Raw genomic sequence first — 57671 nt, forward strand, 5'->3', positions numbered from 1 at the left:
TCTACATGGGCGAGGCCATTCTCATTATCCTGGGAAAGGAGGGATAGAATAATGGGACTGCGAGCCTTAGGGGAGATAATGGCCCATGTCCGGCCCCATGAAGTATTTTACCTGGGGCCCATCCCGGTCTACTCCACGGTGGTCAACACCTGGATTGTCATGGCTCTCTTATTCCTGGGGGTTTTCCTGGCAAGCCGGAAATTAAACTTTATCCCCCGGGGTATCCAGCACATTTTTGAGCTGCTCCTGGAATTTTTCTATGGCCTCCTGGAGGAAACCATGGGCAAGGAAGGCCGGCGCTACCTGCCTCTGGTAGCCACCCTGTTTATTTTCATCCTGAGCCTCAATCTTTCCTGGTTTATCCCCGGGATGAAGCCCCCGACCATGGACCTTTCCACTACGGCGGCCTTTGCTGTGACTACCATTATCCTGGTCCAGCTTATCGGCATCCGGAAAAGGGGCCTGGTGGGCTACATCAAGCACTTTTTCCAGCCGGTGCCCTTTCTCTTTCCCCTGAATGTAATTGAGGAGCTGGTCAAGCCGGTGTCCCTTTCCTTACGTCTATTCGGCAATATGTTCGGGGAAGAGATGGTGGTAACCATCCTGTTTATCATGCTGCCCTTTTTATTACCGACGCCCATTATGATCCTGGGCGTCCTCATGGGCTTGATCCAGGCCTTTGTTTTTACCCTGCTTACAGTTACTTATATCGCTAACTTTATTCACGGGCATTAAAGGAGCCGCACTTACGGGATTAGTTCCCGGGGAATGAACGGAAATTAGTGGCTGGCTAACCACCAACATGGCCAGCCCACAAAGGAAGCCATTTTTAGAGGAGGATATGCACATGACAGCACTAGGTTTTATCGGCGTCGGTCTGGCCATTGGCCTGGCAGCACTGGGTTCGGGCCTCGGCCAGGGTTTTGCTTCCCGCGGAGCGATGGAAGGTATCGCTCGTCAGCCCGAGGCCAGCGGCAACATCCGTACCACCCTGCTCCTGGCCCTGGCCTTTATGGAAGCGCTGACGCTCTTTTCCTTCGTTATAGCCATCCTCATGTGGACCAAGCTCTAAAATACCTACGGGCGAGTAAGGCGGTTAAAACCGTCTTATTCGCCCCTGACCTGTTTTTGGGAACAGTGAAAGGGGGGTGGCCACGTGCAGGGCATCTTTCAGGCCCTGAATTTAAGCGGTTGGACCTTTTTGTTCCAGGTCATCAACCTCCTGGTAGTCATGGGGGTTCTTTATATTCTCCTTTACAAACCCCTGGGCAAGATCCTGGCCGACCGCGAGGCGAAAATTGAGGGCAATTTAAGGGACGCGGCGACGGCCAAAGAGAAGGCGGAACAGATGCTCGCCGAGTATCAGCAGCAGCTCCGCGGCGCCCGCCAGGAAGCCCAGGCGATATTGGACCGGGCTAACAGGATGGCCGAAGAGACGCGGGCGGAGATAGTTGCCAAGGCCAAAGAGGAAGCCAGCCGCGCGCTGGAACAGGCACGAGCCGAGATTGAAGGCGAAAAGAGCAAGGCCCTGGCCGCTATCCGCAATGAAGCAGCGACCCTGGCCGTCCTGGCGGCGGGAAAGGTTTTAGGGCGCACCTTAACCCCTGACGACCAGGAACGCCTGGCCCGGGAAGCGCTGGCTGAGGTGGAGCGATTGCAATGAGCAGCCAGACCATCGCCAGGCGCTATTCCCGCGCCCTCTATGAAGTTGCCCGGCAGAAGGGCGCCACGGAAGGCTTTGCCGCCGTCCTGGAAGCAGCCGGCCGGGCCCTGGTAGAGAACCCTGAACTGCGCCGTGTCCTTTATCACCAGCTCATTCCCGTCCGGGAGAAGCAAAGAATAATGGATACCCTCTTCCCGGACGTCGACCCGTTGTTAAAGAACTTTTTCCACCTGGTCATGGCTAAAGGCCGGGAGCGGGCCCTGCCGGAGATAGCGGCCCAATTCCGGCGCATGGTTGACCGGGAAAACAGGGTGCTGCCGGTGGAAGTGCAGGCAGCAGCACCTCTTTCTGAGGAGATCACCGCCGCTCTGAAAGAAAGGCTGGCCCGGATAACGGGACAAAACGTCCGCCTGCAAACCAGAGTGGATCCGTCCCTCCTGGGCGGGATGGTCATCCGCCTGGGGGACAGAGTCCTGGACGCCAGCCTGAAGAAAAAGCTGGAACTTTTGGGCGAGCACTTGAAGGGCGCATAAACAAAACCAGACGTGCAAAGGGGTGAAAAACAGTCTTGAGCATCCGGCCCGATGAAATAACCAGTATTCTCAAGAACCAGATCGAACAGTACCAGCTGGAAGTAGAAGTGGCCGATACGGGGATCATCACCCAGGTGGGTGACGGCATCGCCCGCATCTACGGCCTGGAGCGGGCCATGGCCGGCGAGTTGCTGGAGTTTCCCGGCAATGTCTACGGCATGGTCCTGAACCTGGAAGAAGACAACGTCGGCGCCGTGGTCCTGGGCCCCTACACCCACATCAAAGAAGGAGACCAGGTCAAGCGCACCGGGCGCATTGTTGAAGTACCGGTAGGGGAAGCTCTAATCGGCCGGGTAGTCAACGCCATGGGCCAGCCCATTGACGGCAAGGGGCCCATCAAGACGGAAAAGTTCCGGCCGGTAGAATCACCGGCGCCGGGCGTTGTCTACCGCCAGCCGGTGAATACCCCCCTCCAGACAGGCTTGAAAGCCATAGATTCCATGATCCCCATCGGCCGCGGCCAGCGGGAATTGATTATCGGCGACCGGCAGACGGGCAAGACGGCCATCGCCGTGGACACCATCATCAATCAAAAAGGGCAAAATGTCATCTGCATCTATGTGGCCATAGGCCAGAAGGCTTCCACCGTGGCGGGCGTTGTCCAGCGCCTGGAGGAAGCCGGGGCCATGGAATATACCATTGTCGTTTCGGCAACGGCCAGCGAGCCGGCGCCCATGCTCTACATCGCCCCCTATGCCGGCTGCGCCATGGGCGAGTATTTCATGTACGAGCAGCACCGGGACGTCCTCTGCATCTATGACGACCTGTCCAAGCACGCCGCCGCCTACCGTGAACTTTCCCTGCTGCTAAGGCGGCCGCCGGGACGAGAGGCCTATCCGGGCGACGTTTTCTACCTCCATTCCCGCCTGCTGGAACGGGCGGCCCGTCTGAACGACGCCCTGGGGGGCGGTTCCCTGACGGCCCTGCCCGTTATTGAAACCCAGGCCGGAGACGTGTCGGCCTATATCCCCACCAACGTCATTTCCATCACCGACGGCCAGATCTACCTGGAGTCCGACCTTTTCTACGCCGGCCAGCGCCCGGCCGTCAACGTGGGCCTGTCGGTATCCCGGGTAGGGGGCGCAGCCCAGATCAAGGCCATGAAACAGGTGGCCGGCCGCCTGCGCCTGGACCTGGCCCAGTACCGCGAGCTGGCGGCCTTCGCCCAGTTCGGCTCCGACCTGGACAAGACGACCCAGGCGAGGCTCGCCCGCGGCGAGCGCATGATGGAGATTTTAAAACAGGACCAGTACCAGCCCATGCCGGTGGAAGAGCAGGTAGCGGTCCTCTACGCGGCCGTTAACGGTTTCCTGGATGACCTGCCGGTAGAAAGGGTGCGGCCCTTTGAAAGGGAATTCTTACGCTTCCTGCACAGCGTGCGCCCGGAAGTTTTGGCCGGTATCCGGGAAAAACGCGAACTCGACGACAATCTTCAGGAGCAGCTGAAGAAGAGCATAGAAGAATTCAAGAGCAGCTTCACCGCTGCCGGGAAAGCATAAGGTGGTGAGCCGGCATGCCCAATATGCGTGACCTGAAGCGCCGTATCCGCAGTATCAGGAGCACTCAGCACATCACCCGGGCCATGAAAATGGTGGCGGCGGCCAAACTGCGCAAGGCCCAGGCCCAGGTCACGGCAGCCCGGCCCTACGCCGAGAAACTTGAGGAAGTCATCGGCCGCCTGATCGGCGCCGTGGATCCGGAGACCCAGCCCCTGGCGGCAACCCGGGAAATCAAAAAAGCCGGCTACGTGCTGATTACCGGTGACCGGGGCCTGGCCGGCGGCTATAATGCCAACCTCATCCGCATGGCGGAAGAACGCCTGCAGGCGGAAGAACGCCCGGTGGCCCTGGTGACTGTAGGCCGGAAAGGAAGGGATTATTTCCGCCGCCGCCGGGTGGAGATAGTCCGGTCCTTTACCGATATCGGCGATGAACCGGACCTCATCCAGGCCCGCGAGCTGGCCCGCCAGCTGGTAAATCTGTACCTGGAGGGAACCGTGGATGAGGTAAACCTCATCTATACCCGTTTTTACTCCGCCCTCCGCCAGGTACCCCGGATCGACCGCCTCCTGCCCATCAAAGCCGGCGCGACCGGGGAGGACAGCGGGGATTATATCTATGAACCTTCTCCCGCCGAGGTCTTAAAGGCCCTGCTACCCCGTTACTGCGAGATCAAGGTCTACCAGGCCCTCTTGGAGGCCAAGGCCAGTGAGCATGGAGCCAGGATGACGGCCATGGATAACGCCACCGAGAATGCAGCCGAAATGATCGATAAATTAACCCTATCCTTCAACCGCGCCCGCCAGGCGGCCATTACCATGGAGATCGTGGAGGTTGTGGCCGGCGCCGACGCCCTGAAGTAAAGGAGGGGATATGGATTGAACGAGGGACAGGTAGTACAGGTAATCGGCCCGGTAGTTGACGTGGAATTTGCCAGCGACCAGCTGCCCGACCTTTATAACGCCATTACCATCAAGAATGATAACATCAATATCACTATGGAAGCCATGCAGCACCTGGGCAACAATACCGTGCGCTGTGTGGCCCTGTCTTCCACCGACGGCCTGCAGCGGGGGATGAAGGCCGTGGATACCGGCGCCCCCATCACCATACCGGTAGGCCGGGCGACGTTAGGCCGGCTGTTTAACGTCCTGGGAGAACCTATTGATAACCAGGGCCCGGTAGAGGCCACAGAACGGCTGCCCATCCACCGGCCGGCACCATCTTTCGAGGAACAGCAGCCGTCGACGGAAATCCTGGAGACAGGCATTAAAGTAGTTGACCTGCTGGCCCCCTACGCCAAGGGAGGTAAAATCGGCCTTTTCGGCGGTGCCGGCGTGGGCAAGACGGTCCTCATCATGGAACTCATCCGCAATATTGCCTACGAGCACGGCGGTTTTTCCGTCTTTGCCGGTGTCGGCGAGCGTACCCGTGAAGGCAACGACCTCTACCTGGAAATGAAGGAATCCGGGGTCATTGAGAAAACGGCCCTGGTCTTCGGCCAGATGAACGAGCCCCCGGGAGCACGCCTGCGGGTGGGCCTGACGGGCCTGACCATGGCCGAGTATTTCCGGGACGCGGAAGGACAGGACGTCCTCCTTTTCATCGATAATATTTTCCGCTTTGTCCAGGCCGGTTCCGAAGTATCGGCTCTCCTGGGACGCATGCCTTCGGCCGTGGGTTACCAGCCCACCCTGGCCACGGAAATGGGCGCCCTGCAGGAGCGCATTACTTCCACCAAAAAGGGTTCCATAACCTCCGTCCAGGCCATTTACGTCCCGGCCGACGACCTGACCGACCCGGCCCCGGCGACTACCTTTGCCCACCTGGACGCTACCACGGTGCTTTCCCGGCAGATCGCCGAGCTGGGCATCTATCCGGCTGTGGATCCTCTGGATTCCACTTCCCGCATCCTCGACCCCAGGATCGTGGGCGAGGAGCACTACCAGGTGGCCCGGGGCGTGCAGCGCATTCTGCAGCGCTACAAGGAACTCCAGGACATCATCGCCATCCTGGGCATGGATGAACTCTCGGAAGACGACAAGCTGATCGTGGCCCGGGCGCGTAAAGTGCAGCGCTTCCTCTCCCAGCCCTTCCACGTGGCGGAGGCCTTTACCGGCCAGCCCGGCGTCTACGTGCCTTTAAAAGAAACCGTCCGCGGCTTCAAGGAGATCCTGGAGGGTCGTCACGACAACTTGCCCGAACAGGCCTTCTATATGGTCGGCACCATTGACGAAGCCGTAAAGAAGGGGCAGGAGATGATGTAAATGGCCCCTTTGAAATTGGAGGTTATTACTCCCGAGAGGGTGACCTTAAAGACGGAGGCTGAAGGCGTTATCGCGCCGGGCATCCTGGGCTACCTGGGCATTTTGCCCGGCCATGCTCCCCTCATTACCCCCCTTAAGGCCGGGGTGGTAACCTATCGCCAGCAAGGCGGCGGGGAGGAGCGCCTGGCTGTATCGGGCGGTTTCCTGGAAGCCGGACCGGAGCATGTGGTCATCCTGGCGGATACGGCGGAAAAAGCCGCCGAAATCGACGTAGAGCGGGCGCGCCAGGCGAAAGCGAGGGCGGAAAAGCGCCTCCGGGAACGGCCGCCCGGCCTGGATGTGGCCCGGGCCGAGGCCGCCCTGCAGCGGGCTACGGCTCGCCTCAAGGCCGCGGGCGCCCTGTGATAGTTTATTCCCCTGGCCCCCTGGCAAGAATAGGTATGAACCTATTTCTGCAAGGGGGCATTTAATTTGCGCCGGTTTTTATTTAATTCTCTGCCTTTTCAATTCAAGATCGTCCTGCTAATACTTTTCCTCGTGAGCTTCATCGGGGGTCTGGCCCTGGCCGGGCATCTGTTATTACCGGGGCCGCGGCAACTCTTCGCTGCAGGTAAAAACGCTACCAGTATCAGCCGGGCTGTGGACGGGAAGGACCAGGCACCTCACCTTTTGTTTAACGCCTTTATCGCCGGCGGAGCCCGTCTGGATACCATGGCCCTGGAAGCATGGGGCAGCCTCAATTCTACTTTTATGGACAGCGAGGCCCTCGGCGAGATGGCCGGACGGACGGCAGCCGCCCTGGGGCTGGAGAAAACAACAAGTTTTACCAGGCAGGATGACGCCGGTTTCCACGCCCTGTACTGGGAAGGGGAAATCCAGCCGGGGGTGGCCCTGTTTTTTTCTCTCCAGAGCCTGGCCGGAACGGGGGAGGGGGGCGAGACCTACCTCCTCATCAACGTAGAAGGCCGGCCCCGGCAGGGTGAAGGGGAGATGCTGGCCTGGCAGGAAAGGGTGAAGGCGGCCTTCCGCTCCTGGCAGGTGGAGCCCCACCTTACCTACACCCTGACCGGCGTTATTCCCGGGAAACTTTCACCAGCGGAAAGGGAGCAGCGGGCCAGGGCCGTCCTGGAAGCCCTTAAGGCTGAAAGGGTAGAGGGCGTGGAAGATGAGGAACTCCTCTCCATCAGCGCCTATTCCCCCCGGTTACCACGTTCCCTGGAAGTTGCCGGTCGTCCGGTAAACGCTAACGTGGCCCTGCGTTACCACGCCACCGACGGCAACACCTATATGCATTTAGGATCTCCCCTTTTAGGTGGCGAGTATTAGCCAGTATATGTTATAATAAAATTTAAATAAGCTTCATATCCGAAGGGGCTAAGGGAAATTGGAGGCAATCGTCATTCAAGGCCGGTCGCGCCTTCAGGGACGGGTAGCCATCAGCGGCGCCAAAAATGCTGTGCTACCCATTATTGCAGCCTGCCTGCTTACTGAGGATGAATGTTACCTGGAGGATATCCCCCGCCTGGCTGATGTAGATACCATGTGCGGGGTTATTGGTGAAATGGGGGCCGAAGTTTATCCCGAAGGGGTAAAGGGTTTAAGGGTGGCCGCCGCATCTTTAAAGGGAGTAGAGCCACCCTATGAATTTGTCCGCCGCATGCGGGCTTCCTTCCTGGTTATGGGGCCGCTCTTGGCGCGCCTGGGCCGGGTGAGGGTCTCCCTGCCCGGCGGTTGTGCCATAGGCGCCAGGCCTATTGACCTGCATCTTAAAGGCATGGCCGCCCTGGGGGCCAGCATTCATGTCAACAACGGCAACGTTGAGGCCGAGGCCGGGCGCCTGAAGGGAGCGTCCATTTACCTGGATTTTCCCAGCGTCGGGGCAACGGAAAACATCATGATGGCCGCCGCCCTGGCCGAAGGGACGACGATCATTGAGAACGCCGCCGGCGAGCCCGAGATCGTCGACCTGGCCAACTTCATCAACGCCATGGGCGGGCGTATCAGCGGCGCCGGTACCAGGGTTATCAAGATCGAAGGTGTCAGGGAACTCCACGGCGCCCGCCACGCAGTCATTCCCGACCGGGTAGAGGCCGGCACCTTCATGATCGCCGCAGCCGCCACCGGGGGCGACGTGTTCCTGGAAAACGTCATCTCCACTCATTTGAAGGCCGTCATGGCCAAGCTGGCGGAAGCCGGAGCCGAACTTTCCGAGGAGGACGGCGGTATCAGGGTGCGGGCGGAACTGCCCCTGAAGGCTGTAGACATCAAGACCATGCCTTATCCTGGCTTTCCCACGGACATGCAGGCCCAGTTCATGGCCCTTCTTACGACGGCCCGGGGCAGCAGCGTCGTCACCGAGACGGTCTTTGAAAACCGCTTCATGCATGTCAATGAGCTAAAGCGCATGGGAGCCAGCATCTTCATCGAGGGCCATTGCGCCGTGGTGAAAGGCAGGGAAAAGCTTACCGGGGCGCCGGTCAAGGCCACCGACCTGCGGGCCGGTGCCGCCCTGGTTATAGCCGGACTTATGGCTGAGGGAGAGACGGTGATTTCCTGCGTCCATCATATTGACCGGGGCTATGAGGACCTGGTGGGCAAACTCCAGGCCCTGGGAGCGAAGATAAGCCGGAAAGAAAGGTAGAGATATCCGGCCTGGCGTCGGATTATCGTTTTTATACTGACCGCCCTTACCAGGGGCGGTCTTTTTTTGGTCAAGCCCTCATATACATGGACATAGCAGGTGGACAAAACCTCAAGCCGCCGGAGGGGGAGCACCATGCGTAAAGTAATGGGCATTTTCATTATCCTTATTTTTGCGGCCGTAATTATCGTACCGGCCATGATTATCGAAGGTATACGTCTTTTTCAGCCGCCGGTCCAGGTCCAGGCGGGGCAACAACTGGTACGGGTCTACTTTCACCAGAGCGATGACATCAAGATCATGCCCCTGGAACAGTATATAATCGGGGTAGTAGCCGGGGAAATGCCGGCCAACTTTGAGCCGGAAGCCCTTAAAGCCCAGGCCGTGGCCGCTCGCACCTATACCCTCAAAAAGATAGAAGAAGCCAGGAACAAGCCCGACGACCACCATCCCGGCGCCGATATCTGCACCGACCCGGCCCACTGCCAGGCCTTTGCCGCTGATGACGTTTTGCGGCAACGCTGGGGTTTCTTTAATTTCTGGCGCTATAAAAGCAAAATCCAGGAAGCCGTCCGGGCTACCCAGGGGATGGTCCTGACCTACCAGGGTAAGCTCATTGACCCCGTCTACCATGCCAACAGCGGCGGCCGGACGGAAAGCGCTGCTGCCGTCTGGGGCCGGGACCTGCCCTACCTCCAGAGCGTATCCTCCCCCTGGGATAAGGAAGCCCCTCACTACCAGGCCACCATTGCCTTCACCCTGGAAGAAATGGACCGGAAGCTGGGGGTAAACCTCAAGGCCGTACCGGCGGCAGCTCTGGCTCCGTCCGGGGGTACGGCCATGAAGGTTCTGGAAAAGACCGCCACCGGTCGCATCAAGACCATAAAAATCGGCAACAAGACCTTTGCCGCCACCGAGTTACGACAGCTTCTGGGCCTGCCCTCAACCGATTTTACCTGGCAGGTCCAGGGGGACCGCATAATCTTCAATACTACCGGTTATGGCCACGGCGTAGGCATGAGCCAGTACGGCGCCAACGGTATGGCCAGGGAGGGTAAAAACTTCGCTGAGATTCTTACCTACTACTACCGGGGAGTAAAGATTGAAAACCGGTGAGGAATTATTTCGACAGCGAAGCATTTTGTAAGAACCGGCAGCGGCATGCGGGGAATAACAGGTATTAAATACCAGAAAATGGGGTAGAATCCAGCTGAGGTGATGCAACCACATGCTGAAGATTCTGGCCTCATGGAAAAAACTTTTATCACGGAACCCCCTGGCCGGGCAGGAAAACCTGGGAAGGCTTGAGCGGGCATTAAAGCGTCGCGGCCTCTACCTGGCGCTGCTGGTCCTTCTCTTTGGCGGCAGCTACTACCTGGTTACCAACGACGCCGTGTTCAAAAAGCCCGCCGTCCAGACCTTCACCCTGGCCGGCCAACCGGCGGCCCCCCAGGGAGCGCCGGCGCCCCGGGAACCCCTTGCCGGCTCTACCACTGTACCGCCTGAACTCAAAGAGCAGACCGGGGCCCATGCTGCCCCGGCTACGGCAACGGAAGAGGACGGCCAAGCCGAGGCCCTGCCTTCCCTGGCCCTGCCCGTTGCCGGGAAAATAGGCAAGGGCTACGGCTTTACCTATGCCCCGGCCTTTGGCGATTACCGCTTCCACCCCGGTATAGACCTGGAAGCCCCTGCTGGCAGCGAGGTTAAAGCCGCCGCTGCCGGGGTAGTGAAGCAGGTAGAGCACAGCAACGCCTGGCGTTACCGCCTGAGCATCGACCTGGGCAACGGCTACCAGGCGGTCTATGCCCACTTAAGCAGCATCAAGGTCGCCAAGGGGGATAAGGTTCAGGCAGGTACCGTCCTGGGTGAGCTGGGTGATCCGGGCACGGCCGAAGCGGGGACCGCAGCCCACCTGCACCTGGAATTACTAAAAAACGGCAAAGCCATCGATCCGGTTTCCGCCCTGCAATAAGTTCTTTTTTCGGCAGCCTGCCAATAAAATTATAGCGGAGTTGAAATTGGGAGGCTGCCCCCATGCAGGATTATATCCAGGAGAGGGTATTGCAAATAGCCGCCTACATTGTGGAGTACCGCTGTACTGTCCGCCAGGCGGCTACTGTTTTTAATGTCAGCAAAAGCACTGTGCACAAGGATGTTACCGAACGCCTGCCGCGCCTTAATAACAACCTGGCCCGGGAGGTACGAGCGGTGCTCAACGCCAACAAGGCCGAACGGCACCTGCGGGGTGGGGAAGCTACCAGGAAAAAATATAAAGAACCCCGGGTTTCCTGAAAGAAAGACAGGAATTCTTTCCTCTTCTGGAGAATAATTAACAAGATTGCCATGGGAGAGGAAAGGAGCAGGAGTAATGTTCGGCCTGGGTCATCAGGATATCGGCATCGATTTGGGGACAGCCACTGTTCTGGTATATGTGCAGGGTAAGGGGATTGTGTTACGGGAACCTTCGGTGGTAGCCTTTAACCGGGATAACGGTCAGATTTTTGCCGTCGGGGAAGAAGCCCGGCGTATGCTTGGCCGGACACCGGGAAATATTATCGCCCTGCGCCCTTTGAGGGATGGGGTAATTGCCGACTACGACAGTACCGAAAAAATGTTGCGCTACTTTATAGAAAAAGCCTGCGGCCGCCAGGGACTCCTCCGGCCGCGGGTAATGGTCTGTATCCCCTCCGGGGTTACCAGCGTGGAGGAGCGGGCGGTCCGCCAGGCGGCCCTCCAGGCCGGGGCCAGGCAGGCCTATGTCATTGAAGAACCCCTGGCGGCGGCCCTGGGGGCCGGCCTGGACATTGCCGAACCCAGCGGTTCCATGGTGGTAGATATCGGCGGGGGGACCACCGACATCGCCGTTCTCTCCCTCGGGGGTATTGTCTGCAGCAATTCTTTGCGGGTGGCCGGGGACAAGTTCGATGAAGCCATTGTCCGTTATATCCGCCGCGAGCACAACCTGATGATCGGCGAGCGCAGCGCCGAGGAATTAAAAATCAACATTGGCACGGCCCATCCTTCGTCCCGGGCTGAAGCCAGTATGGATGTCCGCGGCCGCGACCTGGTAACCGGCCTGCCCAAAACGGTAAATATCACTTCCAGGGAAATCTATATTGCCATCCAGGAGCCCCTGCAGCAGATAACCGGGGCAGTTAAAGAAGTGCTGGAAAAAACGCCGCCAGAACTGGCGGCGGACCTGGTGAACAAAGGCATCGTCATGACCGGCGGAGGCAGCCTCCTCCATGGCCTGGACATAACTTTAAGCGAAGAGACGGGACTACCGGTGCATGTGGCCGAGGACCCCGTCTCCTGTGTGGCCCTGGGGACAGGAAAAGCCCTGACCATGCTGGACGTCCTGCGGCAGAGCAACCCCTCAGAAAACCGGCGTCCGGGCCGGTGAGAATTTGTAAGAGGCAAGTAGATTGGCAGCGACTTGCCTCTTCTTATTTTATTATTTATTATATGCGAGAAATTTTGCGTCGAAATTGGAATGGCAAGCATTGATCACCTTACCACATGATGCTATTATAAAAACGTTATTATACTCCGACCGACCGTCCGGTCAATTTAAAGATGGGGGAGCTGTAACCGTGAGGCCAAAAAGGAACTTTACCGGTGTTGTCCTGGTCCTTTTCCTCCTGGCTGTAACTTTAGGTGGCTGTGGTAAAAATACGGCAGGCCAGGTGGAAACACCCAGGGTGCCGGTGGAAGTGGCACCTGTCAAACGGGGAAATATCGCCCAGCTGGCCCGGGTTACCGGGATAGTTCAGGCCGGAGCCACCGTCCAGGTGATGGCCGCCAGCGCGGGGAAGATAAAGTCGGTTCTGGTGGATGTCGGCGATAAAGTCTCCCGGGGCCAGGTAATCGCCGAGCTGGAAAACAGCGACCTGGAAGCGCGCCTGCAGCAGGCAAAGGCGAACCTGGAGCAGGCGCGCCTCGGCCTGGACCAGGCTGACGCCCGGGTGAAGCAGGCGGAAGTCAAGGCGGAGCTGGATGAGACCAACCTGAAGCGCACCCAGGCGCTGTTTGAACAGGGCGCAGCATCCCAGCAGCAGCTGGACGCCGCCCGCACAGCCGCGGCCGTCAGCCAGGAAGACCTGGCTGTAGCCCGCGCCGCCCTGGCGGCCGCCCAGGCCCAGGTCGCCGCGGCCGAGGCGGCCGTGCGCCAGGCCGAAGTAGCCCTGGAGAATACATACATCAAGGCGCCGGTGAGCGGGGAAGTAGCGGCGCGCCTGCTGGAGCCCGGCGCCCTGGCCCAGGGGGCGGTGGTCACCCTGGTGACCTCCGGCGAACGCCAGGTGGAGATTGGCGTTACCGAACAGGATGTCAACTACCTCCAGCCGGGCCGGGAGGTTACTGTGGAGGTGCCGGCTGCGGCAGAATCCTTGAAGGGGAGGGTCGCCAGCGTCAGCCCGGCAGCCGACGAACTTTCCCGCCTTTTTAAAGTCGAGGTCAGCCTTGTCAACGCCAAGCCGGCTGTCAGGCCGGGTATGGCCGCCACAGTTATCTACACCACCAGGCAGGTCAAAAACGCCCTTCTGGTACCCAAAAACGCCGTTATCAAGCGCGGCGCCCAGGACGTGGTCTATACAGTCGTTGAAGGCAAGGCGGCAGGTCGGGTAGTCACCACCGGTATAGCTGACGATAAAAACGTCGAGATCGTCAAGGGCCTGACTGACCAGGACAGCATTATAGTAAAAGGCCAGGACTTCGTCAGCGAAGGCCAGCCGGTGGAAGTCGTAAACGGGGGTGCAGGGGCATGAACTGGCTTCAGGCACTGGTCAGGCGGCCGGTAGCGGTAACCGTGGCCGTACTGGTAGCGTTTATCGTGGGAGCCGTGTCCCTATCGCGCCTGCAGATAGACCTCCTGCCCGATATGAACCTGCCCTACGCCGCGGTGATTACCACCTACCAGGGTGCCGGGCCGGAAGAAATCGAAAAGAGCATTACTAAACCCCTGGAAGACGTCCTGGGCACGGTCCAGGGAGTCAAAAATATCCAATCATACAGTATGTCCGGCACATCCGTTGTCCTGCTGGAGTTTAACTGGGGCCAGGATATGGATTTTGCGGCCCTGAATATGCGGGAGAAAGTCGACCAGACGGAGCGCTTTTTACCAGAGGCCGCCGACAAACCGATGGTAATGAAGTTTGACCCCAACATGATGCCCGTAATGACCCTGGCCATGTACGGCGCCCTGGACGAGCAGCAGCTGAAAGACCTGGCGGAAAACACCGTCAAGACGCGCCTTGAGCGCCTGGACGGCGTCGCCTCGGTAAATATCACCGGCGGCCTGGAGCGCGAGATCCAGGTGCTGGTAGACCCAGTCCGGCTGCAGCTCTACGGCCTGTCCATCAGCCAGGTGGTCCAGGCCCTGCAGGCGGAGAACAGCACCTTTTCCGCCGGCAAGGTCAGCGATGCCGGCAAGGACGTTCTGGTTCGGGTCGATGGCGAGTTTAAAGACCTGGACCAGATCCGCCAGGTGACCCTGACCACCGCCGCGGGGACGGTGCGCCTGGGCGATATAGCGGAAGTGCGGGATTATCATGCCGAGCGGCAGAACTATGCCCTGTTCAACGGCCGGCCGGCCATCGGCCTGTCTATCCAGAAACAGACCAGCGGCAATACGGTGCAGATCGCCCATGCTGTAAAACAAACTGTCAGGGAACTGCAAAAGGAGCTGCCGCCGGGGGTAACCCTGGAGCCGGTTGTCGACCAGTCCCGTTACATCGAAAGCGCCATCAACGGCGTTTACCGGGATATGCTGTATGGCGGGCTGCTGGCCATGCTTATTATTTTCATTTTCCTGCGGAACTTCCGCGCCACCCTGGTCATCGGCCTCACCATTCCCATCTCGGTAATTACGACTTTTGTTCTGCTCTATTTTGGCAAGATGACCCTCAATATGATGACCCTGGGCGGCCTCTCCCTGGGCATAGGCCGCATGGTCGACGACGCCATTGTCGTCTTTGACAACATCTACCGCCACCGCCAGGAGGGCCGGGAAGCTATGGCAGCGGCCGTCTCGGGGACCCGGCAGGTGACCACGGCCGTGGTGGCCTCCACCCTGACTACCGTATCTGTCTTTTTGCCCATCGCCTTTATTGAGGGATTGGCGCGGGAAATCTTCGGCCCCCTGGCCCTGGCGGTGGTCTGCTCCCTGATGGCTTCCCTGGCAGTTTCCATGACCGTCACCCCCACTGTGGCAGCCCGCCTCCTGGCCGGCACCCTGCCACCGGAGGCCACGACAGCCCGGAGTTTCTGGCAGAGCCTGGTTAACGGTCTGTGGCTGGCGCGTTTAAGCAATGCTTACAGCCGCTTCCTGAACTGGGCCCTGGGACACCGTAAAACTGTCATTGCGGTGGTAATCCTTATTTTTGCTGGGAGCCTGGCGCTGATACCCCTGGTGGGGGTAGAGTTTATGCCTGCCACCGATGAAGGAACAATCAACGTATCCATCGAGCTCCCCAAAGGGTCGGCCCTGGAGGCCACCGCCGCGGTGGCCGACCAGGTGGTGCAGGTGGCCCAGCAACAGCCGGAGGTCCAGAGCATCTACCAGCAGATCGGCAGTACCGGCGGCAGGGCCAGCTTTATGAGCGGTGAGACGCCGGAGGCAGCCAGCATCAGCATCAACCTGGTACCGCTGGAGGAGCGCCGTCGCAGTTCGACCGACGTGGCAGCGGCTATCCGGGCGCAGGTCCGGAAAATTGCGGGCGCCAGGATTAACGTCACTACCTCTTCCAGCTTCGGTGGGGCGATGAGCGGCGCGCCGGTGCAGGTCGACATTCACGGACCCGACCTGGAGCGCCTCAAAGAGCTTGCTGATACGGCGCAACAGCTGGTGGCCGCCGTGCCGGGCGCGGTAGGCGTGGAAAACAGCCTGGCTAAAGGCCGGCCCCAGGTAGAGATCACCGTCGACCGGGAAAAGGCCGCCCTGTACCGGCTGGGGGTGGGGCAGGTCGGTGCGGTGGTGGCCACGGCCGTAGGCGGCACGGTAGCCACCCGCTACCGCACCGGCGGTGACGAATACGACATCCGCGTCATTCTGCCGGAAGCCAGCCGTCGCAGTATTGCCGACCTGGAGAATCTCACGGTTCTGTCCCCTCTGGGGGTACAGGTGCCTTTAAAAGAGATCGCCAGCCTCAAGCTGGACACCACTCCCAGCACCATCAACCGCTACAACCAGGACCGGGTGGCCAGTATCACCGCCAATTTGAGCGGGACGCGCCCCCTCGCGGACGTGCTGCGCGACGTCCGGGCGCAGATGGCCCGACTGGAATTGCCCCCGGGCTACAGCATCGAGTATACCGGCCAGAACGAGATGATGACTGAGACCTTCGGCCAGCTGGGCCTGGCCATGGTTATGGCCATAATCCTGGTCTACCTGGTCATGGCCGCCCAGTTTGAATCCTTCTTCCACCCCTTTATCATTATGTTTTCCATCCCGGTGTCTTTAACAGGGGTGGTACTGGCCCTGCTGGCAACGGGAAGAACTTTCAACGTCGTCGCCTTTATCGGGATCATCATGCTGGCCGGCATTGTACTCTCCAACGCCATTGTCCTGGTGGACTACATCAACATCCTGAGGCGGGAAGGCGTGCCGCGGCAGGAGGCTATCTTGACGGCCGGCCGCACCCGCCTGCGGCCCATCCTGATGACGGCCCTGACCACAATCCTCGCCATGCTGCCTCTCGCTACCGGCATCGGCGAAGGGGCCGAAATGGAAGCCGGCCTGGCTACGGCCGTTATCGGCGGCCTCCTGGCATCTACGCTGCTGACCCTGGTCCTGATACCGGTATTGTATACCGTCTTAGAGGACCTGGGGCAGCGCCTGGCCCGCTTGCTGCGGCCGGCGCGGCGCCGGCAGGGGGTAGGGGTATAAGGCCGCCGGTTCGCCGGCAGATTCCGGCGGCGGGGCAAACCGCCGCCGGCACCGCCCGCCTGCGGCCGGAAATGTAAATAGCAGGTATGGAAAACACGGAAAAGGAGAGGGGAGAGATATGACCCGCGCGACAGGCGACAAGCGCCAGCAGATCCTGGCCGCCGCCACCGAGATCTTTGCCGCCCGCGGCTTTTACCAGGCTAAAATAGCCGACATCGCCGCGGCCGCCGGGGTGGGGAAGGGGACCGTCTACGAGTATTTCCGCAGCAAAAAGGATCTCTTCCAGCAGCTGCTGCTGTATCTTTCCAACACCTACCTGGACCGCCTGCAGCAAGTGAGCCAGGAGCCGACCCTGGCCGGGTTCCTGGAGCGCCTTTTCAGGGAAAGCCTGAGCGAGTTCCAGGCTCACCGGGAAATTGCCAGAATTCTCTTGAGCGATCACCCGCCCATCGACGCCGCCACCCAGCGGCTGCTTTTCGCCACCCAACAAGAGAAGCTGCACCGCCTGGCGCTTTATCTCCAGGTTGCCGGGAAACGAGGAGAGATGCGCCCGGTGTCGCCCCGGCTGGCCGCCAACCTGATCTTGGGTTTCATCGCTGCCCTGGGCCACCAGCTTTTCTTTGAAAGCGATACTGATTTCGATCCGGCCAGCATCGCCAGCGCAGCCACGGAGATGATTCTCCAGGGTATCGGCGGCTAGGGAAAGCGGAACTGTCCGGGCCGCCGAGCGCCTGCAGCCCGGCATGGCTCCTGATCCCACCGCCTCACCCGGGCGCTTGCCCTACCTGCCCCGGGCCGGTAAGTAAAAAGCGCGGTCGTAAACCGCGCCTTTTACTCCTCCTAGACCACATTTCGCTTGGGAAGCCTTGCCCGGGGTCTGCTTTTGCTTTTGCCCAGTTCAAGCTGCTCGTCGATGTCCATAATCCTGACGAGCAGGTGGGGCCGCTCTCTTTCCGAAGCATAGGCCCACTGTTCCAAGAGCGCCTTGCGTTCGCGGAGGAGATTGCGCTGGATGTCCTTTAACATTTTTATGCCTCCCTTCTTCGTTATAAATAAGTAAACCGGGGGAATTGCAGGAAACTAGATTCTTTTGCTAAATAGTATCTCTCGTTGCCCCCGTTTTTATTATACCATAAAGACAGGTACTTTGTGAATTATAGCTTGATAAAAAATTGCAATTATTTCTCCTCGTCAGGACAAAAAAATGCTAACAGGAATCTAGCCCTTTGTGTCGAATTAGACTTAGATAAACCTTAAGCGAGCTTTTGTGACCAAGTTATTTCCGGGAGGAGCCCTGGAGAATGGAGCGTTCTTCCTTACGTAACTGGAAAATAGCCCTGCCCCTGGTCCTGCTAATGGCTGCCGGCATTTATTTTACCGGCCGGTCAGTCCAGGCCGGAGGACCGGAGCCGGGCAGCAGCCAGGACCCCCTGGTGACTAAATCTTATGTCGACAATTATATCAACAGCCGCGTTCGGGAACTGCGGGGGCAGCTTGATAACATAAACAGGCAGATTGCCGAGCTGGAAGCCAGGGTAACGGCCCTGGAGCAGCGGCCGGTGATTAAGTTAACAATCGGCAGCAAAACGGCCTATGTAGGCGGCACCGCCAAACAGCTGCCGGTTGCTCCCTACCAGACGGGCAACGGTACCTCCATGGTTCCCTTCCGCTTTATCGGCGAGGCCCTGGGGGCTAAAGTTGATTATAATGCAGCGACGCAAACTGTCAGTTATACCACGGCAGCACATTCCGTTATACTGAAAATCGGTACTCTGAGCGGTACCTTTGACGGCCGGAAAGTCGACATTCCTGCGCCGGCCACCTTGATAAACGGGACGACCATGGTGCCGGTGCGGGTCATCAGCCAGGGTCTGGGAGCCAGGGTGGATTGGGATCAGGCTACGATGACCATTACCATCAGGCCATGACTTTAGAATCTGTGCAGGTACGGCAGAAGCAACGTAAAGGGCGCGTCAGGCGCCCCTTCCTATGTCACGGCGAAAAATTTTTGCAGGCAGGGGAACCCGAAAGGTTAATTTATCGTCTATAAGTTTGGAGGAAGAGTTCATGGCGACACCAGACCAGTATCAAACCGAATTCTGGGGTGAAAGGTCGGCCCTGGCCAGGCGCCGCCGCCGCAGCTCCCTTCATTTGATTTTGGGTTTAATGCTGCTGGCCTTTTTTACCTTTGGCGTCTTCGCCTTTGCCGGTTACCGGCTGGCCAACCTCTGGCTGACCGGGGGCCTGGCGACCGGCCAGGGGAATAAGGACGGCAGCGGCCTGGCCGAGGCGGCACCCGGCCGGCCCCAGACCATTTTGCTCATCGGCATCGACCGGCGCCAGCCCCAGGAGCCTTCCCGGTCCGATACCATTATCCTGGCGGTCCTCGATCCCGGGAAACCGGGGGTTGACCTCCTCTCCATACCGCGGGACACGCGGGTAAAAATACCCGGCCACGGCTATGATAAAATCAACGCCGCCCACGCCCTGGGCGGCCCGCAGCTGCTAATGGACACCATCAACGATTTCCTGGGCACCCATATCGAGAAGTATGTGGAAGTCGACTTCCAGGGGTTTGAAAAAATCATTGACATCCTGGGCGGCGTTGATATCGACGTGGACAAGCGCATGTATTACCCGGAAGAGGGCATTAATCTCCGCCCGGGATTCCAGCACTTGAACGGCCACGATGCCCTGGGCTACGTGCGTTATCGCTACGACCCGGAAGGAGACATCACCAGGATCGGCCGCCAGCAGAAATTTATCAAGGCCCTCATTGACCAGACCCTGAAACTAAGCACCATCCCTAAAATCCCAAAGCTGGTTAATGAAATCAGCAAGGAAGTCACGACCAACCTGAGCATTAAGGAAATGCTTTCCCTGGCGATAAGTATGAAGGATTTAAACGGCAGCGCCGTGACCTCATACTTGCTTCCCGGAGAAGGCAGGTACATCAACGGCATCAGCTATTACCTGGTCGACCAGAAAAAGCTGGCGGAAACCCTGGCCGCCATACCCAACCTGCGGTAAAGAAAGCCCGGCCGCTACTCTTAGCCGGCACCGGCCAGGCAGCAGGGAGAGGAAGGCCGGCCTCCGGCTATCCCTCACGAAGGAGAGGGCAGTATTATGTCAAGCTGCTATGTCCTGGGCAACCGGGTCGATCCCCTCACCCTGGCCGGGGCTGTGGCCAGGGTGGCAGAGTTTATCGCGGCCGGTAACCCCCACCATGTGGTGACGCTGAACGCGGAAATCGCCTACCGGGCCTACCGTGAGCCGGATCTCCGGGCCGTCATCAACCGCGCCCACCTGGTAACGGCCGACGGCGCCGGCATCCTCTGGGCGGCCCGCAAGCTGGGAACGCCGCTGCCGGAACGGGTTACGGGCATCGACCTCCTCCAGGCCCTGGCGGCAGAGGGCGCCCGCCGGGGCTGGCGTTTTTACCTCTACGGCGCCGCCCCCGGCGTGGCTGAGGCGGCGGCTGCCAGATTAGTCAGGGAACATCCCGGCCTGGTGGTGGCCGGCACCAGCCATGGTTACCTGTCAGCCCGGGAAATACCGGGACTTATAGAGGCTATCAAAGAAGCGCGACCCCATATTCTCCTTGTGGGCCTCGGCGCCCCGAAGCAGGAATACTGGATCGCCGGCCACCTCAAAGAGCTCCAGGTGCCGGTGGCCATGGGCGTGGGGGGAAGCTTCGATGTCCTGGCGGGACGGGCGCGGCGGGCACCGGCCTGGGTGCAGCGGCTGAACCTGGAATGGCTGTACCGGGTGCTCCAGGAGCCGGCAAGGGTCAAAAGAACGCTGGCCCTGCCGAAGTTTATGCTGGCAGTACTGCGGCAGGCCTGCAAAAAGGGCTGAGGCCCGTGCCTGCTATCGGCCGGGCCTGTTAATGTGACCACCACCGGGTTCACCGGCAGTTATACTCGGCAAGGAGTATACATATGGGCATAAGTTTACATAAAACAAAAACCGTTACCAGAGTGCTTGTCTTTTCTATGTTCCTGCTCCTGCTGGTTCTCCTGGGACCTCCCCCTGGGCGGCAGGGCCGGGGCTTCCTCACCGACCGCGCCGCGGATATCATCGGCGCCCGGCCCCTGGCGGCGCCGGGCCTGGTGGCACCGGCCGGTCTTACCGGCAAGGGCGAGATTGTGGGCCTGGCCGACAGCGGCCTGGATGTCGGTAGTGCGAGCGACATTCACCCCGACCTGCAGGGCGCTCCCGGCCAGATGCCCAAAGTGGTCATGCTCAAGAGCTGGGCGGGGAGGGAAAAGGCCGACGACCCTGTCGGCCACGGCACCCACCTGGCCGGTATTATCGCCGGTACAGGTGCGGCCTCAAACGATCAGTACCGCGGCATCGCCCCCGGGGCCAGCATCTATTTCCAGGGCCTGTTAAACTCCAGGGGGGAAATGGCGATCCCCGAAGACCTTTCCCGCCTCTTCCGCCCCGCCTATGAGGCCGGCGTCCGCATTCACGTCGACGGCTGGGGCGGCGGTCCCAACGCCTACCGCGACGCTGCCGCCCAGATTGACAGCTTTGTCCGCCAGTACCCCGACTTCCTTCCCATCTTCGGCGCCGGCAACAGCGGGCCGGTCCAGGGGTCCCTTACAACCGAAGCCAACAGCAAAAACGCCCTGGTGGTAGGGGCGAGCGAGTCCGTGCGCCCCGCTTTCAGCCCCGACGCCAATGATGCCAGCCGCCAGGCCGATTTCTCCAGCCGCGGCCCCACCGGTGACGGGCGCAATAAACCCGATCTCCTGGCGCCGGGTACGGGTATCGTCGCTCCCCGCTCCCGCCTGGTAGAAGGCAATTTCCCGCCCAATGCCAGCTATAACGTCCAGAGCGGCACCAGCCAGGCAGCGGCCGTGACCGGCGGTGCCGCGGCTATCTTACGCCAGTACCTGAAAACAAGGGGTTTTTCCGACCCCTCTGCGGCACTGTTGAAGGCCGCCCTGGTCAACGGCGCCTGGACGCCGCCGGAAGGGCCGACGGCTGCTTTTCCCGGCATCCTGGACCTGGCCGGAACTGTCCTGGCCCTGGAGGAAAAGAGCATGCACCTTGTGGATGCCGGAGAAGGCCTGGCAGCGGGGCAGGAGATGACCTTCCAGGTCGAAGTGAATGCCGCAGCTGCGCCTTTCAAGGCCACCCTGGCCTGGACCGACCCGGCACCGGCACCCGGAGCCGAGGCCGCCCTGGTCAATGACCTGGACCTGGTGGTAATTGCGCCCGACGGCCGCCAGTTTTTCGGTAATGATTATAACGATACCGGTAAAGCCGACCGCCGCAACAATCTGGAAAAAGTTTACATAAAAGACCCGGCCCCCGGCACTTACACCGTTAAAGTACGGGCCATAACCATCACCAAAAGCGCTCTGCCCGGGACCCGGCAGCCGGTCCAGGATTTTGCCCTGGCCTTCGGTCGGCCCCTGGAGCGGGGAGTGGTGGCCGGGGTAAACGGCAACAGCGTGATTTTAAGCGACGGCCGCACCATTACCGCCCCGCCAGGGGGCATCAAAAACTGCGTCGACGGCGCTGTGGCCCCGGCCGATAGCGCCTCCATCCTGCCGGGCTCCGAAGCCTACCTGGGGCCGCAAACCCTGTATATAGTAGGCCGTAGCTGGCAGGCCGCCGGCGTCCAGGCCCTGCAGACCGGCCAGGGCAGCCTGTTCCTGGAGATTAACAGCCAGGCCCGGACCGGCGGCTACTACTTCAATCCTGCCGGGAGTCTTTCCGTCAACGACCGTCCCGGCATAGCCGCGGACCTGCCGCCCGGCTTTTCCCTGGACGCCACCCTCAATCCGGCAACCCAGACTCTGTGGCGGGTCCGGACCGGCTATCAGGAAAAGGAAGGCATTCTCGCCCGCATTGACCTGGAAAAGCGAGAACTCTGGCTCCTGGGACGCGATGCCCCCTATACCTTCAGTCCGCATGTCGCCGTAACCTTTGCCGATAAACTGGTAGATGCCGGCAGGGAGGATCTCCCTTACGGCGCCGCCGGGCGGGCCGAAGCCGGGTCCCTGGTGCCGGGTATGGCCGTGCGCCTGGTTTTCGATCCGGCAACAGGCCTGGTGGAATACATCGCCGTAAAAAGAGAGCTGGCCCTGGGACAGGTGACCAGGGTTGAGGGCAATAGCCTCACCCTGGCCACCGGCGCCACCTATACCCTTTTTCCCGGCGCGCCCGTCAAGCGCGACGGCGAGCCGGCGCAGGTGGCCGCCGTCCGCCCCGGCGACTGGGCGGTTCTGAACCTTATGTCCGGCAGCCGGCAGATAATAGCCCTGACGGCTTACAGCAATGTCACTTACGGCCGCGTCCTCTATGTGAGCGCGAACCGGCGCAGCCTGTACCTCATGGATTATGCCAATCAGTTTCGGATTTACGGACTGGATGATAGCACGGAAGTATTTCGCTGGGGGCTCCCCGTCAGCGTCGCTACTTTAAGTCCGGGCGACTGGGTGCGCCTGACGATAGCTCCGGGAGGAGAAAAGGCCTGGCGCGCCGATATAGCTGCCCCGGCCGGTGAAACCGGTAAAGTCCTGGCCGGCGTTGACGGGCGGCAGGGCCTCCTGCGCACCGCCGACGGCGGCAGCTACTTTTTAAGCGACCGCACCCTGGTCACTCTAAACGGCTACCGGGTGGACGCTGCCGGCCTGCCGGCCTGGGTGCCCGTGACCCTTACCCTTCTGGAAGGGCCGGAAGGGTCCATCCTGGCCCGGGTAGCAGCTGCGAGCTTTCCCGCCAGCCGGCCGCCGGAACTGGCCGTCTCGGTCCTGCCACGGGAAACCGGCTTCATCCTTAAAGGGACCACTACCGCCAGCCGCCTGTATTTAAACTATGATGACGGCAGACAGGAGATAATTCCGCTGGATGCCAGGGGCAATTTCCAGTGGCCTTTATCAGGCGGGGAAAAAAGCGTCCTCCTGGTGGCCCTGGACCAGGCGACGAGCGGGGTGACGGGGCAGAAAATCGACCTGGAAAGCACGGTAGGAGAGGGTTTCTGGGATACCTTTGGCCACTGGGCGGAAGAGGACATCAAGAAAATGGCCGCCCGGGGTATACTGGAGGGCTATGAGGACGGCAGCTTTCGTCCGGACAGCCCGGTGCGGCGGGTGGAGCTGGTAGCCATGCTGGTCCGCCTGGCCGGCTGGGCGCCCGGCAGCGGGGAACCCCTGCCTTTCAGAGACGCGGCCGCCATCCCGGCCTGGGCGCAGGGCATTGTGGCCGCGGCCCGGACCCACGGCCTGGTAGCCGGCTATGAAGACGGCACCTTCCGACCGGACCGGCCCGTCAGCCGCGTGGAAGCGGCGGCCTTTTTCACCCGCTTTCTGGAGATCACCGGTAAAAATACTGACCGCGGCGACGCAACAGGTCCGGTCAACCCGGCTGCAGGAACGACCGCGCCGCTCCCGGCAGCTTCCCCGGCCGGACAGGCAGAAAACTCCCGGACGGGTGTATCTAACGCGGGCAGCCCCCTTACCGGCGCGGCATCTGGTACCTCCATGCCGGATTCCCTCCCCTTCCGCGACCGGGACGACGTCCCGGCGTGGGGCCGGGAGGCCGTGGCCCGCGCCTATACAAAAGGCCTCATGCGCGGCGTGGCGCCGGACGTCTTTGCCCCCCTCTCCCCCCTCACCCGCGCCCAGGCCGCGGCCGTCCTGGCACGGGTGAAATAAATATTCATTGCAGCATGCTATCTTATATGCTATCATAATTTAAGGACCGGAGGGATAATGCTTCATGGGCAAGCTTGAAAAATTGCTAGAAAAAATTAAAAGAAACCCCAAAACGGTCCGCTTTGACGAGATAGATAAGCTTCTGCAAAAAGCTGGTTTTATACGATCTCAGCCAGGTGGAGGATCAAGTCATTACATATACAGAAAGGGAAAATATAAGTTAGTAATACCTTATCGACAGCCATACGTATTACAAAGCTATGTAATAAGGGCTATTAAGCTTTTAGAGGGGGCAGATGAAGATGAGTAAAGATCTTCAATATTACTTGCAGTTGCCCTATAGAATAGTTCTTTATCCTTCGCCTGAAGGTGGTTATGCAGTAGAGATACCTGAGCTGCCAGGGTGCCTTTCCCAAGGGGAAACAAAAGAAGAAGCCCTGGCGATGATTGAAGATGCAAAACGTTGCTGGTTGATCGATGCTATGGAACATGGGGATCCAATTCCAGAGCCAACATCCGATGAGGAATATAGCGGCCGCATATTAATCCGCACTACCAGGTCTTTACACCGGGCGCTGGTTGAAAAGGCCAGAGAGGAAAATACCAGTCTTAATCAATTCATCAATTACCAGTTGGCTCGTGGAATTGGCTATAAGCCTGATAAGAGATAATGGGGAACGCCCTCGACCCCGGCAGGTAAGATATAGGTGAATATCATGGAGAATCGGTTGCCGTCGCTATACATTGAGAGTAGATCATTTAGCAAGCTCCTCCGGGGCTTGTCTATTTCTCTTAATAAAGTCTGCAGCTAAATGCTCCCATTTTCATTTTATAGCCTCTTTTTTCCAGAAGCTCGATTAAATAGGGAATATTTTACTAAGTGCTAATTTAATTTCTTCCATAGACATTGAATTACACCTGGTTCAAAAAACCTAACAATTCTTGACACATTATGTCAATCCTTATTAGGCGGCCTCCCCATGACCAGGCTTTTCGCTCCTTTCGGATTTGATTTGCCTGCCCCTGGGAGCAAGCTTCGCGACAGGGAGACCTCGGCCCCGGGAGTCTCACCCGGACGGGAGAACGGCACTTCACGGGCGCAAGGCGCGGCCTTAAGGAGAACCGTAAAAGTTCCCGCCTTGCGTCGACCGTCAAGCGGTCCAGCACTTTATTCTTTCAAGCGCCGGACGCCTCCGCGCGATCTGTTAGATACGGCCTACCGGTTTCTCCGATACCGGCTAACGGGGTCACCTACTCGATAAAGCGAGCTGCTTCAAGTCATGCCAGACTGAATAAAAGGATTCCTGTTTATAGCGGTCTAAACCGTTGTGAACGGGAACCTTTTCGTCCAGCCGCATGATTTGCTGCTTCACCTTTCGGGTCATCCCTTTTCCTTCCCCAGGCAAGGAATTCTCCTTTTGATTCAGCGACTCAATGACAGCTTGGATCTTTTGTTTTAACTCTTTTGTTATGCGTTCTTTAAAACCTATTGCCCGGCGGGCAATTGCCAATGCGGCGGCATGGTGGATAGTCACCCCATACCGCTCCATGTATTTCCAATAGCCGATGGTGGAAGTGTGGGCCGGCCGGACCGGTTTTACGCCTACACCTTCTTTGCAGGCTTTACGGACGACGGCTTCGGTTATCTTCCGGTAAGGAAAATTGGCCGCCATGCGATTGAACTTTTTATTGGTATCCAGCCGGTCTTTGCCGAAGCCCAGGTCTTCTATAGCGATAGATTTGCCTAAAACTTTGGCGATGTTCACCACTACCTGGGCCAGAACGCCGATGAGGTAAGTACGTCTAAAACTGCGGCTGTAAGCCAGTTCCGGCATCTTGATGTGAAGGAAGCCGTTCGGGTGTACTATCGTCTGAAACTCTCCGGCAAATTTGTGCAGGCCCTTCGGATAAGGTACAGCAAATCTTTCCGGCCAGGGCTCCGGCTGGCCGAAATAGTTGACGTTGACTAAAGCTACTCCGTCCGGGTTGGTGTCTAAGCCCAGATAACCCAGGTCGGGGTCCGTCACCAATTCAGGCACCTTTATGGTGAAGGCGATATGAACCCTGTACCGACCGTCCCGACCTTTGAACAGCTCTACTGTATAAGGCGCCCCTTTTAAAAGCAGTTCCCACACATTCAACCGGTGTTTCTCCGGCAGCCAGAGCTTCCCCGTCACCCGCGGAGCCCTGGTCATTATGGGCCTTCCTTTGCTGTCAGTACCTTTTTGCTCGGATAAATGGGAAATAGTGACTGCCAGGGTAAATCTCCCTTCCTGGTATGCCACCTTCATGTTGGGGTTGCCGCCTTTGGTTTCGTCGCCCCGGGCGTATAACCGGTTCTGCCGGGTGTGGCGCCATTCTTCCCGGCCGGCCTTGCCCCGGCAGACCTGCCGCCATAAAGAACGTCCCCCGAATACTACCTTGGGGATAGTGCCGTTGGCTTCATGTTTCTGGAGTTCGGCCAGTTTAGCGGCAAGCTTTTGGACCCGGGCCTTACGGCCGTGGAATGCCCGTTTGGCTTTTTCTATTTTTGCAGGATCATTAACCTTAATCGCTTTGTCCAGATCTTTTTCAGCCCAGCGGAGTTTCTTTTTAGCCCGGCTCAGTTTGGTTTCTGTTTCCTCGATTTCCAGCGCCAGGAGTTCCTTTTGCGTTTCTATGACAGCCCTCGCTTTCAGTATGGCATCGTCACAGTAGCGGGAATTTAAGCCGAATACCCGTTGGCCTTCTTGTTTGAGTTCTTCCCGGGAACGGCCTTCCATAAGCCGGTTGAAGGCCCAACGCTCGCAGGCGCAGAAAAGCCGCATCTCAGTATCCAGCGGATCTTCATCTCCCCGGCTCCATTTCTTAGACCGAAAAGCAGGGTAAACTTCCGGAAACCACTCGCCGCACACGGTGTACTTTAGGTCGTCGCCAGGTTCAATCGTTCTCTTTTTGTTCTTTCGCCGCTTTTTCATCTGGCTCCACTCCTGCGATTAGTTCCCGAAACCCTTGCCTCACTTTTTTGCCGCCCCTAGCCCCGTACAGCCGGGCTGAAAATGACGTGACTATAGACAGCAAATCCTTCACCAGTTCGCTTTGCGCGTCTTCCGGCTCTTTTTCCGCGATGGTGATTATTTCTACCCCGCAATACCTTAAGTGACGCTCGATATACCCGTAACCGAAACGGGCCAGCCGGTCGGGGTACTCGATAATAAGCTTTTGGTATTCACCCTGTTCGGCCAGTTTGAGTACGTTCGCTAAACCGCGGCGCTTCTGGTTCAGGCCGCTGGCTACGTCCGCGAATTCCGCCCTCACAATAAAGCCGTTTTCTTTGGCATACTGGCGCAGCCGTTCCATCTGCCGTTCCAGGTTGCCGGCATCAGCCTGCTTTTTTGTGGACACCCGGGCATACAGCACGACTGCTTCCTGTTCATTAGTCAATTGACCGGACTGCAAGAGCTTGTTTAGTTCATCCATAGAGTACCGGCGCTGGCCTCCAGGCAAACGGACAGGCTTGATTAAGCCCCGCTTTTCCCAGTTGCGCAGGCTGTTGGGATGGACGCCCAGTTTCTTTGCCGCTTTGCTGATGGTTAATAGTTCCATAAATTTATGTAAGCTTTTTTGTTATGTTTTGTCAATATTTATTAATCTGTTGGTAACTGTTACATACCTCCCTCAAACCATTATATAGTATATAGCCGCCATCAGCAAATAACATCTTGAATCCGGTAAATTAAGGGACCTCGCGGTCCCTTAATTCGTCTCCAGCCATAATATGATGGTGTGCTGTTTCGTTTCCTCTTCCCAGGTGCTGAGCTGTTGTTCCAGGGCTTTGGCTTCCTTAGCGAGTTTTTCTTTTTCCGCCGAATCGGCGGCGGCGTTCACCTGGGCCACCTTGGCCTGGTACTGCTCCAGGGTGGCGCTGAACTGCTCGGTCAGGTCCAGGGTGGTGGTATTTTTGGAGATCACCTGACCCAGCTGGCTCAGTCCGTCCAGGAGGGCAGCGGCCTGGCCTTCTGCTACCTTGAATGTGTAAATTATCCGTTTTTCCTGGCCGTTGTCCTGGTCGGCGATGACCTGGGTGTCCGCGCCGCTGCCGGCCGCCAGGCTCAAGGCCCTTGCCCTAGCCACTGCCATATCAGCCACCGTAATTTTAAGCATGGTGCTGGTCGCCTGGCGCCGGTCGCCCAAGAAGGCGCGGGCTACATAGGGTTCAGCTGCAGCTACCTGCGCGGGCTGCCCGCCAGAATTGCCGTTGCCTGTAGGTGTAACCGCTCCGTCGGCGGGTTTGGAAGACTCTTTGCCGCTGCTGGCGATCACTGGTGCCGTGTCTTTACCGGGCGTTTCACCGCCACCAGGCTGCCGGCCGTCTGGCTTTACCGTCTGGCTGGTCCCGCTGTCCGGCAGCAAATTTGACGCCGGCGGCTCCGCGTTCGGAACGGGGTTGTCAACAGCTACCTGCCGGCCATCGCTGTGCTGCACACTGGCTACAGGTGCAGGCAAGTGCTGCCATATTCCCCGGGCGGCGTAGCCGATAGAGCCGGCGGCCAGTACAGCCACGGCTGCAGCGGCAGCCGCCCAGCGCCGGATACCTCGCCAGGGCCGGACCCTTTGCCGTTCCGCCAGCCTGGCGTTGGCCGCCGTAGCAAACCCCGGCGGCGCCGCCACCGGCGCCTTCAACCCCTGCAGCGCCAGGGAAAGCTTTCGCCAGCGGGCCAGTTCCTCCCGGCAGGCCGGGCAGCCTTCCAGGTGCTGCTGTAAAACTTCCATTTCTTCTGTGGCGAGTTCCCCGTCCAGGTAGGGCGAGAAAAACTCCCGCGCTTCACGGCACTGCATAACCTCTCACCTCAAGTCCGCCCGTGCCCGGGCGGCTTCTCCTCTGCCATCTGCGTTACTTTCTCTCTCATAGCCTGCCGCGCCCGGTTGAGGCGCGATTTCACCGTCCCCGGCGGGCAGCCCAGCAGGGACGCAATTTCCTCATAGCTGTAACCCTGCAGTTCCCGCAGCACCAGCACCGCCTGGTACTCCGCCGGCAGCTGCCTTAAGGCCCGCCGGACAAGGCCCTGCACTTCCAGCTCCTCCATCAGCTCCTGGGGGTCGCCCCCGGCAGCGGCCACTTCCCTGGTGACCTCGCCCTCGCCCGTATCCAGGGGGGCGTCCAGGGAAACCGCCGGGTGGCGGGCCGTTTTCCGGCGCAGGTTTAAAAATAAATTTACGGTGATGCGGTGCAGCCAGGTGCCCGGGTCGGCCTCGTACCGGAACTTATCCAGCCCCATGTAGGCCCGGACAAAAACCTCCTGGGCCAGGTCCTGGGCATCGGTATGGTTGCCCGTCAGCTGGTAGCTCAAATTATATACTCTATCTTGATAGGTCAGGACCAGTTCTTCAAAGGAAACAGCGCCATTCTTTTTGCCAGGCGCTTTTTTACTCCCAAGGTTCAAGAAGAACACCCCTGGAGGCCCGGTATTACCCGGACACTTATTAGACAACATTGAAGGACAAAAAGTTCCCATTTTGCATTTCTAGTATATTATAGCCACGGGTCCCCTGCAACCTGGCAAATAATGTATTTAGCTTTTATTTATTCCCTGTTAAATAAACTTAATTGCTGATCCGGACCCACGCCGTACCCTCTCCGCTTTCACTCCGTTTTATGAACTATTGCGTCATAAAGTTGTATTTAAACAGGATTGCAGCCATTAAAACAGGGACCTCGCGGTCCCTCATAGTGACTAAAGCCAATACCTGTCCTTTAATCTGCGCCATCCTCAATTTTCCAGTTGCTTTCTCAGGGCATTTATCTCTTCTGGGCTAAGTCCGGTAGCTTTAATAATGGTGTCAATGTCTATGTTGAGCAGTAGCAAGTTTCTGGCTATTTCCTGTTGGGCTTCCAGCTTGCCTTCCAACTTGCCCTCCAACTTACCCTCAATCTTACCTTCAATCTTGCCTTCCATCTTGCCTTTCAATAAAGCCTGCTGCTGCATCTCTGCCAGGGTTAATTCCAGGTTGTAAATCATCCGTTCCACCTCCCAGGGATTGCTCTCGTTCAGGATGCCGTCGATTTTGGCGCTGAAATCTCCGGGCATTCTCGGCTTGACGACGTTCTTCAGCCAGGTGGTGAAATGGCGGAATTCATCAGGTGTTAGCCGCCTTAAAACACCCGCCAGCTTCTGCAGCCGTCCCACCAGCTCTTCCGGGCGCATCTTCTGGTCCAGGAGAAAGACACCGGCAATAAGGTTTGCCGCCCTGATAAGTTCTTCTTCGCTGTAACGGTTGACGTCAAAGAGAAGATAGCGGAAGTCCAGGAGATGCCCGCAAAAATCCTGGTAACGGTCCAGCATTTCTTTGAAGGAGAGCGCCGCCGTCCAGGAGCCGGCTCCGTTGTAGAGGACGGCCGGGATGATGGGCGGCAGGCGGAAAGTCTTGCTCTCCCGCTCACCCTGCGGGGTGTTGTTGTAGATTTCCCGCCAGATCTCTACCATATAAAGCAATAGACGGAAGGGTATCAGGTAGTCTACCGTTGACTGCAGCTCCAGCAGGACGTAAAAGATGACGTTTTTATCTCTGGTCTTAAGCCGGTAGACGATATCGGCTTCTTTCTCGCTGAAATCCTGGAGGACGTAGGATTTGTTCACCAGGATGAGGTCGTCGGCATCAATGGTTTCTACCCATTTTTCCCGGACGAAGGTCTTTATGAGTTCCAGGAACACCCTTTTGTCGGATAGAAGTTGCTTGTAACCTTTGTCATGGGGGTGATGGGGATGCTCCGCTTGCCCTTCGTTTTCCGGCATGGAAACACCTTCTTCCGGCTATCATTATACCATATCTTTGGGGCAAAAGATACTTTCAGGAAACCCTTAAATAACAAGGGAACTCTTGCTTCCTTATTGCATCTCCAGCCGCCGGCCCAACGCCGTACCCTTTTCGCTTTCACCCCGTTTTATTTTTCTTTGCAGCCTCATTGCCTGCATTCCAGACTGAGGTCATATTTTGATGGCCATATTTTAAACCTCAACTGACGAGCCGGTGCAAGCGCTAGTATGGGCTTTCTTTTGCCAGGCGCTTTCGGCAAGGTGAGATGACTGTGAATTGACAGCGTAATAGGAATATAGCAAAATAGTAAAGGCATGCTGTCTATGCACCCGGGCTGTTTGGCGCGGGTGCTTTTTTGTATGCCCGGTAAGGGTGCACACCACATTTTATTCTGCCATCAGGACGGGAGAGTATTTCCGAAAAATTAACCTGCTCTTCGTTAAAAAATTTATTTCTTCAGGCCGAAACTTTTGCTGGCGTTTTTCGTGTTTATAAGCAGAAAACGAAAAAGGCAGGAACCGGATTAAGGGTGTCTATCCATGGATGAAGTCAAAGGCCTGATAGCCAGGGTCCAGCAAGGGGATATGTACGCTTTTGAAGAGCTGGTAAGAGCCTACCAGGAGAAGATTTACTCCCTGGCCTTCACCCTGGCAGGCAACCATGCCGACGCTGAAGATCTGGCCCAGGAAATCTTGCTGAAAGTGTACATAGCACTGCCAAATTTCGTTAATGACGAGCGAGGGTTTGACGCCTGGGTGCATAGAATTGGTGTTAATCTGTGGATTGACTGGTGGAGAAGGCGCAAGAAGGTACAGATATTTTCCCTGGATGCCGGAGGGGGTACCGATGATGGCGGAATAAGCTGGGAAATAGCAAGTGAAGGGAACAATCCGGAAGAAGAATTAAAAAAGAAAGAGTTCTGGAGGGCGCTGTGGCGTACCATGGGCGAACTCCCGGAAAACTGCCGGGTGGCGCTCAAATTAAGGGCGATTGACGGTTATTCCTATAAAGAAATTACCGTTATCTTGAAAAACTCTGAGGCGGGCCTCAAGTCCCAGTTGAACCGCTGCCGGCAGCGGTTGAAACAAAAGTTAGCGGCGGCCGGATTCTATCTCTAAGGGCTTAAGGGTATGGAGGGCTATAAAAATTTTTTTCCTGGCGGAGCGAAACTTTCGGGTTCGTTATGCGTGTTAATATGCAGAAAGGCCGGTGGAAGAGACCGCATGTAGCTCCGGGAGCAAAAAAAGTCGGAACGGCTGGAGGAGGAGGGATGACTGCTATGAACTGCCGGCAGGCCCGGCGCTTGCTTTCCCCCTACTTTGACAATGAAGTGGGGGTTAAAGAAAGAGACGCGATAGAAAAGCACCTTGCCGTTTGTCCCGCCTGCCGTGAAGAACTGGAAGCCCTGAGGAAAATATCCGCGGGGCTGCAGGAAATATACAGGCAGGTTAAGGCACCGCCGGGTTTCAGCGCGGCGGTCATGGCCAGGATAGAGCAGCAGGCCCGGCAGCGGGAAGCGAATGCTGCGCTACGGAGGCCTGCCTGGATGAGACATCTGGCGGCAGCGGCGGCAGTGGCGGTACTGGCCGGAGGCACCGTGTTCCTGGCCTACAAGGAAAGGCCGGGGGGCGCAACGGATGGAAGTGTGGCCTGGCAGGACAGCTCGCAAGTAGAGCCCCCGGCGGTAGCCCTGGCACCAGGGGAACAAACCCAGGAAACAAATTTACCGGGACAACGTGGAGATGGTGGAAGGGCATCAAAGGAGACAGGATCTGCCGGGAAGGCAGCTGCCCTTAAGGATAAAAACGAAGGAAGGGTAACGCAACAGGTAGATACGAAAAAAACCAACCCTGAACTCGCTAAACCCCAGCAAGAAGTGAATAAGGGACAAATCTCAGGGCAACAGCCTGAAGTAACCAGCCCGCAACCTGCGTCTCAAAAACAAGAAGGCCAGCCTGCCCGGGTTTTCCTGAGCAATACCAGGCATAGCCGCAGTACGCTGCTCAAGCTAAAGGTAGCTAACCTACCAGCGGTTCAAGAGAAGGTATTAACCCTGGCCACGCAGGCAGGAGCGGAATCCCCACAGGTGGTGTGGGTATGGCAAAACGAAGAGACTATTCTTCGCCTGGTAGTACCGGTGCAAGCAGCAGGCAAGCTGGTCGAGGAAGTAGCTGCCCTGGGGGAAGAACTGGAGCGCCATCAGGAGACAAATGACATCACAGCGGAGTACAACAGGAAGCTGGCCGAATATCAACTGCTGGCTGGGCAAAAGGAGAAGGCAAATGCCAGCGCCGGCATGCTTAAAATGCTGCAGCAACAGCTGAAAGCATTAGAAAAAGAATCGCTGGAGGCCGGTCACGAAATCGTAAACATATGGCTTATGGCCAGATAGGTAATGATTTTGGATAACCAGTTAGCGGGAAGGTTGTTAAGAAAAACACCTTCCTGCCAGAGTTTCAAGCGCCGAAGGCGGGGGAGAAACCTGTGAAAGGGGGGATGCTATCCTGACTGCTAAAAGCTTCCCTGGCCGGTATTATAACCCGTGGAGTGCCAGTAGTGTCATTAACGGAGCAAGATAGGCACCAGGAGAAGCAAAAAGGTGTCCCTGGGGATCTCCTGGTCCCGGGGGTGGCCTCGTGGGAAAAGGCAGTATAACCAGCGGGGCCGTGTTGCCTGAGGAGCAGTTGGGAAATATCTGTGAGGTAAAAGCAAAGAGCAGGAGAAGGCGAGGCTAAAGGTAAGGCGCTGGAAGCGCCGCCGGGCCTGAAGCAGCGGTCCCGGAGAAGAGCAACTTCAAACTATTGGGAGGGTAAAGAATGGCGAGAGATCTTAAGAAGCGTGGTAAACTCATTTCAGTGTTGTTGGTACTAACCATGCTGGTTACCCTGTTCCCCTTGGGTGCGGGGAGCGCTCTGGCCGCCAGCGAGTACCGTGCCCTCACGGTGCCCAGCGTCCTGGACGGTGTGTGGCAGGAACTGGGCAGCGTAGTCGTGGAAATTGACGGAGGGACCTTGAAGCAGGGCGATTCGGTTAACCTAATGTTTCCCAGTGATTTCGTGATCGGCAGCATTAGCGGTTATGATACTGTTAGTGGGTATGCGTATTTAAAAGATAGCGCCGGCAATATTACGGTCAAAGCGTTTGTCCCCTATTCGCTGGCCGGCAAGATCAACGAACTTACCCAAATTACCGATATTGCCTTAAGTCAGGTCAGCGATGAAGAATTCAAACTCACTGTAGTAGGCACACCGCAGCCAATGAATGGTACCGAGCCTACCGACGCTTCCATAATTAAACTCGAATTCCCGCGCGTTTATGTAGATAGCGGCTTTGATGGCGACATTAAATTGACCGCCACTACTTCCAGCGGTTCTGGTTTCCCCACCGGCAGCGTGGTAGTCGGCCGCGTGGTCACCGGAGCTAACAAGGTAGAGCTGGCGGCGACTAACATCCCGTCCTTCAGCGACAACACCATCGATGATCCAATTAAGATCCGTGTTACCGAGAAAAAGCCCAGCGCTCTGGATAGCGGCAGCGAATCGCTGAAGTTTAAGCTACCCTCTGATTTTGAGTGGATCGGCGACGGGCTGACGGTAACCCGCCTGTGGGGCGACCAGATTGTTTATACAACCGGCACATTAAGCGATACTTCCAATAAGCCGGCTGATCCAGCTCAGCCTGCCATCGGTTTAGAATTTACTGGTTTTAATGATGACGAGTTAAAAGTAAATCTCAAGGTATGGGACCCCCAGAAGGACATCAACAATGACGGTACTCCTGACGGGGGTTGGGTCCTGGAGACAGCGGATGGCCGCGACGGAACCTACAAGGAAACCGCCTTCGAGATTAAGATCAATATAGCGGTAGTAGATGAGCAGGACGCCCAGCGGGGAGATGTAATTATCTCTACTACCGGCAGCAAGAGCGACTTAACACCCAGCGAGTTGACCATTGCCGAGTACGGCCAATATGAATCGACCCTGGAAGCTATGGATGCGCCGCTGCTGTATTCCGGCCAGATCGACGCCAGGATTGGCAAGGTCGTGATTAAAGAATCCATCGCCGGCAGCCTGGTGGAGGGAAGGACCATTATCCTGACTCTGCCCGCCAACGCCAAGTGGCACAAGATCGATGAGGACAGCGATAAGGGCGTGAGCCTGGAGTTTGCCGGCTTCCCCGGCACCGACGGGCGCGATGCCAAGTGGATAGTCAGGGGTAAATCGACGAGCGAAGGCGCTGAACTGGTGCTTGAGGACATGGAAGTTGCTCTGGAGCCCGGTTCGAGCGGAGACCTGGTGATTGAGGCCAGCGGTACGGCTGGGGTCAGTGGCAGTGTGGTGGTGGCCAAAGTTGAGTCCCCCGTAACTATGGAAGCTTCCGCAACCACCGAGGTTAAAGCCGGTGAAGTAACGGAAGTCGGGGATTTGCTTGTGAAAGAAAAATACGCCGGTGCTATTGACGATGATAAGGATTTAATCATCGACCTGCCGGAAGGAGTAAAGTTTGTTGCTGCGCCGAAAGTAGAGGTTGTTGAAGGTAACATTAAATTCCTGTCCGGAGATATTCGCACCGTCGGCGCCAGCAATACCGATGATAACCAGCTGGTAATCCCGGTTGATACTAAGAGTTCAGTAGCCAGCACTATCAAAATCAGCGGCATCAAAATTGTTGCCGACCGGAGTGTTCCCGACGGTGATGTCATCGCCAAGGTCCAGGGTCCTGCTGTGGCCGAAGTGAACGATAAGACAGAAGTGCAGAAGGAATACGAGTATGATGGTACAACCCTTAAGGTGGCCGGAAAAGAGGCCTTCGTAGTAGGAAGCGACTACAAGATCTTCCCGAAGACCTCCACAGCGGCCAAGGCGCTCATCGCCAAGGTTGTCAATCCGGTGCCCGGTGAAACTGGTAAGAAGACAGCTAGCTTCGTAATTGGCAGCAACACTTACACTGTCAATGACGTGCAGAGCACCATGGACGTAGTTGCTTATACGAAGAACGGCCGGACCTACCTGCCCATGCGCTATGCCGCCTACGCCCTGGGGATTACTCCCGAGAATATCCTCTGGGACGGTAGGACAGCAACCTTTATCGGCAACGGCCGGGTTGTCCAGGTAATTCCTGGCAGCATGATCATGTCCATCAATGGTGCCCCCATTACCATGGACGTACCTACCGAGGTGGTCAACGGCCGGATCATGGTGCCCTTCCGCTGGGTTGCCCAGGCCTTCGGTGCCCAGGTTGACTGGGACGAAGCCACCCGGACGGTAACCATGACCCTGTAGCGTTGCATATGGTGCTGGGACGGGGCCGCTTTTAACGGTCCCGTCTCCTGTATATTGTGGAGGGATAACATGAGGGATAACATAATGTACCAACCCGGGAAAAAATGGCTGCCAGTCTTTATTATTCTGCTTATAATGAGCTTACTCGTACCATCTGGTAGCGCCTATGGCCAGGAAACCCTGACTGTAGATGAGGCTATAGATACCGCGCTAAAAAATAGTAACGATTTAAAGTCGATTCAAGAACAGGTGGAGCGGTTATGGGAACAGCGAAAAGATGTGGCCGATGATGTAAATTATGCTCCTGCTCCCGGAGTAGGAGCAGTCACTGCGGAAGCTCAAAGCATGTGGACCAGCTTGTTAAACGTAGATATCAACTGGCGCATTAAAAAAAGGGAACTGGAAGAGGCAAGACGCAAACTGGCCCTTGATATTATAAGTAAATATATGGATGTTGTTACCGCCCAGGAAAATTTAAAAAGAGCAGAGATTATTGCCAGCAGGGACACAGTATCGCTAAAAAATATGCAGGCTATGGTAGCCGTAGGCATGGCGACTCAAGCGAATTTAAGCGGTATAGAGGCCCAGGCAGAAAATGCACAAAAGAGTTTGGAAGTTGCCCGGCAGAACCTGGAAAAAGCCTATGAAGCCTTAAACAGGCTCATGGGCGTTGAATTAAGTAAACGTTACGAGGTTATTGTTCCCGATTATAGAAAAATGGATATCCAGGATGTAGAGGTGGAAGCAGAGAGGGCGGTAGATACAAATTATGACGTCTGGCTGTTGCGGCGGAAAACCGACATTGAAAACTGGGACCTGGATTATCCCTTTACCTATGGACCTAACGGTACTGCTGTTAAAGATTACGACGTGGAAAAACATGATGTCTACTCAGTCAATTTTGCCCGGCTCAGTGCCGAGGATGCCGTACGCGAGCAGGTAAGGAAAGCGTACCGCGACATATTAAACCTGGAAGAGCAAATTGTTGCAGCCCAGAAAGGAGTTGCCGCTGCTGAGGAAAATGTCCGCACCGGGAAGGTGCAGTATGAAGTAGGGGTAATTACCCGGGAGCAACTCCTCAAGTTAGAGGCACAGGCTGTTGAAGCAACGACAGCTCTAAATTCTTTAAAGGCAGCCCATTACGCCAGTGTGGCGGCATTCAAATGGCTTACCGGTAAGGATATAAAGCAGTTTGATAAATAAACCGGCAGAACCAATTGTTTACGATGATGTAGCTTGCAATATGTAAGCTACATTATTAATCTTTTATATTTCGCAAAAAGCCATTAACAGCGAACTATCGCATCAGCATAATAAAATCAAATTTAATTAAGGGGAAAAGGTGAGGACATTTTATGAGGGGGAAGACAAAGTTCCTGGTTATTATCGCAGTTGTGGCTATCCTGGTAGCGGTCGCCGCTGTCTGGAAAAAAGACCATGCTGATATAAAAAAAGATGAGGCAGGCCAGGAAAAAATTAAAGTAACAGCAATCAAGGTAAAAGAACAGACCATTACAGAAGCTTCCCATGTTACCGCTACTGTAATTCCCCAGGAAAGGGTTAAACTGGCATCTAAAATAATGGCTCATGTAGAGAAGATTTATGTCCGCGAAGGAGATAGCTTCCATAGTGGCCAGTTGCTGGTGAGCCTGGACCAGCGCGAGATTGTGGCCCACAGCGACCAGGCCAGGGCCGGCCTGGAACAAGCTTTAAAGGCTGTAAACGCAGCAGAAGCCGCTTTAGAAGACATAGCCGCGGCTAAGAAGGCTGCGGAGGCCAGCCTGGCTAACGCCCAAAGCACTTATGAACGAATAAAAAAGCTTTTCCAGGCGGGCGCAGCCACTACTCAAGATTTTGATAACGCTACTGAGCGTTTCAAGGCAACGAAGGCGCAAATGGAGCGCTTAGAAGCCCAGGAACAGGCCCTGCTGGCCCAGCGGGAACAGGCTATGGCCAAAGTAAAAGAGGCCCAGGCAAGTGTCGAGGCAATGGCCATTCAATTAAGCTATGCCGCTATAAACGCTCCTTTTGACGGTTATGTTGTCCAAAAACTGGCCGAAGAAGGCGACCTGGTGGGGCCGGGACAGCCCCTCTTGATTGTTGATAGGCCGCCCTGGAGGGTGGAAGCGGCCGTGAATGAAAAATACCTGCAGGATATTCATCTCGGCGATCCTTTAAAAATTAAAGTAGATACCCTGGGGCAAGAGATTACTGGCAGGGTTGCGGAAATAAACCCCGCCGTTGATCCTGTGTCCAGGACATTTAAGATTAAAATCGACTTGCCGGAAAAAAACGGCGCCAAACCGGGGATGTTTGCCAGGGTATATCTGCCTGCCGGGCTCAAAAAGGGTATTGTGCTACCCGAAGAGGCCATCATCAAAAAGTATGATTTTTCCGGGGTATATATTGTCGATGCTGAAGGGACGGCCCACCTGCGTTACGTAGAACCGGGTAAAAAATTAAAAGACGGCATCGAAATTTTATCCGGGGTAAACCCCGGGGAGAGTGTTGTCATTAAAGGAGCGGAAAGCCTGGCAGATGGCATGCAGGTGGAGGTGGATTATCACTAATGAAACAATATAGCCTGGCCGGCCAGATAGCCCGGAAGTTCATTAATTCCAGGTTAACACCCCTGCTAATTATTGCTGCCCTTTTAATGGGCACGATGGCCGTTTTAGTTACTCCCCGGGAAGAAGAACCCCAGATAAAAGTGCCGATGGTAGACATTATGGTAGCCGCCCCCGGCTCACGAGTAGAGGAAGTAGAAACAAAAGTTACTAAACCCCTGGAAAAGCTCATGTGGGAAATCGAGGGCGTGGAATATGTATATTCAACGTCGCGGGCAGAAATGGCCCTGGTGACGGTTCGCTTTAAGGTGGGGTCCGACCCGGAAGCCAGCCTGGTTAAATTATACAACAAGATATTTGCCAATTTAGATCGCCTGCCACCGGGGGTTACGCAACCTCTAATTAAACTAAAATCCATCGACGATGTCCCAATTGTAACCTTTACTCTATGGAGCAAAGAGTTCAATGATTACCAGTTAAGGAAAATTGCCCTGGTCTTGGAGGATGAATTAAAGAAAATTGAAAATGTGGCCGACACCAAAATTTACGGCGGCCGCTCCGAGCAGGTCAATGTATACCTGGATGCCAGCAGGCTGGCCGCCTACGGTCTCTCCCCGCTGGCAGTATCGAGGGCGTTGCAGCAGGCGAATGTTTCTTTAGGCAGCGGCAGTTTTAATGGTAATAACAATGAAATCCAGGTTAAAACAGGTCATTTTTTCCGCAATGAAGAAGAGATAGCCAACCTTTTAATTACAATGGCAGATGGAAAACCGGTTTATTTAAGGGATGTGGCCACCATTAAGGCAGGCCCCCAGGAAGTCGATAGTTATGTATTTTTTGGCACGGGGTCCCAGGCGGAGGAAAAAGGAGTATACCCGGCGGTAACCATTTCGATAAGCAAAAAGAAAGGCACCAACGCGGTTAAAGTTGCCGAAGAAGTTATTGACAAGGTTCACAAGTTGCAAGGAGAGGTCATTCCCGCAGGAGTAGAGGTCACAGTTACCAGGAATTATGGTGAAACGGCAGCCGAAAAATCTAACGAATTAATCAAGCACCTGCTAATAGCTACCCTTTCAGTCACTATACTTATCAGTATAACCCTGGGAATACGGGCGGGAATAATAGTTGCCGTGGCTGTCCCGGTTACCCTGGCTATTGCTTTATTTTTAAGCCGGATGTTTGGCTACACCTTAAACCGGGTTACCCTTTTCGCTTTAATCTTTGCCATCGGCATTTTAGTTGATGACGCTATTGTCGTGATCGAAAATATTCACCGCTGGTTCACCATGAAAAAATGCAGCGATATAGAAACGGCGGTTTCAGCTGTCGATGAAGTCGGTAACCCGACCATCCTGGCAACCTTTACGGTAATTGCCGTCCTTTTACCTATGGCCTTTGTCAGCGGTTTGATGGGTCCCTATATGAGCCCGATTCCAATTAACGCTTCCGTAGCCATGTTTTTTTCTTTACTGGTAGCTTTTATTGTAACCCCGTGGGCGGCGTTCCGTCTCTTACGCCGGCAACATAGCGAGAGTTGCGGCCAACCGGCGGTCGCCACCTCACTTCTTGCCAGCAGGTATTCAGTGATGATGAATACCCTCCTGGAGAACACCTGGAAAAGAAATTTCTTTTTGGGCGGGGTAGTTTTCTTGCTGTTGCTATGCTTTGGCTTGATTGGAAGCAAGATGGTTACTTTTAAAATGTTACCCTTTGATAACAAAAGCGAATTTGAAATTGTAGTTGACATGCCCGAGGGTACAACCCTGGAGCAAACCAGCAAGGTAGCCCTGGCTATCGGTGACTATCTCAAAACTGTCAACGAGGTAACCAATTATCAATTATACGTTGGCATTCCCGCTCCTTTTAATTTTAACGGCCTGGTGCGGCACTATTACCTGCGGGAAGGGAGCAATTACGCCGATATCCAGGTAAACTTATTACCCAAGCACTTGCGCCGTAAACAAAGCCATGATATCGCCAAAGAAATCCGCCCGGCGCTCCAAAAGATTGCGGCGCAATACGGAGCCAACGTAAAAGTAGCGGAAGTACCCCCCGGCCCGCCTGTGCTATCGACGCTGGTGGCTGAGATTTATGGTGAAAATAGCCGTGACCAGGTCGCGGTGGCACGTAAAGTAATGGAAATCCTTAAGAATACCCCCGGGGTAGTGGACGTTGACTGGTTTGTTAATGATGACCAGACTGAGTACCGTTTTAACATTAAGGATAAAGCGCGGGCAAGCGGCGTGACTGAAGATCAAATTGTCCGTACCATACGCTTACTTTTGAGCGGTTATGAGGTCGGCACCATGGACCAGTCAGGCAGACTGGAAGGGGCCAAAGTAATAGTCAGGGCTCCCAGGGCCGAGCGCTCTGATATGGCGAACCTGCTGTCTTATAAGGTACAGGCTCCCGGCGGCCAGCTTGTATCCTTAGCCGAGCTGGTCGAGTTAGAAAAAGGCCTGGCCGATAAAACCATCGACCATAAGAATTTGCAGCGGGTCATTTACGTGGTAGCCGATGTGGCGGGAAAAGAGGAGAGCCCGGTATATGCCATGCTGGCGGTTCGCGATCAAATAAAATCCCTTACTTCCAGCGACGGCCGACCTGTAAAAATATACCTTACCCGTCAACCGGAAGACGAGAAAGGGGTAAGCCTGAAGTGGGACGGGGAATGGCAGATTACTTACGAGGTATTCCGCGATTTAGGCCTGGCCTTTATGGTCGGCATAATTGTGATGTATTTGTTGATTGTCGGCTGGTTCCAGTCCTTTGTCGTACCGCTGGTGATTATGTCGCCCATACCTTTAACTTTAATAGGTATCATACCCGGGCATATGCTGATGCAAGCCTTCTTTACAGCAACTTCCATGATCGGTTTTATTGCCTTAGCCGGTATAATCGTCCGCAATTCGATATTACTTGTTGAGTTTGCCAAACAGCGGGTTGAGGAAGGCATACCTTTACAAGACGCCGTAATTGAAGCCGGCATCGTCCGGGCTAAACCTATACTGTTAACAGCAGCTGCTGTCATGGTCGGGAGTTTTGTTATTTTGTTCGATCCTATATTCCAGGGGCTGGCGATATCCCTTATTTTTGGCACCCTGGTAGCAACGCTCTTAACCCTTGTTGTCATTCCTCTACTCTACTTTATAGTTGGCAAGAAGGCCGCTGTCGCTATAGGTACTGGCCCTTCCGCCCCGGCCGTTCAAATGGATAAGCACCCCGGCGTTGCAGGCCGGTAGAAATAAGGGACCTTGCGGTCCCTTATTTCGTCTCCAGCCATAACAAAAATTTTTACGCCCACCGGGAACTTTTTGCCGCGGTGGGGTGTCTAATAAACTGGTTGGGTGAGGAAAACCCGTCCAAACAAGTAGCGATACTGGGCGGGCACGCAGGATATTCCTCACCTGGGTATAGTTGCCTGTACCGCAGTAGCAGTTGCAGCTTTAAGTCGCAGCAAGGCATGCGAAACTAGAGCGAAGGAGGGAAGCAAAGGGTAGATAGGCCGCCCGGGCCGAGAACGAACAGCAAGTAGCCCTAAGGGCAAAAAATCAAGGAGGGAAACTAGTTGTTAAAAACCAGGAAGAAATGGATTTCCATCCTGCTCACCCTGGCCATGCTGGTGGGTTTGATGGTACCGTTTGCCGGAACAGCGGCGGCGGATACTACTTATACTGATTTCTCAAGCGGTTACCAATATGTTACAACCGGAGAAGCGAAAACAGCAGGCACTGCAACGGCAACGGAAAAAGATGTTAATACATGGGATGCAAATGTTATTGATGGTATATATGCCAAAGTAACATTACCTTCAGGTGTTACGTATAATAAAAAGCCTGAGGCAACCTCTCCTAATTTGTCTGATTATGTAAGCGTTGCAGGGAGCACATATACTTTTATAGATAGTTCTGACAACTCGTTTACTGTTTATATACCTAACAGCAATTTCACATCCAATAATAAAGAGTATGTAACATTTAAGTTTAATAATCCTAATGCGAGCTTGGATATCGAGTCTGATGTAAGCGGCGCAATTCAAGCGGAAGTAGAACTTACGGCGGTTCAAGGCAATAGCATTGTTTGGGTTGAAAGTGGTAATGTTACCATCGCTAAGGTTCAGTCAAAAGCAGTGTCTATTACTGCCGGTACTCCCAAAACAGTCGAACAGGGCAATGGAAAGCAAGCTGCTGATATTACAATTCAAGAAAGTGCCCCAGGTGCTTTATCTGCCTCTGAATTAGTTTATGCTCGAATTGAAACTACAGATGTTACATTTGCAAGTAATCCTCAACTTACCTATGCTTATGTTAGTGGGCCTACCACTGCAGAGCTAACTAGTGATAAAAAGGAAGCGTACTTCCAACTTACTGGAGCCTCAGGAGTGCTTCCTGGTAAAGTTGTGTTTAAGTCTTCCTTGAATGTTCCGCCTTCAGTAAGCGGAGATATTAAAATTACAATTTACAGCAAGACTGCTGACAGCAATATCGATAAAACCACGGTAACTGTTGCTACTGTCGGTAATAAGAGTGCTTATATTGAAGACCTGAAGGACAACGATGGTACTGTCTACGCTGGAAAAACTAAACTTTTAGATGCCAGCTTCAAACTTAAGACAAATGATGGTAACGATTTTGCTGATAATAAGACTATCGTGTTGGAATTGAGTGCTGGTAAGTTTAATACACCTCCTCAAATTGACGGTAATAACTTTACTCTTTACAACGACAATAAGAGCGCTTATTATGTAACGGCTAACACACCGGATGAAGCTAAGATTGATCACTTCGATATCAAAGCGGCGGGCGACGTTGCTGAAGGTGACATTGTAGTCACTGTAAGCGGCACTGCTGGCGCCAGTGGAACTGCCGTAATTGGCCAATTTAAGAGACCCCTTATCGTAACGGCTGAAAAAACACAAATCAATGCTCTAAAGAATAGTCAACCCGTAGCTGATATTTTCATTAAAGAAGCAGGCGATGGTGTTATCCCGACTGATGGCGACTTAGTTGTTGAATTGCCTGAAGGAATCAGCTTTGATGGAACGCCTTCTGTTAAAGTTACGAGCGGTAATATTAGTTTAGGTACTGCTTATCTTGATGGAGGAAAATTAGTAATTCCTGTTAATAATGCTAGCGGTATTGCCAGTGAAATTAAGATTTACAATATCAAGTACAACGTAGGGCGTTTAGCTTTTGACGGTGATGTTGTAGCTAAGATTTATGGTGCAAGTGGCAGCGCATGGAATGACACCAAGACTTTAGCCACCGTTTCCAATGCTACTGTTGTGTCTGCCACTGCCCGTTCCGCTTCCTTCGTAATCGGGAGCACCACCTATACCGTCAACGGTACCCAGTACACCATGGACGTAGCTGCCTACGTAAAAGACGGCCGGACCTACCTGCCCGTTCGCTACGTGGCCTACGCCCTGGGTGTAAATCCGGAGAACATCTTCTGGGATGAAGCCACTCAGACCGTGACCGTGCTGAAGGGTACTACTGCCGTCCAGCTGACCGTCGGCAGCAAAGTCCTGAAGGTCAACGGCATCAGCCTGACCATGGACGTTGCTCCTGAAGTGGTCAGCGGCCGCACCATGCTGCCCTTCCGGTTCATCGCCCAGGCCCTGGGCGCTAGCGTCGGCTATGACGACGCCACCCAAACTGTGACCATGAACCTGCAGTAAAACCTATATTTTTCCCGGGCCCGGGTTCGCCCTGAACCCGGGCTCTCACTATTTCGCCACCCCAGTTGGAGGGGAAATTATGAGCTTTATTAATAAAGCTTTATCAAGAAAATACAGCCGCTTGTTTTTAAGCGGTGCTGTGGTAATAAGTTTATTTTTTTCAGCTTTTACACTTCCCGCGCGGGCAGAAACGGCTGTGCCGGATACGTTGACGTTGCAGCAGGCAGTCGATATGGCCCTGAAGCACAGCAGCGAGCTTCAGGTAGCCAGGAACACCATTGATAAAAATAAAAAGCTGCGCGATGAAGCCTGGGATGCCAATAATGCGGTGCTTATAAACACCTATTTAGGCAACGGCCTTTATGTCAGCGTACCTACGGGGAAAGACCCCCAGGGCGCGGTTTTCAAGACCGATTATGACTGGAGAGCGGCCCAGAAAGATTATGATACGAAAGTTGAAAGTGTAAAGGCGAGCGTCTACCAGGCGTATTTCAACGTCCTCCAGGACCAGGCCCAGGTAAATTATTTAGAGCAGAGCCTGGCCAGTAAGGAGCGTAACCTGCGGGATGCTGAAGCTCGCTGGCAGGCGGGTATGGATACGGCCTTCAATGTTAATCAACTGCGGGCGGCTGTTGTAAGCGAAAGGGCCAAACTGGCCCAGGCCCAGGATACCCTTGCCAGAGATTATGCCAATCTGGCCCAGCTGGTAGGATTGCCCCGGGGCAGCACCCCAGCCTTAAGCAATGATGCAACTTACCAGCCCCTGGAGGTAACAGATCTTAATAGCACCATTGAGCAAATTGTCAGTGCCAGCCCCGACTTATGGAAGGCCCAGCAGCAGGTGCAGTTAATTAAAGATACTTTTGCCATGCAGAACAGCGCCGACGTAGATAGGTATAACCTGAAGAATGCTAATCTCGCTGTTACCATTACCGGAGATAAATTGCAGCAGGCGGTTTTAAAGCTTTACTATACTGTTAAAGACCTCGAAGCTGGATATGAAGCAGCACAAAAGAGTGTTGCTACTGCCGAAGAAGCATTGCGCCTGGCCAAATTACGTTATGATGTCGGTATTGGTACCCAGGCAGACGTGCTGGCAGCTGAGGCTTCCCTGGCGCAGGCCCGGCAGCAATTGCTCAGTCTCACTATACAGCACGAGCTGGCGGTAAAAGCCTTCTGGCAGCCCTGGGCCTGGTCGGCTTCTGGCGGTAGTTCAGCAGCTGTGGCAGCAGGTAGTAGTGGCATGGGAACAGGAAATTAAATGGGAACAACAAATAATGAAAATTGGAAAGGACTATTTTCGTGTTCACAAGAAACCGATAGCTAAATGCTACCGGTTTTATTTTTAAGGCTCACTATTTCCGGGCGCTATTTCCTGCTGGGAGGGTCCTGAAATTTTATTGATAATTATGCATTTCAACATTAAGATTGAGCTTGAGGTGAACTTTATGAAGGAAAAAGCTGTCTTATTGAGCTGCGAAAAATATAAACAATTACAAAAGTAATCGGCTGCCAATGCCGCGCAAACAATAAGTAAGGCGTTGAAAAATATCAAGGAAGCAGTAAAAAAAGCCAACCTGGAACAGGATGTCACGAGAGCAACATCCTTAAGGTGCGTAACAGTTGAAAAAGGTCGTTTTTGATACGAATGTTTTGGTATCAGCCATCGGATGGGAGAGTCCGACGCCTAGTCTTTTAGAAGCCTGCCTGCAAAGGTGGGGAAGCTAGAAGTTATTCTCTATTATCTTTAAAATTTCAGTTAACGTGGGTTCTATAGAGGGTTTAATTTGATCCTCTTCGTGCATATGATGCGGCCTGATAAACCTGATGAAACCTCTATTAAGAGCAATCACTTCCTTAATAAGTCGAAATTCCTGTGTTAAAGCAAATGTGATGGCGATTTTCTTTAGGAAGTCGAAGTATTCCTGGATCATTTTAATACCCCGAGCAAGGCTTCTTTTTCTATTTTTAGTTCATCTAGCATATCTTTTGTTGCTTTCCACTCAAAAAAATCCATATTATCATCCAGACTACCTTGAACAAAGGCCTGATAAAATGCTTCGGTACTCATCCCATATTTCCTTTCAAAGTAGCCAAGGCTTTTTTTAAGTTCTTCAACATTACGGTTTATTTCTTCTACCTTGGCGAGTAAAGTTTTCAGAACAAGTCTTTTAACCATTTTCTCACTGGCGTTTATTTTATCTGCATCCAATCCCATTTGCATCACCCTTCTTGGGAAAAAATTAGCTGGAAGCGGAACCGTCCGCTTTTTCTGACCATTTCTTTTAGCCATTACTAAAATATTATATCACGCCAGCGGAGATGCGAAGAAGCCTTTAGAGCGGCTCATGCAACGATGTGGCTTAATATCAGATCGGTAATATGCTTGAGCATCTTTTCCATATTGCCGGGGCATAAGGGGTCCTCTTCCCAGAGGATGGCCAGGATGTCCCTGTTGGTGAAATAGCCGGAGCAGAGGGTGGTGATGCTGGCCAGCACCTGTTTGAGGTCCAGATCGGGACGGAAGACGCCCCGGGAAATGCCTTCGGCGAGGATGGCCCTGAGGGTGGGCAGCCCCTGTTCCCACACCTCCGGTAAAACTTTACGGGCGTACTTACCTCCCTGAAGGGCCTCCCAGGCCATGAGACGAGGGTAGTTGGGGTTGGCGGCCAGGAAATAAAAGTAATTGCGGATGGCCGCCGCGACCTGATGCTTCAAGTCCCCCTTCTCGCGGAAGGCCTTTTTCCCGGCGGCGAGGCTTTTTTCGAAATTCACCTTGAGGACGTAAGTATACAGTTCTTCTTTGCTGTTGAAGTAATGATAGAGCATGCGTTTATTTACCCGCGCCAGGGCGGCGATTTCATCCACCCGCGCGCCATCTATGCCTTTGGCGGCAAAGACTTCTTCGGCGGCAGCCAGGATGCGTTCCCGGCTGCCTTTTGCTCTCCTTTCCATCCCTTGCTCACGCCTTGCCTGTTAGGTTTACAAAATAAATTTTACCCCATTTTTTCCGGTCCAGCCAGGGTTCCGGGTTTATTTCCAGCGGGCGGGATACGAGGGGCCGCTGTTTATCGCCGTCCCGCTTTCCGGGGGCGGGTTGAGCCGCTTGGGAAAAGTGACGGCAGCCAGCACCGCCAGGAGGGCCATCAGGCCTAAGGCCCGGATGTGCGGCAGGACATAGCTCATATCAAGCTCCTTCAGCGCGACCTGCCGGAAGCCCAGCATCATCCAGGTGGAGGGCAGCAGCCGGGCCAGGTAATTGATAAAAGCCGGTATATGGGTCCAGGGCCAGGTAAAGCCGGATATCATAAAGAAGGGGACGGACAAAAGCATCACGTACCTGGTAACCTGCAGGGAGTTGGGTGCGCGGGTGGAAATGAAAAAACCGGCAGCGGTGATGATCAAGTCGTAGAGCAGGCCGAGCAGGATAAGCAGGGTCGGGGAGCCGCCGATCTTTACGTGGACGAAGCGGGAGGCGAACCAAAGCAGGAGGGCATAATTGAAAAAGCCGGCGACGAAATAAGGGAGGGCCTTGCCGGCGAAGATTTTCCACGCTGGCACAGGAGTGCTTAAGTACTGCAGCCAGGTCCGGCGCTCTTTCTCCCGTGTTACGGTCAGGATGACGCTGAGGAGGCCGATCTGGTGCAGGATAATCATGATTAACCCCATATATAAAAAGTTGGTATAGCTAAAAGTGGGGTTGTACCAGACTTCGGTGTTCAGGGAGACCGTGTCCATAATGGCGCGGATCTCGTTTTTAGTATAGCCCATGCCCGCTAGATAGGAGGCCGTGCTGCTAGCGCTGAACTCGTTAAACACCTCGCGGATGTACTTGCGGGTATTGTACCCCCAGATTAAATTGGAGCCGTCGTAAATGGCAAGTACCCTGGTCAAGGTGTGCCGGGATATGTCCTGCTCAAAGTGTTCCGGGATGACCACGCCGGCCCGCACCCGGCCGTTTTTCATCCCCTCCTGGAGCTCAGGATAAGTCTTTATGTCGTCGACGACCTTGAAGTGAGGGCTGTTGGCGAAGGCGGCGGCTATTTCCCGGCTGAGTTTTGAGTCATCCAGGTCGACGATGGCTATAGGCACATTGTTAAGGACGGCGGTGACATAGGCGGCGCCGAAAAGGGCGGCGTAGCCGAGGGGAACGAGGAAGACCATTAGAAAGAGGATTTTCTCTTTGAAGATGTGGAGCATTTCGTAGTGGGCGATGCTGAGGATCTGCCGCATGAGCCTCTTCCTCCTAACTCCGCGCGATAAAGATAGCAGCTGCTCCATAGCAAAAGGCGGCGACGGCCAGCATGGCTAGTATATAATGGGACATCAAATTCCACCCTGCGTTTTTGAAGGCGAAGTAGTTTATCCCTTGGAAGAACCACGTCTGGGGCAGTATCCAGGCAATCTTCTGCAGGTAAACCGGCATGGCCTCCAGGGGCCAGGTGTAGCCCGACAACACAAAGGAAGGCAGGGCGATAATCATGCCGAACCTGGCGGCATTAACGGCGTTATGGGCGAAGCTGGAGGCCAGGGTGCCGATGCTGTGGACGGCTACAGCAAAAGCCAGGGTGAAGAAGAGAAGGGCCGCCCAGCTGAAGTTAAGGGGCATCTTAAAGACGCCGAAGGCCAGGACATAGATGGGCAAGACGACGGCCATAAAAATAAATATCTGGGCTATCGATTTGCTGGCGAAGAATCTAAATTTGGAAATGCCGCAAGCCTTGATCTGCAGCCAGCTTTTCATCCCTCTTTCGCCGATGACGTTCAGGCACGCCGCCAGGGTGCAGCACTGCTGCCAGATGTTTAAAGCCAGGGCCAGGACCAGGAAATAGGCGTAGTTGAGGGCCGGGTTGAACCATGCTTCCTCGCTGATGTCGATGGTCTGGTAGGCTTCTTTGGCTTGCTGCAATTGGACTCCCCGGGCCACCAGGGCGCTGACGCCGGCCTGGGCGCTGAGGGTGCGGGTGACGGTCAGCAAGGCCGCGGAGGCGTTGGTGGCATAGATCATGTTGCTCCCGTCGATAACTGCCAGCACCCGCACCTGCCGGCCTAGGGCCAGATTCCTGCCGTAGTTCTCGGGGATGACGACGCCCACGACGGCTTTCCCCTGCTTGATTAACTCCTGCAAGTCGTCGTAACTCGTGACCGAGGCGACTAGCTTTAAATATTCCGCCTTTCCTATCTTGTCCACCAGCTCGCGGCTGGCGGCGGAGTTGTCCAGGTCGACGACCGCGGTGGGGATGTCTTTTAATACCTGGGCGCTGTAGACGGCGTAAAAGAGCAGCAGCCCCAGTAGAGAGCCGCAGAAAAGGATATAACGCAAGCCCCTGTCGCGCCAGAGGTAAAACACCTCGCGCCGCATAATGGCCAGGCACTGTCTAAACATCGCCGTCACCGCCCTGCCCGGTGAGGGACTGGAGCCGGGCGTTCCACCGCATCAGGGCTTCGGCGGGCGGGTAGAAGGTGATTTTACCCTTCTCCAGCCAGCCGACCCGGTGGACGTGGTGCATAAACTCGGCGTTGCTGAAAGCCCAGATACAGGTCCCGCCTCCGGCAAGAAAGTTATCTAACTCCCGCAAGATGATGCGGCGCGAATCCAGGTCGATGGCGCCGATGAGCTCGTCGGCGATGAGCACGCGGGGTTTATTGAGGAGGGCGCAGGCCAGGGCCAGGCGCTGGTATGGTCCCACTTCCATGTTGCCGACGGGTTGATTTAAAATCTCGCTCAGCTCCAGCCGCTCAATCAGCCGGTCGATATTGTCCCGGTCGGCGTTTTTCAGCGCGGCGATAAAGTCGAGGTTTTCCGCGGCGTTCAAATCCTGGAAAAGGCTGCGCTCCTGGGTGACCAGTCCCAGGTATCTTTTAAACTTCTCGTTCCTGCGGATATCCATCCCGGCTATCTCTACTTTTCCGGAATTGAACCTGTCGATGCCGGCCAGGATGTGGAGGAGAGCCGTCTTGCCGCTGCCCTTCATGCCGAAGATGCCCAGGCATTCGCCCGCGGCCACTTCCAGATTCAGGCCGTCCAGGACGGTTTTTGGGCCGATTTTCTGCGTCAGGTCTTTAACGGCAACTATTATCTCCATTTACTGCTGCTCCCCTTCCAGGATCTTTACCCTGGCCGTCATGCCGGTCTTTAAGACCAGGTCCGGGTTGGGGACGTCGATTTTAACCTCGAAGCTGCGGATGTCGTGCTCGTACTGATCATTAATCGCCTTTTTGACGGCAAACTCGCCGGCGTCGTTGATCCACACCACCTTGCCTTTAAAGGTTTTGCCCGGGAAGGCGTCTACCGTTACCTCCGCCTCCTGGTCGAGGTGGACGCGGCCGATCTTCTTTTCGCTTATGTAAACTTTGACGTAGGTATGGAGCAAATCGGTGATTTCAAAGACAGGCGTCCCGGCGTTTACCATTTCGCCCTGCTCGAGGTATTTCTGGGTGATGAAGCCGGCTATGGGGGCTTTTAAAACGGCATCGGCTAGGTAGGCTTTTGCTTCCTCTACCGCACCGCCAGCCTGTTTGGCCTGGCCGGCGGCAGCTTCTAGCTGGGCCTGGGCTACCGCTATCCCTGTGCGCGCTGATATTGCCTGCTCGAGGAGGGCCCGGGCCTCCTGCAGCTTCTTTTGCGCGACGTTATAGGCGTTTTGGGCGCGCTCGTAACCGATTTTGGCTTCTTCCAGCTTGCGGTCGTCCACAGCGCCCTGCTCGTGCAGCAGGCGGAGGCGGTCGTACAGGTCTTTGGCGTTGTTCAACTGGTCCTGGGCGTCTTTTACGCCCACCTCGGCTGCGGCGACACCTGCCTCGGCCTGCTTGATCTTGGCTTCAATTTGCTGGCTCTGTAAGGTTACGTTGTGGCTGGCCTGGTTTACCTGCCCCTGGGCGGCGGCATAGGCCCCTTCGGCCTGGGCCAGCTTGGCATTGAGCTCGCTGCTGTCCAGGCGGGCCAGCTCCTGGCCCTGCTCCACCCTGGCGCCCTCGTCGACGAGAATGGTTTCGATCCTGCCGGGTATTTTAAAGGCCGCCACGGCTGTCCTGGCTTCTATGGTGCCGGTGGCGGTGAGGCTGTCGCGCTCTTCGACGATTGCCATTTGTTGCTTGTAAAAGTAGTTGTGAAAGATAAAGACGGCAGCGGTGAAGATACCTGCCAGTAAGACGGTTACTGCCGTTTTTTGGAGTTTGATGCGGGTTAAAGCGTTCACAGTGGTCACCTCTTTGCATTGCTTAAGTGCGTGTGACTTCCGGGCTGGCTTTGTTTTATGTTAGTTAGCATAATTTTGTATACTAACTAGTTAGTTACCTATCTACTATCTATATAGCCTGGCGTATACGATGTCAAACACGAAATAAGACCGTCCTGGACCAACGGTCTACCTTATTTACCAGTTCCTTCCCTCTAATGGCTTGAAACAGGGTTTTACAAATTTTTTAGTTACTTTAACTACGCAAAACAAAAACAGTACCACGGGGCAGGTAAGGTCTTCATTCAAAAGGTAAACCCTTGCTAGCCGGCTTTTTCCGGTGTAAACTTTAATTAAATTCTCGTCTTTGCCCTTGGCGGCGAAGACTTCTTCTGCGGCATCCAGGAGGAAGGAACCCTTGAAGCTTAGATTTACCTTCCATGCTGAAAAGCAGCTAATAGAAAGGAAAATCCCTAAACAGCTGGTGAATGAGACAGTACGTAATCCGGAACAAATAATACCGCAAGGACAGGATGTTTTAATCTACCAGAAAATTTATAAGGAACTGGGGAAAGAATACCTGCTCAGGGTTGCCATAAAATTATCGGGAGATACACAAGTGGTTTTAACCGCATATAAAACGTCAAAAATTAAAAAGTACGGAGGCGATAAATCATGAAGTTTCGTTATGATCCAGATGCTGACGCCGTATATATTCGTTTTAATGACAACTCTATTTATGAAACTGAAGAAATATCCCAGGGTGTATTGTTGGACATCGATGAAGAAGGCAAGCTGGTAGGCCTGGAGATTCTTAATGCATCTAAAAAATTGGGAAAGCCCCCTTTAACTGTGGAGGTAGAGCTACCGAAGACGGCTACTATATAGCCTGCTTTTTATTTCCACTATTGGTACAGAGGATGATTCGTTAGCCGGATGAATTGCAACGTAAATACTGCGATGCCCCGCCGGGGCAATCCCGGCTGGTTTGAGGCCGTACCAACGAAAAGGCGCGGCCTTTACATTTTCTGGTTGACTGCTGCGCTAGAGATTTGGTAGCATCAGATAAAGAATCAACAGAATCTATAAAAACCTGGTTGATGTTCCTGCTGCTGTAGATATACTTATAGAAACTTCAGAAAAAAATAGAAAGACACCGGACGTTACGAGGGTTAGTTTATGCTGAGGCTGCAAAAGGGCTGGTAGTTTATGAGCGATGAAGAGAGACAATGACCTTGGAGGTGCCGGTTTCAGCCTGGACCCACGGGTAGAGCGGTAACAGTTGACAGGGCACCATGGTGGTGCTATTATTTTTATCGTTATTACTTCGATATCGTAATATTCGATTTCAAAGCAGGTGGTGGGATTGCAGGAGATCCAGCTTTTAGAGCTTTTCAGCCGGGTGTACCGGCGGCTGGTGCGGCGGCTGGCGCCGCTGTTCCAGGCGGAAGGTTTTTCCGGGACGGAGATCCTGGTCCTCTGGAAAGTGCAGAAACGGGGTTCTTTGCGGGTGACGGAGCTGGCCGGGCACACCGGCATCCCGCCCAGCACCTTTACCGGCGTCCTGGACCGCCTGGTGGCCCGGGGGCTCCTGGAGCGGGTGCCGGACCCGGGGGACCGCCGCGGCATCCTGGTGCGGGGTACTCCTGCCCTGGCAGAATTGATGGACCGGCTGGCGGCAGCCCTTGAAGGCGAACTGAGGCGTATCTTTAATGCCCTGCCGGAAGACTGCAGGCGGCGATTGGTGGCTGATCTAGAAGCGCTTAATCAATACCTGGAACGGGAAGAAGGGGAAAGTCATGGCCGGGCGTGAGCGGGAACAGGCCGGGGCGGGAGCAGACCTGCCGGTAACCGGCCATGGACGGCAGGACTCCTGGGTTGTCCCCGTCCTGGTGGCCCTCATCGGGGCTTTTATGTCCATCCTGGATTCCAGCATCGTCAACGTGGCCATCCCCACCATCATGCACGTTTTTAACACCGATACCAGCACGGTCGAATGGGTGGTCACCATTTACATGCTGGCGCTGGGGGTCGTCGTCCCCTTAAGCGGCTGGCTGGGGGACAGGCTGGGCTTTAAAAAGCTGTACATCCTCGCCCTGGTCATCTTCACCTTCGGTTCTCTTTTGTGTGCTTTGAGCTGGAACATCGATTCCCTCATCGCGGCCCGGGTGGTCCAGGCCCTGGGCGGCGGCTTGATCATGCCCACCACTATGGCCATGATTTACCGCATGGTGCCCCGCGACAGGATCGGCAGCGCCATGGGGGTGCTGGGGATCGCCCTCTTTGTAGCTCCGGCCATCGGGCCGACCCTGGGCGGCTACCTGGTGGAGTATGTTGACTGGCGCTGGATCTTTACCATCAACCTGCCTATCGGGGTGCTGGGGGTGCTGCTTTCCCTGGTCCTCCTGCCCGACTTTCCGGCTACCGGGGCGGGTAGCCTGGATATCGGCGGGGCTGTCACCGCGGCGGTAGGACTTTTTACCCTCCTGTTAGCCTTGAGCAAGGGAGCGGACTGGGGCTGGACCTCGGAAGCCACTGTCCTCCTGTTTTACACCAGCGCCGTTTCCCTGGGACTTTTTGTGTACCTGGAGCTTACCTGTCCTAATCCCCTGCTGGACCTGCGGGTGTTCCGCTATCCGGCCTTTACCCTAGCCAATCTCATGGTGGTGGTGACCACCATCGGCCTGTTTGGGGGCATCTTTTATGTTCCCCTTTTTCTCCAGACCATCCGCGGCCTGGGGGCTATGGAGACAGGCCTGTTGTCTATGCCCGGTGCCCTGGTCTCGGCGCTGATGATGCCGGTAACCGGCCGCCTTTACGACCGCATCGGCCCTCGTCTGATGGCGGTGACAGGGCTGGTAGTGCTGGCTATAACTACCTATCTCTTTCACTTCTTAGATATTGTTACCCCCGACAGGGTCATCATTACCTGGCTGATCCTGCGTAGCGTAAGCATGTCCTTTGCCTCCATGCCGGCCCAGACGGCGGCCCTGGCGGGGCTGCCGCCCGAGCTGGTGGGCCGGGCTTCGGCCATGACCAATATTATCAACCGGGTGTCGGGCTCTTTTGGGATAGCCATCCTGACCTCGATTTTAAACCACCGTACGGCCCTGCACACCATGCAGCTAGCCAGCCAGGTGACGGCGGACAATCCGGCTGTTGTCACATTTTTCCAGCGGGTTGATGCTTACCTGGGGGGCGGGATGCCGGCAGCCCAGGTTAAAAGCCTGGCAATCACCTACCTAGCGGGGCTGGTGTCGCGGGCGGCCTTCGTGCGGGGCATAGATGACATCTTTATAGTAATGGCCGGCTTTGCCCTGGCCGGCGTTATTCCGGCCTTCTTCCTTCAGAAGGGGCCTGGTGGTGCCCGACCGGGCTTTGGCGGCGGCGAGTAAACAAAATAGGGAGTGAGCGGCAGTTGTCAAGGAAGCTGGTAGTCATCCTGGTGCTGGTCCTGGCCCTGGCCGGTGCCGGCGCCATTGCCTTTTACTACTACTATGAAAACCTCAACTATGCCAGCACCGACGACGCCCGGGTGGCGGCGGATACGGTGACGGTAACCCCGGAAATAGCGGGGAAACTCCTGGAATGGCGCGTCCAGGAAGGTGATGAGGTAAAAGCCGGGCAGGTCCTGGGCCGGCAGGACCTGGAATCTACCCTGACTTCCAGCGCCGTCAATCCCCAGGCCCTGGGTACGGCGGCCGGCGTCATGGCCCGCAAGGCGGAAATCCGGGCGCCTATAGACGGCCGGGTGCTGCAATCCAAGGCGGTGGTGGGGCAAATGGCGGCGCCGGGCATGACCCTGGCCATTATTGCCGACACCAATAACCTCTACATCAGCGCCAACATCAAGGAGACTGTCATTGCCAGGGTCAAGGTAGGCCAGGCGGTGGATGTGCGGATTGACGCTTACCCGGGCCGGGTCTTCAGCGGCCGGGTGACGTCCATCGGCCGGGCGACGACGTCGGTGTTTTCCCTGCTGCCGGCCCAGAATGCCAGCGGCAATTATACCAAGGTGACCCAGGTCATCCCGGTGAAGATCCAGCTCGTTGACGCCGGCGATGTGCAGCTGATGCCGGGGATGAACGCTACGGTGCGGATTCATATTAGATAGAAATTTATCCATTGCGGAGGGGAACGAGCCATGCGAATGTGGGGGAAAAGGGCGCTTGCCCTTTTGCTTGCCGCTGTCCTGCCTTTGGGCGCCGCCGGTTGCGGCACCAGGGCCAGGGCCAGCGACCGGGTGACTGTTAAAGCCGTGGCCGCCGGCAAGGGGAAGCTGGCGGCCACGGTAGAAATAACCGGCGCCCTGGTGCCGGTGCGGGTGGCCAATGTGGCCAGCAAGCTGGCGGGGCAGGTGCTGGCCGTGAAGGCCGATGTCGGCGACCAGGTTAAGGCCGGACAGGTCCTGGTGGAGATCGATACCAAAGAACTCCAGGCCCAGCTCCAGCAGGCCGAGGCGGCCGTCCGCGGCGTTCAGGACCAGGCGGAACAGGCACGCATCGGCATGGAGGCGGCGCAGGTAGCCGTAGCCAATGCCAGGGTGGCGCTGGACGCCGCCCAGAAATACTACAACCGCATTAAGGCCCTGGCGGACGCCGGTGCGGCGTCCCAGAGCCAGCTGGACGATGCCCGGACCAAGCTGGACCAGGCAAAGAACGGCTATGAGGCTGCCAGCAAGCAGTACGAGGTGGCCAAAAAGCAGTACGAAACCGCATCCGGCTCCGGCCTGGCCCAGGCCCAGGCGGCGGTGAACACCATTAAAGTGAATATGAGCAATGCCGTCATAACCAGCCCGATCACCGGCGTGGTCACCAACAGGAACATTAATCCCGGCGAAATAGCCGCACCAACGAGCCCCCTGCCCCTGCTGACCGTTGCTGATATATCAACGCTGAAGCTCCAGGGTACTATCGGCCAGGAGGCAGTCCCCCTGCTGTCAACGGGACAGAAAGTGACAGTCACCCTGGACGCCTTGCCGGGCCGGGAGTTCACCGGCACGGTGACCCAGGTAGGCCCGGTGGCGGCGGCTACGGGACAGCGTTTTCCGGTAGAGATCAGCCTGGCCAACCCGGGCGAGCTGAAGGCCGGCATGACGGCCCGGGCCGTATTTAAACTGACGGCCCCGGAGGGCGTCCTTGTGCCCCTTGCTGCCGTACATACGGACGGCGGCCAGGATTATGTCTTTGTGGTCAAAAACGGTAAGGTAGAGCGGCGGCCGGTTGTTCTGGGTCTGGAGAACGAGGAGCAGGTGATGGTACTTAAGGGCCTTGAGGCCGGCGAGCAGGTGGCCGTGACCAACGTGGGCGTGCTGCAGGACGGCATGGCCGTGACGGTGGAGTAATGTTAGTACGGGCAGGATTGACTGGATAATTGGCTAATGATAGGATGTAAAATAAAGAAATACTTTAGCCAAGAGAGGGGAAAGGTGATTACATGTATGGAGAAAGGGCTAATCTGGATGCCGATTTTTTACGTAAGGTAGGTCCTGTGCTTAGGAGTATGGGGTTTGCCAATGAGAGGGAAGCACTTAAGGAGCAGGCTTTACTCCTAATTTTAAGCAAGATAAACCGATATCGAGCCGAATGCTCATACTACGAAAAAAAGTATGGTATGACTTTTGAAAAGTTTACTGCCATGGTTAATGAAAATGGTGGTGAGGATTTCGAACATGAAGACGATCTCCTGGACTGGCGGTTTGCAAAGGAAACATTGGAAGATTTAATGCGCCAGAAAAAGGAGATTGAGGATGCTTAATGTCCTTAAAGCCTTCCAGAGTATTATTAAGACTTATGTCGTTGAACTTTTTGAACGGGAAACCAATCGTAAGCGTTTAAAAGCAACCATTACTTTTATCGATGGTAGCAGGCTTTTCATAAAAGATTATAATTTTGGCTCTGAACGGAAGTATTCGTATCACTGGGCAGATAGATATGGAGAACTTATTA

The 57671-nt window shown here is 55.6% G+C and carries 52 protein-coding genes (2 of these 52 only partly in view); 40 read left to right on the plus strand and 12 right to left on the minus strand.

Going from position 1 to position 57671, the window contains the following annotated elements; genetic code table 11:
* The 18 genes from FLZ89_RS07255 to FLZ89_RS07340 all read left to right on the plus strand — a co-directional run.
* Nucleotides 1-47, plus strand: partial view of a hypothetical protein gene (locus tag FLZ89_RS07255; RefSeq protein WP_141263358.1) — the 3' end only. It extends 322 nt beyond the left edge of the window; 47 of the gene's 369 nt are visible here — the last part of the coding sequence; its start codon lies off the left edge, out of view; it ends in the stop codon at nucleotides 45-47.
* A 4-nt stretch (nucleotides 48-51) separates the two neighbouring features.
* Entirely contained in the window at nucleotides 52-735 is a 684-nt protein-coding gene (gene atpB / locus FLZ89_RS07260) for a F0F1 ATP synthase subunit A (protein ID WP_172613489.1), read from the plus strand.
* Nucleotides 736-802: 67 nt separating this feature from the next.
* Complete coding sequence (gene atpE, locus FLZ89_RS07265) at nucleotides 803-1072, plus strand: ATP synthase F0 subunit C (protein WP_373995602.1); 270 nt, start codon at nucleotides 803-805, stop codon at nucleotides 1070-1072.
* 84 nt (nucleotides 1073-1156) lie between these two features.
* Nucleotides 1157-1663 carry a F0F1 ATP synthase subunit B gene (atpF, locus tag FLZ89_RS07270; RefSeq protein ID WP_141263353.1) on the plus strand — a complete coding sequence of 169 codons (507 nt, stop codon included), beginning with the start codon at nucleotides 1157-1159 and terminating at the stop codon, nucleotides 1661-1663.
* A complete protein-coding gene (locus tag FLZ89_RS07275; RefSeq protein WP_141304694.1) occupies nucleotides 1660-2196 on the plus strand; it encodes a F0F1 ATP synthase subunit delta in 537 nt (178 codons plus the stop codon). Before atpF ends, FLZ89_RS07275 begins: the two co-directional genes overlap by 4 nt.
* Before the next feature lie 35 nt (nucleotides 2197-2231).
* Complete coding sequence (gene atpA, locus FLZ89_RS07280) at nucleotides 2232-3755, plus strand: F0F1 ATP synthase subunit alpha (protein ID WP_141263350.1); 1524 nt, start codon at nucleotides 2232-2234, stop codon at nucleotides 3753-3755.
* A gap of 14 nt (nucleotides 3756-3769) precedes the next feature.
* Nucleotides 3770-4618 (plus strand): ATP synthase F1 subunit gamma, encoded by an 849-nt coding sequence (gene atpG / locus FLZ89_RS07285; RefSeq protein WP_141304695.1) that lies wholly within the window; start codon nucleotides 3770-3772, stop codon nucleotides 4616-4618.
* Nucleotides 4619-4633: 15 nt separating this feature from the next.
* Nucleotides 4634-6022 (plus strand): F0F1 ATP synthase subunit beta, encoded by a 1389-nt coding sequence (atpD, locus tag FLZ89_RS07290; protein ID WP_141263346.1) that lies wholly within the window; start codon nucleotides 4634-4636, stop codon nucleotides 6020-6022.
* Nucleotides 6023-6427, plus strand: coding sequence for a F0F1 ATP synthase subunit epsilon (locus FLZ89_RS07295; RefSeq protein WP_141263344.1), 405 nt, complete (start codon nucleotides 6023-6025; stop codon nucleotides 6425-6427). It abuts the gene before it with no gap.
* Between the two features lie 66 nt (nucleotides 6428-6493).
* Complete coding sequence (locus FLZ89_RS07300) at nucleotides 6494-7348, plus strand: YwmB family TATA-box binding protein (protein WP_141304696.1); 855 nt, start codon at nucleotides 6494-6496, stop codon at nucleotides 7346-7348.
* 58 nt (nucleotides 7349-7406) lie between these two features.
* Nucleotides 7407-8663, plus strand: a complete 1257-nt coding sequence (gene murA, locus FLZ89_RS07305; protein ID WP_141304697.1) for a UDP-N-acetylglucosamine 1-carboxyvinyltransferase — start codon at nucleotides 7407-7409, stop codon at nucleotides 8661-8663.
* A gap of 135 nt (nucleotides 8664-8798) precedes the next feature.
* Nucleotides 8799-9779 carry a stage II sporulation protein D gene (gene spoIID, locus FLZ89_RS07310; protein ID WP_141304698.1) on the plus strand — a complete coding sequence of 327 codons (981 nt, stop codon included), beginning with the start codon at nucleotides 8799-8801 and terminating at the stop codon, nucleotides 9777-9779.
* Nucleotides 9780-9891: 112 nt separating this feature from the next.
* On the plus strand, nucleotides 9892-10635 hold the full coding sequence (locus FLZ89_RS07315) for a M23 family metallopeptidase (RefSeq protein WP_141304699.1): 744 nt from the start codon (nucleotides 9892-9894) through the stop codon (nucleotides 10633-10635).
* Between the two features lie 62 nt (nucleotides 10636-10697).
* Nucleotides 10698-10955 carry a sporulation transcriptional regulator SpoIIID gene (gene spoIIID, locus FLZ89_RS07320; protein WP_141263335.1) on the plus strand — a complete coding sequence of 86 codons (258 nt, stop codon included), beginning with the start codon at nucleotides 10698-10700 and terminating at the stop codon, nucleotides 10953-10955.
* A 76-nt stretch (nucleotides 10956-11031) separates the two neighbouring features.
* On the plus strand, nucleotides 11032-12066 hold the full coding sequence (locus FLZ89_RS07325; RefSeq protein ID WP_141304700.1) for a rod shape-determining protein: 1035 nt from the start codon (nucleotides 11032-11034) through the stop codon (nucleotides 12064-12066).
* Between the two features lie 190 nt (nucleotides 12067-12256).
* Nucleotides 12257-13429, plus strand: a complete 1173-nt coding sequence (locus FLZ89_RS07330) for an efflux RND transporter periplasmic adaptor subunit (protein WP_172613491.1) — start codon at nucleotides 12257-12259, stop codon at nucleotides 13427-13429.
* Nucleotides 13426-16548 carry an efflux RND transporter permease subunit gene (locus tag FLZ89_RS07335; RefSeq protein ID WP_141304701.1) on the plus strand — a complete coding sequence of 1041 codons (3123 nt, stop codon included), beginning with the start codon at nucleotides 13426-13428 and terminating at the stop codon, nucleotides 16546-16548. The genes FLZ89_RS07330 and FLZ89_RS07335 overlap by 4 nt, the downstream gene beginning before the upstream one ends.
* A gap of 118 nt (nucleotides 16549-16666) precedes the next feature.
* The gene (locus tag FLZ89_RS07340; RefSeq protein WP_141263327.1) at nucleotides 16667-17248 is read left to right on the plus strand and encodes a TetR/AcrR family transcriptional regulator; all 582 of its coding nucleotides are present in this window, start codon (nucleotides 16667-16669) and stop codon (nucleotides 17246-17248) included.
* Between the two features lie 140 nt (nucleotides 17249-17388).
* On the opposite strand, the gene FLZ89_RS07345 is transcribed toward FLZ89_RS07340, so the two are convergent.
* Nucleotides 17389-17574: a hypothetical protein gene (locus tag FLZ89_RS07345; protein WP_141263325.1), complete on the minus strand. Its 186-nt coding sequence runs from the start codon at nucleotides 17572-17574 to the stop codon at nucleotides 17389-17391.
* Nucleotides 17575-17849: 275 nt separating this feature from the next.
* Here FLZ89_RS07345 and FLZ89_RS07350 point away from each other — a divergent pair, with 275 nt between their 5' ends.
* The 6 genes from FLZ89_RS07350 (at nucleotide 17850) to FLZ89_RS07375 (ending at nucleotide 24892) form a co-directional block, all read left to right on the plus strand.
* Nucleotides 17850-18476 carry a copper amine oxidase N-terminal domain-containing protein gene (locus FLZ89_RS07350; RefSeq protein WP_141304702.1) on the plus strand — a complete coding sequence of 209 codons (627 nt, stop codon included), beginning with the start codon at nucleotides 17850-17852 and terminating at the stop codon, nucleotides 18474-18476.
* A 139-nt stretch (nucleotides 18477-18615) separates the two neighbouring features.
* The gene (locus FLZ89_RS07355; RefSeq protein ID WP_141304703.1) at nucleotides 18616-19578 is read left to right on the plus strand and encodes an LCP family protein; all 963 of its coding nucleotides are present in this window, start codon (nucleotides 18616-18618) and stop codon (nucleotides 19576-19578) included.
* A 96-nt stretch (nucleotides 19579-19674) separates the two neighbouring features.
* Complete coding sequence (locus FLZ89_RS07360; RefSeq protein ID WP_141304704.1) at nucleotides 19675-20406, plus strand: WecB/TagA/CpsF family glycosyltransferase; 732 nt, start codon at nucleotides 19675-19677, stop codon at nucleotides 20404-20406.
* An 83-nt stretch (nucleotides 20407-20489) separates the two neighbouring features.
* Nucleotides 20490-24221 carry a S8 family serine peptidase gene (locus tag FLZ89_RS07365; RefSeq protein ID WP_141304705.1) on the plus strand — a complete coding sequence of 1244 codons (3732 nt, stop codon included), beginning with the start codon at nucleotides 20490-20492 and terminating at the stop codon, nucleotides 24219-24221.
* Between the two features lie 64 nt (nucleotides 24222-24285).
* Complete coding sequence (locus FLZ89_RS07370) at nucleotides 24286-24531, plus strand: toxin HicA (protein WP_062280629.1); 246 nt, start codon at nucleotides 24286-24288, stop codon at nucleotides 24529-24531.
* The gene (locus FLZ89_RS07375) at nucleotides 24524-24892 is read left to right on the plus strand and encodes a type II toxin-antitoxin system HicB family antitoxin (protein ID WP_141304706.1); all 369 of its coding nucleotides are present in this window, start codon (nucleotides 24524-24526) and stop codon (nucleotides 24890-24892) included. Before FLZ89_RS07370 ends, FLZ89_RS07375 begins: the two co-directional genes overlap by 8 nt.
* Before the next feature lie 576 nt (nucleotides 24893-25468).
* Here FLZ89_RS07375 and FLZ89_RS07380 read toward each other — a convergent pair.
* The 5 genes from FLZ89_RS07380 to FLZ89_RS07400 form a co-directional block, all read right to left on the minus strand.
* The gene (locus FLZ89_RS07380) at nucleotides 25469-27178 is read right to left on the minus strand and encodes an IS200/IS605 family accessory protein TnpB-related protein (RefSeq protein ID WP_141304707.1); all 1710 of its coding nucleotides are present in this window, start codon (nucleotides 27176-27178) and stop codon (nucleotides 25469-25471) included.
* Nucleotides 27141-27806, minus strand: coding sequence for an IS607 family transposase (locus FLZ89_RS07385; protein WP_141304708.1), 666 nt, complete (start codon nucleotides 27804-27806; stop codon nucleotides 27141-27143). Before FLZ89_RS07385 ends, FLZ89_RS07380 begins: the two co-directional genes overlap by 38 nt.
* Before the next feature lie 150 nt (nucleotides 27807-27956).
* The gene (locus FLZ89_RS07390; protein WP_141304709.1) at nucleotides 27957-29039 is read right to left on the minus strand and encodes a zf-HC2 domain-containing protein; all 1083 of its coding nucleotides are present in this window, start codon (nucleotides 29037-29039) and stop codon (nucleotides 27957-27959) included.
* 11 nt (nucleotides 29040-29050) lie between these two features.
* Nucleotides 29051-29653, minus strand: coding sequence for an RNA polymerase sigma factor (locus tag FLZ89_RS07395; RefSeq protein ID WP_373995603.1), 603 nt, complete (start codon nucleotides 29651-29653; stop codon nucleotides 29051-29053).
* A 318-nt stretch (nucleotides 29654-29971) separates the two neighbouring features.
* A complete protein-coding gene (locus FLZ89_RS07400; RefSeq protein ID WP_141304711.1) occupies nucleotides 29972-30994 on the minus strand; it encodes an Rpn family recombination-promoting nuclease/putative transposase in 1023 nt (340 codons plus the stop codon).
* 561 nt (nucleotides 30995-31555) lie between these two features.
* On the opposite strand from FLZ89_RS07400, the gene FLZ89_RS07405 reads away from it, so the two are divergent.
* The 8 genes from FLZ89_RS07405 (at nucleotide 31556) to FLZ89_RS07440 (ending at nucleotide 45806) form a co-directional block, all read left to right on the plus strand.
* Nucleotides 31556-32134, plus strand: a complete 579-nt coding sequence (locus FLZ89_RS07405) for an RNA polymerase sigma factor (protein ID WP_141263311.1) — start codon at nucleotides 31556-31558, stop codon at nucleotides 32132-32134.
* Between the two features lie 152 nt (nucleotides 32135-32286).
* Nucleotides 32287-33408, plus strand: coding sequence for a zf-HC2 domain-containing protein (locus FLZ89_RS07410; RefSeq protein WP_172613493.1), 1122 nt, complete (start codon nucleotides 32287-32289; stop codon nucleotides 33406-33408).
* Nucleotides 33409-33832: 424 nt separating this feature from the next.
* Nucleotides 33833-36298 (plus strand): copper amine oxidase N-terminal domain-containing protein, encoded by a 2466-nt coding sequence (locus tag FLZ89_RS07415; protein ID WP_141304713.1) that lies wholly within the window; start codon nucleotides 33833-33835, stop codon nucleotides 36296-36298.
* A gap of 135 nt (nucleotides 36299-36433) precedes the next feature.
* Nucleotides 36434-37501 carry a TolC family protein gene (locus tag FLZ89_RS07420; protein WP_172613494.1) on the plus strand — a complete coding sequence of 356 codons (1068 nt, stop codon included), beginning with the start codon at nucleotides 36434-36436 and terminating at the stop codon, nucleotides 37499-37501.
* 152 nt (nucleotides 37502-37653) lie between these two features.
* Nucleotides 37654-38868: an efflux RND transporter periplasmic adaptor subunit gene (locus FLZ89_RS07425; protein ID WP_141304714.1), complete on the plus strand. Its 1215-nt coding sequence runs from the start codon at nucleotides 37654-37656 to the stop codon at nucleotides 38866-38868.
* Complete coding sequence (locus FLZ89_RS07430) at nucleotides 38868-42107, plus strand: efflux RND transporter permease subunit (protein ID WP_141304715.1); 3240 nt, start codon at nucleotides 38868-38870, stop codon at nucleotides 42105-42107. Before FLZ89_RS07425 ends, FLZ89_RS07430 begins: the two co-directional genes overlap by 1 nt.
* A 326-nt stretch (nucleotides 42108-42433) precedes the next feature.
* Nucleotides 42434-44545 (plus strand): copper amine oxidase N-terminal domain-containing protein, encoded by a 2112-nt coding sequence (locus FLZ89_RS07435; protein WP_141304716.1) that lies wholly within the window; start codon nucleotides 42434-42436, stop codon nucleotides 44543-44545.
* A gap of 196 nt (nucleotides 44546-44741) precedes the next feature.
* Entirely contained in the window at nucleotides 44742-45806 is a 1065-nt protein-coding gene (locus FLZ89_RS07440; protein ID WP_172613495.1) for a TolC family protein, read from the plus strand.
* Between the two features lie 669 nt (nucleotides 45807-46475).
* On the opposite strand, the gene FLZ89_RS07455 is transcribed toward FLZ89_RS07440, so the two are convergent.
* From FLZ89_RS07455 to FLZ89_RS07480, 6 genes are all read right to left on the minus strand, one after another.
* Complete coding sequence (locus FLZ89_RS07455; protein WP_141304718.1) at nucleotides 46476-46838, minus strand: hypothetical protein; 363 nt, start codon at nucleotides 46836-46838, stop codon at nucleotides 46476-46478.
* Nucleotides 46839-46891: 53 nt separating this feature from the next.
* Nucleotides 46892-47500 (minus strand): TetR/AcrR family transcriptional regulator, encoded by a 609-nt coding sequence (locus tag FLZ89_RS07460; protein ID WP_141304719.1) that lies wholly within the window; start codon nucleotides 47498-47500, stop codon nucleotides 46892-46894.
* Nucleotides 47501-47578: 78 nt separating this feature from the next.
* Complete coding sequence (locus tag FLZ89_RS07465; RefSeq protein WP_141304720.1) at nucleotides 47579-48778, minus strand: ABC transporter permease; 1200 nt, start codon at nucleotides 48776-48778, stop codon at nucleotides 47579-47581.
* Between the two features lie 13 nt (nucleotides 48779-48791).
* On the minus strand, nucleotides 48792-49931 hold the full coding sequence (locus FLZ89_RS07470) for an ABC transporter permease (RefSeq protein ID WP_141304721.1): 1140 nt from the start codon (nucleotides 49929-49931) through the stop codon (nucleotides 48792-48794).
* Nucleotides 49924-50631 carry an ATP-binding cassette domain-containing protein gene (locus FLZ89_RS07475; RefSeq protein ID WP_141263262.1) on the minus strand — a complete coding sequence of 236 codons (708 nt, stop codon included), beginning with the start codon at nucleotides 50629-50631 and terminating at the stop codon, nucleotides 49924-49926. Before FLZ89_RS07475 ends, FLZ89_RS07470 begins: the two co-directional genes overlap by 8 nt.
* Entirely contained in the window at nucleotides 50632-51744 is a 1113-nt protein-coding gene (locus FLZ89_RS07480) for an HlyD family secretion protein (RefSeq protein WP_141263260.1), read from the minus strand.
* Nucleotides 51745-52141: 397 nt separating this feature from the next.
* Between FLZ89_RS07480 and FLZ89_RS07485 the strand changes: the two genes are divergently transcribed.
* The 8 genes from FLZ89_RS07485 to FLZ89_RS07520 all read left to right on the plus strand — a co-directional run.
* Nucleotides 52142-52402, plus strand: a complete 261-nt coding sequence (locus FLZ89_RS07485; RefSeq protein WP_141263258.1) for a DUF4258 domain-containing protein — start codon at nucleotides 52142-52144, stop codon at nucleotides 52400-52402.
* Nucleotides 52399-52611: a DUF2283 domain-containing protein gene (locus FLZ89_RS07490; RefSeq protein ID WP_141263255.1), complete on the plus strand. Its 213-nt coding sequence runs from the start codon at nucleotides 52399-52401 to the stop codon at nucleotides 52609-52611. The genes FLZ89_RS07485 and FLZ89_RS07490 overlap by 4 nt, the downstream gene beginning before the upstream one ends.
* Before the next feature lie 478 nt (nucleotides 52612-53089).
* A complete protein-coding gene (locus FLZ89_RS07495; RefSeq protein ID WP_141263253.1) occupies nucleotides 53090-53536 on the plus strand; it encodes a MarR family winged helix-turn-helix transcriptional regulator in 447 nt (148 codons plus the stop codon).
* Nucleotides 53523-55118 carry a DHA2 family efflux MFS transporter permease subunit gene (locus tag FLZ89_RS07500; protein ID WP_141304722.1) on the plus strand — a complete coding sequence of 532 codons (1596 nt, stop codon included), beginning with the start codon at nucleotides 53523-53525 and terminating at the stop codon, nucleotides 55116-55118. Before FLZ89_RS07495 ends, FLZ89_RS07500 begins: the two co-directional genes overlap by 14 nt.
* Before the next feature lie 23 nt (nucleotides 55119-55141).
* Nucleotides 55142-55837, plus strand: coding sequence for an HlyD family secretion protein (locus FLZ89_RS07505; protein WP_141304723.1), 696 nt, complete (start codon nucleotides 55142-55144; stop codon nucleotides 55835-55837).
* A gap of 30 nt (nucleotides 55838-55867) precedes the next feature.
* On the plus strand, nucleotides 55868-57067 hold the full coding sequence (locus tag FLZ89_RS07510) for an efflux RND transporter periplasmic adaptor subunit (protein ID WP_141304724.1): 1200 nt from the start codon (nucleotides 55868-55870) through the stop codon (nucleotides 57065-57067).
* A 92-nt stretch (nucleotides 57068-57159) separates the two neighbouring features.
* The gene (locus FLZ89_RS07515) at nucleotides 57160-57480 is read left to right on the plus strand and encodes a hypothetical protein (protein WP_141304725.1); all 321 of its coding nucleotides are present in this window, start codon (nucleotides 57160-57162) and stop codon (nucleotides 57478-57480) included.
* A protein-coding gene (locus FLZ89_RS07520) for a toxin-antitoxin system TumE family protein (protein ID WP_253256430.1) crosses the window boundary here: on the plus strand, nucleotides 57473-57671 show its 5' portion. 155 nt of this gene lie beyond the right edge of the window; 199 of the gene's 354 nt are visible here — the first part of the coding sequence; its start codon is at nucleotides 57473-57475; its stop codon lies off the right edge, out of view. Before FLZ89_RS07515 ends, FLZ89_RS07520 begins: the two co-directional genes overlap by 8 nt.

Source organism: Moorella sp. E306M (assembly GCF_006538385.1).
GTDB lineage: Bacteria > Bacillota > DSM-521 > Neomoorellales > Neomoorellaceae > Neomoorella.

What these genes read in the sequence shown, in the direction of transcription:
- FLZ89_RS07315 (WP_141304699.1), top strand. Translation starts at nt 9,892, where the DNA reads ATGCTGAAGATTCTGGCCTCATGGAAAAAACTTTTATCACGGAACCCC.
- FLZ89_RS07430 (WP_141304715.1), top strand. Translation starts at nt 38,868, where the DNA reads ATGAAACAATATAGCCTGGCCGGCCAGATAGCCCGGAAGTTCATTAAT.
- FLZ89_RS07420 (WP_172613494.1), top strand. Translation starts at nt 36,434, where the DNA reads ATGAGCTTACTCGTACCATCTGGTAGCGCCTATGGCCAGGAAACCCTG.
- FLZ89_RS07370 (WP_062280629.1), top strand. Translation starts at nt 24,286, where the DNA reads ATGGGCAAGCTTGAAAAATTGCTAGAAAAAATTAAAAGAAACCCCAAA.
- spoIID (WP_141304698.1), top strand. Translation starts at nt 8,799, where the DNA reads ATGCGTAAAGTAATGGGCATTTTCATTATCCTTATTTTTGCGGCCGTA.
- FLZ89_RS07380 (WP_141304707.1), bottom strand. Translation starts at nt 27,178, where the DNA reads ATGAAAAAGCGGCGAAAGAACAAAAAGAGAACGATTGAACCTGGCGAC.
- atpG (WP_141304695.1), top strand. Translation starts at nt 3,770, where the DNA reads ATGCCCAATATGCGTGACCTGAAGCGCCGTATCCGCAGTATCAGGAGC.
- FLZ89_RS07405 (WP_141263311.1), top strand. Translation starts at nt 31,556, where the DNA reads ATGGATGAAGTCAAAGGCCTGATAGCCAGGGTCCAGCAAGGGGATATG.
- FLZ89_RS07490 (WP_141263255.1), top strand. Translation starts at nt 52,399, where the DNA reads ATGAAGTTTCGTTATGATCCAGATGCTGACGCCGTATATATTCGTTTT.
- atpE (WP_373995602.1), top strand. Translation starts at nt 803, where the DNA reads ATGGCCAGCCCACAAAGGAAGCCATTTTTAGAGGAGGATATGCACATG.
- FLZ89_RS07350 (WP_141304702.1), top strand. Translation starts at nt 17,850, where the DNA reads ATGGAGCGTTCTTCCTTACGTAACTGGAAAATAGCCCTGCCCCTGGTC.
- FLZ89_RS07295 (WP_141263344.1), top strand. Translation starts at nt 6,023, where the DNA reads ATGGCCCCTTTGAAATTGGAGGTTATTACTCCCGAGAGGGTGACCTTA.
- spoIIID (WP_141263335.1), top strand. Translation starts at nt 10,698, where the DNA reads ATGCAGGATTATATCCAGGAGAGGGTATTGCAAATAGCCGCCTACATT.
- FLZ89_RS07340 (WP_141263327.1), top strand. Translation starts at nt 16,667, where the DNA reads ATGACCCGCGCGACAGGCGACAAGCGCCAGCAGATCCTGGCCGCCGCC.
- FLZ89_RS07425 (WP_141304714.1), top strand. Translation starts at nt 37,654, where the DNA reads ATGAGGGGGAAGACAAAGTTCCTGGTTATTATCGCAGTTGTGGCTATC.
- FLZ89_RS07275 (WP_141304694.1), top strand. Translation starts at nt 1,660, where the DNA reads ATGAGCAGCCAGACCATCGCCAGGCGCTATTCCCGCGCCCTCTATGAA.
- FLZ89_RS07365 (WP_141304705.1), top strand. Translation starts at nt 20,490, where the DNA reads ATGGGCATAAGTTTACATAAAACAAAAACCGTTACCAGAGTGCTTGTC.
- FLZ89_RS07515 (WP_141304725.1), top strand. Translation starts at nt 57,160, where the DNA reads ATGTATGGAGAAAGGGCTAATCTGGATGCCGATTTTTTACGTAAGGTA.
- FLZ89_RS07510 (WP_141304724.1), top strand. Translation starts at nt 55,868, where the DNA reads ATGCGAATGTGGGGGAAAAGGGCGCTTGCCCTTTTGCTTGCCGCTGTC.
- FLZ89_RS07500 (WP_141304722.1), top strand. Translation starts at nt 53,523, where the DNA reads ATGGCCGGGCGTGAGCGGGAACAGGCCGGGGCGGGAGCAGACCTGCCG.
- FLZ89_RS07360 (WP_141304704.1), top strand. Translation starts at nt 19,675, where the DNA reads ATGTCAAGCTGCTATGTCCTGGGCAACCGGGTCGATCCCCTCACCCTG.
- atpB (WP_172613489.1), top strand. Translation starts at nt 52, where the DNA reads ATGGGACTGCGAGCCTTAGGGGAGATAATGGCCCATGTCCGGCCCCAT.
- FLZ89_RS07385 (WP_141304708.1), bottom strand. Translation starts at nt 27,806, where the DNA reads ATGGAACTATTAACCATCAGCAAAGCGGCAAAGAAACTGGGCGTCCAT.
- FLZ89_RS07455 (WP_141304718.1), bottom strand. Translation starts at nt 46,838, where the DNA reads ATGGCTAAAAGAAATGGTCAGAAAAAGCGGACGGTTCCGCTTCCAGCT.
- FLZ89_RS07475 (WP_141263262.1), bottom strand. Translation starts at nt 50,631, where the DNA reads ATGGAGATAATAGTTGCCGTTAAAGACCTGACGCAGAAAATCGGCCCA.
- FLZ89_RS07415 (WP_141304713.1), top strand. Translation starts at nt 33,833, where the DNA reads ATGGCGAGAGATCTTAAGAAGCGTGGTAAACTCATTTCAGTGTTGTTG.
- FLZ89_RS07345 (WP_141263325.1), bottom strand. Translation starts at nt 17,574, where the DNA reads ATGTTAAAGGACATCCAGCGCAATCTCCTCCGCGAACGCAAGGCGCTC.
- FLZ89_RS07470 (WP_141304721.1), bottom strand. Translation starts at nt 49,931, where the DNA reads ATGTTTAGACAGTGCCTGGCCATTATGCGGCGCGAGGTGTTTTACCTC.
- FLZ89_RS07465 (WP_141304720.1), bottom strand. Translation starts at nt 48,778, where the DNA reads ATGCGGCAGATCCTCAGCATCGCCCACTACGAAATGCTCCACATCTTC.
- FLZ89_RS07355 (WP_141304703.1), top strand. Translation starts at nt 18,616, where the DNA reads ATGGCGACACCAGACCAGTATCAAACCGAATTCTGGGGTGAAAGGTCG.
- FLZ89_RS07400 (WP_141304711.1), bottom strand. Translation starts at nt 30,994, where the DNA reads ATGCCGGAAAACGAAGGGCAAGCGGAGCATCCCCATCACCCCCATGAC.
- FLZ89_RS07335 (WP_141304701.1), top strand. Translation starts at nt 13,426, where the DNA reads ATGAACTGGCTTCAGGCACTGGTCAGGCGGCCGGTAGCGGTAACCGTG.
- FLZ89_RS07410 (WP_172613493.1), top strand. Translation starts at nt 32,287, where the DNA reads ATGACTGCTATGAACTGCCGGCAGGCCCGGCGCTTGCTTTCCCCCTAC.
- FLZ89_RS07390 (WP_141304709.1), bottom strand. Translation starts at nt 29,039, where the DNA reads ATGCAGTGCCGTGAAGCGCGGGAGTTTTTCTCGCCCTACCTGGACGGG.
- FLZ89_RS07325 (WP_141304700.1), top strand. Translation starts at nt 11,032, where the DNA reads ATGTTCGGCCTGGGTCATCAGGATATCGGCATCGATTTGGGGACAGCC.
- FLZ89_RS07375 (WP_141304706.1), top strand. Translation starts at nt 24,524, where the DNA reads ATGAGTAAAGATCTTCAATATTACTTGCAGTTGCCCTATAGAATAGTT.
- FLZ89_RS07460 (WP_141304719.1), bottom strand. Translation starts at nt 47,500, where the DNA reads ATGGAAAGGAGAGCAAAAGGCAGCCGGGAACGCATCCTGGCTGCCGCC.